Below are 57,671 nucleotides of genomic sequence, written 5' to 3'. Positions count from 1 at the left end.
TTGAAAACTGATATAAGGCATAAAGAGGCAGAATATGAGGAGAGCAGTTTGAATGGGGCAATTCAGCTAGCTCAAGAGATAGAGGAGATTGTTAAAAAAGCGAAAAAAGAGTCTGGCAATCAAATTTCAAACGGTAAGGTTCCTAAAGATATTAAGAATATTAGGGAAAATCGAGAAAAAGAGAGAGAAATTATGAAAAAGGAAAAGCAAACCATAGCGAATCAACATGCTAATAGGAAGAAATTAAACGAAGTAAATCAAGATAGCGAAACGGTAAAAGTGATGGATATTTTCCGTAAAAAACAAAAGGAAGTGCTTTATGATGGGGATAATTGAATTGCATAATGGCACCCAAGCACAAGTTGCAGACTATAACGAACAAGAAATATTGGAGTATCAAGGCAATCCTCTTATAGAGGCATTGCCTCCAATCTATTCTCAGGAGGAAGTCATTGACCATCTAAGCATGTACCCTCCATATAATAAGGAAGAAAGATATTTGAATGATCATCAGAGAGTACATCTAATTTCTAGGTTGCTGCATTATTTTCAAGCTATCCCAATCCATCTAAGAATTGAATCATCAATATCTAGGTTGATTAGAACTGGTTATACCTATCGCAATCCAGTAAGTTCTACTTATGCACAAACTTTTGTTGATAACTGGAATAATATACAAAATAAATCTTTTGATAAGTCTATTATCCAGACGGGACAAACATTGAGTATTTTAGGGGTCTCTGGTGTTGGAAAAACACGTACATTACAGCGAATCTTGCAAACCATTCCACAGGTCATCTCTCATGTGTCATATAAAGGGCAAGCATTAAACCACTATCAAGTAACCTATTTGAAAATTGAGACCCCTTTTGATGGTTCCGTAAAAACCATTATTTACGATTTTATGTATCAAGTAGACCTACTTCTGGGCTCCAACTATTTTAATAGATACGTAAACAGTCATTTGTCAACAAGTCAGCTAATGCCCATTATGGCTCAGATTGCTAAAAGTATAAACCTTGGCATGCTAATTTTGGACGAGTTACAACATTTAAAGGGTATAAAAAACTCTAGTTCAGCACAGATATTAAACTTTTTTACAGCGTTAATCAATACGATAAATATTCCTCTTATTATGGTTGGAACCCCAAAGGCAATGGATGTCTTGCAATCACAGTTTAGACAAGCAAGAAGAAGCACTAATATGGGGAATATCCTGTGGGATCGCTTTGAAAAAGATGCTATTTGGGATTTATTTGTTGAGGGAATGTGGAAATACCAGTGGACAAAAGAGGAATCCCATTTTACAGAGGAGATTTCTTCAGCATTATATTATGAGTCTCAAGGAATCTCGGACATTGCAATAAAGCTCTATATGATGGTGCAACTGCGTGCTATTAGTAGTGGTAAGGAGAAAATTACTACTACATTAATTAAACAAGTAGCACAAGAAGAATTGAAAATGGTTCAACCGATGTTACATACGTTGAAATGCAAAGACTACAGCAAGCTAGCAAAATATGACGACTTAATGCTACCAGATATGGAGGACCTTATTAAACAAGAGCGGATTATTGTTGATCAAAAACAGGTTATGGATTCACTTCAAGAAGGGGTGAAACGGAAAAATGAGCAGGCTAAACTCATTAATGATGCTGTTTTTCGTTTAGGGATGCTTGGTTTTAATAATGATGTTGCTGTTAAGGCAGTACAAAAAGTCGTTTCAGAGAACAACCAAATTGGTGCTTTATCGCAAGTCGTAAAAAATGCGTTTCTTCTATTAAACAATAAAGAAGAAAGGACGGACAAAGTAATCAGTAACGACCTAAGAAACATTATAAAAAAAGGGGAAGAACAACAATTAACTGCGTATCAATCATTATTAGCTGCTGATGTAATTAAGCAGGATTACCCTGAATGTGAAGTATCATGATTATACAATTCCCAACCCCGTATCCTGATGAACTTTTATATAGTATTGTTGCTCGGTATCACATCAGATCTGGAAATATCTTTTGGAAACATACATTGGAAGATTTATTTGGAAGGAGGACCATAAGTGCTTCGGTATCGTTGCCAGCGGGAATTGGTTCTCTTATTCAGCATTTACCTAATAACACGACATTGAATGAGCAGATGCTTATAGAGAAACATACAATGTATCCTTTCTATACTGCGTTCTTACCATCAGAAAAGGCACAATCTATTTACGATTCTATGGTAAGTGATGACGGAAAAAAGATTTATGTGCAATCGGGAATTATGGCCAGTTCTATTCCTCAAAACAAGTATTTAAAGTATTGTTCAGCTTGTTCGGAAGAAGATATAGAAATGTATGGAGAAATGTATTGGCACCGAATTCATCAGCTACCTGGTAATCTCATTTGTACTAAGCATGAGTTGTGGTTAGAGGATAGCGATGTATTGATAACTCATTCTAATAAACATGCTTTTATCTTACCAGCCACTAGCAACTGTGATTTGAACAGAGAGAGAAAGATTGCTGAGAATAGCCTAATACAACTGAAAAATATTGTTTTACAAGCAGAGCATTTGCTGAGTAGGAAGTATCAAAACCAATCATTTTCTCATTTTACACAGTTTTATCGCTATCATTTAATTGAAAAAGGTTATGCTAGTTTTAAAGGACGGGTAAAGCAAAAAGCGGTATATGACGCCTTTTATAATCTTTATTCTGAAGAGTTATTGAATACTCTTTGCATAGAGCCTAGGGCCACACAATGGATAGCCAATTTTTCAAGGAAACATCGAAAATCGTTCCATCCATACTATCATTTGTTGATGCTCAACTTTCTTGATTTAAACGTAAATGTAGCATTCGAGGCAACTTCTTTTAAAAATACCCCATTTGGTCTTCCTAATTGGCCTTGTTTAAATGTAGTTTGTCCAAATTACAAAAAAGCTGTTATTCAAGCAGTCTCTATAAGGAGCTGTGAGAAAACTAAATTGCCCATTGGTAGATTTTCCTGTAAGCACTGCGGCTTTACTTATACGAGAAAAGGTCGGGATCAGAATGAAGAAGATCGTTTTAGATATACAAGGATAATGAACTTTGGATTTATTTGGAAAAAAGAGCTTCGTGTATTGCTTGAAGAAAAACTAAGTTATCGGGAAATTGCTCGTAGGTTATATGTTGATCCTAATACGGTAATTAAATATACAAATGCTGACGTAAATGAATCTAAGTCTACGGAAATTTTGAGTGTAAAGAATGCTGATTCAACGGTACATCACCGCAAAATATGGTTGCAATTGCAACAAGATAATCCCAACTTATCAAAAACAGAATTGAGAAACAAAAAACCATCAACGTATGCCTATTTATATAGAAATGATAAAGAATGGTTGGGGAATAATTCACCTAAATTACGAAAAGGAAATAGCGAAAATGATCGGGTAGATTGGGATAAAAGAGATCAGGAAATATTAGATAGGGTTAAGATGGCAACATGGGAACTTAAAAATTGGAATGAAAAACCAAAGAGGATAACCGTTAAGGGCATTGGTGATGCGATAGGTGAAAGAGCCTTATTAGAGCAACATTTAGACAAGATGTCGAAAACCAAAGCATTTATTAACCAGGTATGGGAGTCTGAACAAGAATTTCGTCTGCGTAGGGTAGAAGGTGTTATCCAAGACATGCGTAAAACGGATGAAGGAGTAAAGTCATGGAAAGTATTGAGAAAGGCTAATATTAAAGCGGAATATAACACCGAAGTGTCAAGTTATATTGGTCAATTTGAAGATAGAATGTAATCAAAAGTGAGATTGGATATTTCCAATCTCACTTTACTTTAAAGCACATTACCAATAGTTGCAAAGGGTAGCTCTTGACATAGCATGAATACAATCGAAGTAATAGGATAATTCTTTTATAGCATTTGTTAAATCCTTCAAATCTACTTTTGTATTAACATGTGCCTGTACAACTTCCTCGTTATCATTAAAAATTAGTAATGTACTTTGTGCTCTATTGGGTTTAAATTGAGTAAGGACATCCTCTGGATCAACCTTTTTAACACTAAATTTTTTGTTATCAACATTTTTGTTTTTAGTAAATGGATATCGAAAATAAGTGCTGTCAAAATCATAACCTTTAATTAAATCAACGTATTTTTGGTTGTCAGGATTAATGATGTTCCAATCTCCATTCGGTGCTTTATCAACTAACAAATCTTTATTATCTTCAATTAGTTCCAAGTAATAACGGTAAAGTGTTGATATGTCGTGACATTTTGTAATTTCTCTCCATTGATTCTTCTCTGATTTAATAAATGGTATATTGTTATCGAAGGCTACTTTGCCTTCTTTATACGGCAATTCCAATTTTCTATGGAATATAGTGATTAGTGATTTTAGAAAAAGTTCAACTGAATGCCTGTATAGATATAAAATCGGCATCTCTCCCGTATATACGCTATCATCATAACTTTCATCGAGAAACAAAGCCGTTTGTCTGAAATTTGATGCTGTGATGCCAAAACCTAAGTCAATGTGTGTTGAAATGTCAGTCATCATATATTTCATATAAATTCCCCCCCCATTATTAAAATCACATCGTCCATATTTTCCCATTTATATGATAACATTATAATTGTGTAAGGTATATATTTTCTGGAGTTATAATGTTTAGGAGGATTCGTATGTATATCTCTAAAATAGAAATTGAGAATTTTAGATGTTTTAGAACTGCAGAAATAGAATTTAATCCAGGTATGAATGTAATTATAGGTTCTAATAATGCTGGTAAAACGACTGTAATTAAGGCATTAGAGTTGATATTTAATAGAAATAATACAAGGTCAACTCTATCATTAGATGATTTTAACAAATCAATTTCAGACCTCAGTGAACCTCCAGAGATAACAATTACAGCAACGCTTTGTTCATCAGAAAACAATACTGAAGATGACAAGGCGGTTGTAGCAAGCTGGCTAACAAAATTAGATAGCCCTTGGGAAGCAAAACTCACCTATAAATTTTTCTTGCCTGAAAAAAACGCCGAAAGATATAGGGAGGAAATCTCACAAGTATATGAAGAAAATAGATGGGAGATTCTCGAAAAATATTTTCCAATGTATGTCTCGAGGATACTGGGTGGCAATCCTGATAATAATCTAAGAGCAGATGTGGAATATCTGGATAAAATACATTGTGAAACTTTAAATGCACTTAGAGATGTTGATAGCCACATGGCATCGGGGCGGAATTCATTATTAAAACAAATCCTATTACACTTTAAAGATTATGGTATTGAAAAAGACTCAGATGAGATAAGATTTGAAAAAAACCAAAAAGCGAAAGAAGAGTTTCATTCATCTACAAAAAAAGTAGTAAGTAATATAGTTGATAGAATACAGACTGAAGAAATTCTTAAATTAGCAAAAGAGACGGGAGCAATTATTGGAGGATCACCAGGTTTAAAAGGTAGGTTGGAAGAGGCAGATGTATTATCTATACTTAATTTGATAATAAGGACTCATACCAATATAGAAGTGCCTATATCAAATAATGGAATGGGATACAATAACCTAATTTATATATCTTTAATTTTAGCTAAATTTAAAATGATTACCTCTAAAAATCAAGGAGAGAATGCGAAGGTCTTCCCTGTCCTACTCATAGAAGAACCAGAAGCTCATTTACATCCATCTCTTCAATATAACTTCCTTAAATTTTTAAAGGAGGAAGTTGATAAACAGGAACATAGTAGACAAATTTTTATTACCACACATTCTACGCAGATAACTTCTGCGGTCGGTTTAGATCCAATTATATGTTTAGAGGCTGACAATGATGCAAAGGTTCAAGCTAAGTACCCTGCCAGAGTATTCTCAAACTCAAAAGATGATCAAAAATCAAAAAGGTATGTGGAAAGATTCTTAGACGCAACTAAATCAGCCATGTTATTTTCGCAATCTGTATTATTTGTAGAAGGAATGGCTGAACTTATGCTATATCCAGTATTAGCGGAGAAATGTCGATTTGATCTTGACCGCTCACATGTCTCACTAATAAAGGTTGACTCCTCTACGTTTAAACATTTTATAAAATTATTTGGTGCAAACGTAGAAGAAGAATGTATAATTTATGCTCTGAATAAGAATGTGGCTTGTGTAACTGATGCAGACCCAATAAAGAAAAATGAATTAATAACAAAAGGAAAAGGTAGCGGATGGAATGCTTGTTGGCCATTTGAAATAGGATCACAAGAAACTTTTAAATATAATAACATCTCCAATAATCTGAAGAGTTTGATAGGTTTAATAGGAGATTATGAGAGAGTAAAAGTATTCTATAATGATTCGGGTTACGGAAAAACTTTGGAATATGATTTAGCATGGGAAAATTCAGAAACCGATTTTTTTAAAGAAAACGTTAAAGAGCTTGAAGAGTTTGATGAGTTGATAAATAGTAATTGGACAGCTGAGGAGCAAGAAAAAGCGAAAGTAGCTTCAGGTTTTTTGCAATATGCTGAAGGAAAGAAAGGTGAATTAGCCTTTGAGTTGGCTGATATATTAAAACCAATTGGTAGTCCAATAATATGTGTACCTCAGTATATTGTGGATGCTTTCAAATGGGTTTGCTTTAAGAGAGAAGATGAAGTTCAATGAGTGTGTCTTACCGTAAGATTTCGTCTGAACACTTATTAGAGGATGTAGATAAATCTTTTAAAGTGATAGCAGGTCCTGGTGCAGGAAAAACGTATTGGCTAATTCAAAATATAAAACATATTTTAAGGAAATCAAATCGAATACTTCCAACATCAAAAATTGCTTGCATCACCTATACTAACGTAGGGGCAAATGAGATACTAAAACGGCTTGAGATAAAAGAAAAGGTAATAGAGTCCTCAACCATTCACAGCTTTTTATATAAGAATCTTGTAAGTCCCTATGTTTATTTACTAACAGATGATGACTCTGAACCATTGGTGGATATTACTAAGATGAAGACTCATGATGAAAATATAGCTTCTTCAGGACTAATCTATCAATGGAAAACGAAATATAATATCAGATATTTTGACAAAAGCAAAAAGACGGCAAAGAAAATTAAAAGTTGCTTGGAAGATTTAGATTGGTTCTTTGATGAGAATGAGGAATTAACATTAATGACCAGAAAGCCGTTTTCATCTCGAATTGGGAGGTATTCTGTTAGGCGAGAAGATTTGTTGAATTATAAGAAATATTGTTGGTCAAAAGGCATAATACATCATCAAGACGTACTTTATTTCTCTTATTGCTTACTAGAATCATACCCGGTGCTAAGGGAGATATTAGTCGCTAAATATCCATACATCGTACTTGATGAATTTCAGGATACCAGTCCGATACAAACAAAGATAATTAAATGGTTATCTGAAAGCGGGGCTGTTATTGGGGTAATTGGTGATCCTGCTCAATCGATCTTTGGGTTTCAAGGAGCTTCAAGAGAAGCCTTTGTAAACTTTCAGCTTCCTAACCAAAAAAATTATATTATGAATCAGAATAGACGGAGCGGTGAGAATATTGTAAGTCTATTAAATAAATTGAGAGGTGATGAAATAAATCAGACGTGTCTATGGACAAATATAGCTGACCATGTTTCCTTAATTGAGTGTGACGGAAGTGATTTAAAGCAAACGATTGAATCATTCAATTCTAAAAGGAAAGAATTAAATATGAATGGTGACTACTGCATTTTAGCGAGGAATAACCCAACCGTATCAAAACTGAAAAATGGGCAATTGATAACCCCTTGGGAGGACTTAGAACAGAAGGATTCAGCAAACAGGTATCGTTTTCTGCTGTCTCTAATGCAGTGCCAGGAATATGGACAGAAAGGGATGATTGACTTTGCGATTAAAGAGTGTGTTAAAGCATTTCAAACTGATGCAAATGATAAATTAAAAAAACCTTTTAATAACGGTAATCTAACGTCACTACAAAAAAGAAGTATTTCAGTTTCCCTATTGGAGTTTCTGATTACTAATCGAGGTGAGGCCTTGAAAAAGAGTGTTTTGGAATTCTATAAGGATCTTAAAACATTCTTCAAAAACCAAAATTTGGATTTGCAAGGTGTAAGTGCAGGAGGTTTTAAGACATTTAGTGAAGGCACTTTAGTGAAGGAACTCATAGATGACCTTAAATTACCTGAAGAAAAGGATAGTGAAATTAGGACGATCCATAAATCAAAAGGGGCAGAATTTGAGTCAGTATTAGTTTACCTTGAAGATATCGAAAAATTACTAGAGCCAGATATTAATGAAAAAGAGGATGAAACAAGACTATTATATGTTGCATGTAGTAGGGCAAAAAGATTTTTGTGTATCGTAACCCCTCCTTTAGATAATGAAGAAAGACAAAAAACAAATAGATTAATAGAAGGTAAATAATATTAGTATCAATTTATAACTTAGTATAATGAAAGTGGAGACATGTGTGTATCGAGCTTTATGTAATAATCTAATAATAGAATAGGAGCGTATCTTTGGTTCGTCTTCTCGATTAAAATCCAGCAAAAGCATTCAGGTTAGGCATGTTGATGGGTTTTAGGGAATGAGAGTAAAAAGCCTGTTGGAGAAGCCTGAATATCCATTCCTATCTCCTTAACTGTTTTTTCTATTATATCTCCCTGTTACTTTCCATTTCCCTCTGCTAAAAAGTCGGTACCCACTGCTAAATAGTTGGTATCCGGATCGGAAGGAAGAGAGAAGAAAAAGAGCAGGCAGACCGTTATGTACTCAATCGTTTTTTAATCAGTTTTTTCAATAAAAATCAATATTTTATCGGGACGGATCCAGTAGGATTTCGTCCCTTTTTATTTTCCCAAAATCGGGAGAAAGTCCAAATAATCCTTTGCGTTACTATATTCACTGGGTGTCAAATCCCTTTTCGGTTGTTATCCCCACCACATAAATCCGTAAGATTTTAGTCATCTTTCCTCCTCATTTTCTTCTGTCTATTATGTCCTACAATTGCTATATTTCCTTTCTTTTCTCCCGATTCTTCTCCTCCATTCTGGTACCATCTTTTTAACATTGTCCGAATATTCGATACAAGCCAGAGCGGAGAAAAGAGGGCGAAAATGGGGGTTTTGGGGAAGAACTTAATAACATAATGGAGGGAAGAAAAAGTCGAGAAAAGAGGGTGGAAGCCTTGGTGTATAAGGGATTGAGGGGGATTTGGAAAAATTCCAACTAAGTAACAGGGAGATAATTTGTTTCTTTAAATAAAGTTCCCACCTTAGATAAAATCAAGGGTTCTTAAATAAAAATTACATTCCAATTCCGAAGATTTTCCGGTATTTATCCCGGCAAATCTTCGGTTTTTTTATTTCCGAAATCGGAAAATATCCCATCGTAATCACCATTTCAATCAGAGTGTAGTTTTATAAAAAAGATTGATCATTTAAAACAAAGTTCGATATTTAAAATAAAGATTGATAATTTGTAATAAAGTTTGAGAAAAATAACCTCTTCAAAAATGATGTCCGTAAGAGGTTATTTTTATTATTCAGAAAAAATGCGGAGTGAAAATGTTACAGAAGTATAACCCCCAATAATTTAACTCATCTTGAGTAAGGGCTCTTAGTAACACGATAAGTAACTTTCTATATTTACCTTCACAATTAACCCAAGTGTAATCTAAAAAATTTGTAGCAGTAGGTCACAAACACAACTGCTATATGAGCCCTTCTCTTAGATAAACATAAACGAATAGTCGGCCTTGTATAGTCGGGAAGTTTTATATTGATTGCAATGTAGGTCTGATTACTATCTCGTTTACGTTGGCATCATCAGGATGATTGATTGCATAGGCAAACGCTTGTGAGACAGTGGATGGGGAAAGACTTGGATAGTCTGAATACTCATCCAACACACCAGTCGCTGTCATTCCTGGTGAGATGATTGTAGACCGAATCCGAGACTCCGTTGATTCTTCCTGACGCAGCCCTTCTGAAATGGCACGGACAGCAGACTTGCTTGCGCTATATACAGCAGTTGTCGGGATAACCTTATGTCCCACGACTGAGGACATGTTGATGATATGTCCTGATTTCTGTTTTCTCATTGTCGGCAATACTGCAGCAATGCCGTAAAGAACTCCCTTGATATTCACATCAATGGTTTGCTCCCATTCGTTCATTTTCAGTTCATGTAACTGAGAATTCAATTGAACACCAGCATTATTGATAAGAACATCAATTCTCCCAAACTTTTCCATTGCAAACTGTGCCAGCCTCTGCATGTCTTCAACTGAAGTTACGTCTGTCTGCATATAAACTGCGTTACCATCATGCTGAAGAATGTTGTCCACAATGGTTCTTAGTCGATCCTCTCTTCTTGCTGCTAATACAAGTCTTGCTCCATGTTGAGCTAAAAACTTTGCAGTGGCTTCTCCAATTCCGCTGGATGCCCCCGTAATAATAATTACCTTAGATTGTATGCTTTCCACTTCTATCTCCCCTTAATTTAATTTTTTATTTGCCTCTCAACAGTTTATTGAACAAATGTTGATTATTTAACTGTTGTTGACTATTATTATAAAGAGAATAAAGATAAATTCAATCGCTAATATACGTTATTTAGTTTGATATACAACAAACGGATGAATAGTGTTGATTAACGAAGGGAGACCTTAACAAATGGAAAACAAAACAGATAGACGAATTCTTAGAACGAAGAAAGCCATTAACGGGGCGTTTCTGGAATTGTTTATGGAGAAAGAATTTGATCGAATTACTATTAATGACATTTCTGAACGAGCTGATGTGAATCGTGGGACTTTTTATCTTCATTATATAGATAAACATGATTTGCTGGATCAATGCATCGACGACCATTTGAACAGAATGATTAACTCTTGTACCTTTTCCAAGTTTACAGAGGAAAAGGTGGAGATGGTTGAGGCAATTGAGGCGCTGAAGTCCTTGTTTATTTATTTTGAGGAGAATTTCCTATTCTTTTCTTCGATGCTTTCCAATAAAAAAACTTACGTATTTCGGGAACGGATGTTGGAATTCCTTTCGTCTGCTATACAGAAGAAGATTCATATACAGGGCATCAATCAAAACATGGATAAGGAATTGATTGTACAATTTATGGCATCAGCATTTGTTGGAACTGTGGAGAGCTGGATATTAAATCGCATGCCAAATTCACCTCAAATGATGGCAGAGCAAATATGGACATTATTTGAACGGAACGATATTCAATAATTTCAACTGTATTGTTACGACAACAGTAACTTAAGTATCACCAAGTCTATACTTGATAAGATCAAAGTATTGGTTTGTGAGTTGTTTTTAATCAAACTTTATTTTAAACCAACACTTGAGGCGTAAAAGAGGGGGGAACGTGGGGGGATGAGAAACCAAGAGAGTAACAAAGGCATAGTAATTAATCCCGGTTAGTGTAGGATTTTTATAATTCGGGTATTGTAATTATGGACACCATGGAAAAATCTATTCCATTCTCAACTTACATTGCAAAATTTTTAAAGGAGATGAGATTTTGACTTTGAATAATAATGGTTTTACTCTAAATGATGGTGGAGAACTTCCTTTTGTGGGATTAGGCACAATCGGTATTAACGGGGATCAGGGCACATTTGAAATCTTAAACGCTTTAAATATAGGGTTTCGCTTAATCGATACTTCAACAAACTATGATAATGAAGGGATTGTCGGTGAAGCTGTGCGTCGGTCCGCACTGCCCAGAGAAGAGATTTTAATTAGTACGAAATTGCCCGGTGCTTACCATGAATATGACAAGGCATTTATCTTTATTCAAGAATCTCTGCGCCGCACTGGATTAAAATATTTTGACAAGTATTTAATTCATTGGCCAAATCCTAAGGAAGGCAAGTATGTAGAAGCTTGGAAGGCTTTAGTGGATGCTCAAAAACAAGGGTTAATCAGAACCATTGGCGTTTCAAACTTTGAACCAGAACATCTGGACGACATTATCGAAGCAACAGGTGTGACACCTGCTACAAACCAGGTGGAGCGCCATCCGTATTTTAATAATAACCGTATGGTGGAAGAAAATAAAAAACGGGGCATACTTACTGAAGCCTGGAGCCCTTTTGGTCGAGGATATCTGAATGACGTGCTGGAAAATACCACAATTAAAGAAATTGCGGATAAGTATGATAAAACCCCGGCACAGATTATTTTAAATTGGAATTATCAAGCGGGCGTATTTTCTATACCAAAATCAAGTAATCCAGTGCATCAAAAAGATAATTTCAATAGCACCAACTTTGAATTAGCAGCTGAGGATATTGAAACAATTGATTCATTGGATAAAGGAGAAGCCGGCCGTGTAGAAGGGCAGGACCCAAATGAATATCACGAATATGTATAGGCAGGACACTATATAAACATCGTATAGTATTCATAAAACCAATGTCGTTTTTGATACGATATTCGGTTGGAAACTCTGAATTAGATAGTTTGGAACAATAGATAAAAGAAGAGTCTGTATATAGTAAGTAGTTCAGTTTTGGAGTATAAAATAAAATTTACTTCAAACTGGACTACTTTTTTCATTATAAATTACATTCCTAATTACATATAAACTGATTTATAAAATGCAATTGAAAATAACAGATGAATGAAAATTTGTAATTCTATGGCACAAAAAGCAGAATAGTTCAACAACTATTCGATCATTTATGATAAGGTTTTATTTATAGATATACTCACGGGGGAGATGAAAACAATTTGGGAAATACCATTCTAAAATCTTAGGTAAAGACAAGCCTCTTATCTGTCTTCCGGCAGCGGCGTTTACTGGACTGGAAGGATTGAAGATTGGCGAGAGCACATCAGATTGTTATGAATGTCACCTTTTAGACCTTCCAGGTATGGGAAGAAGCGAGGGAATCAAGGAGAGAATTTCATTAAAAGAAATTTCTGATTGGCTTAAAGGATATATTGACGATAATCGGATGGATAAGGTAACACTTATTGGTCATTCTATGGGTTGCAGCGGTTGTAGCCATTGGTGTTATGTTAATTCTCATTTTTAATAGAAGAAAAAGAGCCAAATAAATAATAGGGGTGATCGTCATTGATTAACACTGTTGATAGAGAATTTGAAGCGGTACATATCGTGTGTGGGGAATCGCAAGCGGGTTCTTTACGTGTTGGTTTAGGGCGTGAGAATAGGATAATAGGCTTTCCTGATTTCTTTGCTGTCGGACCTATTTGGAAGCTTCATCAAGAAGGTGGCAGAAAGTGCAGATATGAATGGTTGAGAGACCATTTGAATTATCCAGATGATTTTATTAAAGAAGAGTATGAGAGAAGATTTTCAAAAACTCTTACAAAAATTGACGCCATACCAAATCATGTCCCAATCATAATATGGACTGCTGAAAATGCAGATGAACAAACGGGATTACGTTATCTTTTGTATTTACTCAAAGAGAAAGCGAATGAAGTTTCCTTTATAAATACAACAACCGCTTACCAAGATCTATTTAATACAAGAGAGTTTCAATATTTTTATTCTCATACAAGTGAGGTTGAACCTGAGAAACTGAACACTATCTATCAAAATAAATTACAAAAGCCTTTAACAGCTGAGGAAAGAATACGATTTGAAAAAGAATGGATAACCTTATCAGATACTAAAGGGGTGGTGCGAATTTGGAAGAATGACAAAATCAGAGAAGTAGGCGAAGGTCACTTCGATGAATTAATTGTTGCCTCTGCTCAAATATTACATGATAAACAAAGCAAGAAGGATTTCATAAAAGCAGCAAGAATAATTGCTGAGGTTTATAGCCATATAGAGAGCAATATAAGCGATACATTCCTTGAATATAGAATAAGAAGCCTGATTTGTAACGGGATTTTTGAAATAAAAGGAATTCCGAAGACCATGAGGCATTATAGCGTGAAATTAAGGTAAAGAGTTGCCAGATCAGTCATGGTTTTTCACAAGATCGATTAGCTGAAAAATTAGGGGCTTCCAGGCAAACGATAAATTTGATGGAAAAGGGGAAATACTACCCTCCTCTTCCTTTAGCAATGATTATGGTGGAATTATTTAAAACAAAGGAGAAAAGCATTTTTTTTTCGAGGAAGAGGATTATAAGTAAAAGATCTAATGATGAGATCGATAAGAAGCGCTCCAGAACTATGGCGTTTAGAAGGATAAAGGCCTCTTATAAGAAGAAAGTGCATACTATAATATTAGAAGGGATCAATAGAATGAATGATAAATTACTAAGGATAGGAACAACTTATATACCAGTGACCAATGTAGAACAATCTTCTGACTGGTATGTCAGCAAATTAAGTGCAGAGTTAAGTTACAAAGACAAAGATAAAGCAATTCTTAATTTTGCAGATCAAAGTTTTTTTCTTGTTAAGTCGAATGAAAATCAAAGCTCAAATTTCTATGATAGTAACGGTGTTGAGCGTTTTTCTTTAACATTTGAAGTAAATGGATTAAGTGCCCTGGAAGCCATACATAAAGATTTTACAGAAAAAGGGATAAGGGTCGGAGAAATTGAAAACAGAGGACATGCCGGAAGAAACTTTGTTTTCTATGATTTAGATAGCAATAAATTTGATGTGTGGAGTGAATTAAGTCCGAGTTTCAAAGAAAAAAACCTTATAGAATAGCTAAGAATATTTTTTTTAAAACGAATTGCTGCATGAGTTAAGGCTGTTGTAATGGCAGTTAAAATAAGTAAATAATCTTTACCATCTAGTGAGCAAGTGTATGTAAATTTATAAGGAGGACTTTGATGGAGTTTGACAAAAGTCAGGAAAGAGAAAATAAAGCAACTGATTCAATCTTAAGGGCATCCATAATAATATTATTGATAAAAATTACAATGGAACAGTTTTTCTTCGATCCGTTACCAACAATTGCAGATAATATCTTTTGGGTTTTGCTATCTGCTATATTTATAATCGTTTTTTATATAAGGAAAAGCTACATATATCTTTCCATAATGCTTGTAATTCTATTAGTAGGTTTATTCAATCTATAGTAACAAATTATAAAATATGACTTGAACAGACGGCTGCTTATTAATTACAAAAAGAAGATTAATTAAAGAGACAGGATTACTCAATAAAGGGAGTGGGTAAAATGTTTAAATCCGGTATTACAAATAAGATAATTTCATTAATAGGATTTGGATAATAGTTACTATTGTCTTGTTTAATGACATTATCATTGGAATAAATCCTTTATTATTGAGTCTTATAGTTATATTATCAATCGCATTTACTGCTTATCAGTCATATAGCATTGCAATGTTAGCTAAAGCAAATAGAACTTAGCTATTAAATTACTTGATGCCATAGCTATAGAAGGGAGTATCATCATTGAGAAGAGTGGAAGTGTGTGCACACAATGAAGAGTGGTCGTTAATGTTTTCGGAAGAAGCTGAGAAACTTAAGCTCATTTTCGGAGATGAAATTGTAGATATTCATCATATTGGCAGTACTTCCGTTCCGGGTCTGAAAGCTAAACCAATAGTAGACATGATGCCTGTCGTTAGAAACATTGCCTGTGTTGACACCTACAATCAGGAGATGCAGATGAATGGATATGAACCCAAAGGTGAGAACGGAATATCTGGGAGAAGATACTTTCAAAAAGGGGGAAACAATCGCTCCCATCATATCCATATTTATCAGAATGGAAGTAAAGAGATAAAACGACATTTAGCTTTCCGTGATTACTTGCAAACACATCCAGATGTAAAGAAGAGCTATGGTGACTTAAAAGAGAAATTGGCACAGCAATTTCCATATGATATAGAATCGTACATAGATGGTAAGGAACGCCTCGTCAAAGAAATAGAAGAAAAAGCATTGAACTGGTATAAAGATAGTTGAGCTGGTTGAATTAGTTAGACAGCGACTCAACGTCATCCTTTAGTTGTTACTCCCCCCTTTCTTCCTTCCTAAATACTTACTTCGGCATGGGTATAAATTATGGAACTTGCTCAATATCCTAAAAAAAAGAATATTGACCGATATAATAATTAATACATACAGAAGGAAGTTGTTACATCATGCTAAGGAAGAAATGGTTATTAGGAATTATTTCATTGATTATTGTTGTTATGGTAATAGTTTTTTGGGGAAAGTATCTAATTCCCTAATGACTATAATTTCACTAGGGAATTATTCGTTTATATAATAAGCATGTCATGAAATACGTGTCCCATTTCTAATCGGTTCGTCGGGTCTTAAAAGAACAACGTCTCCTTCATCCAGCACACCGCCTATTACCAATACCTCAGATTTAAACCCTGCAATATGCATTGGTGGGAAATTAACTACTCCGATTACTTGGCGTCCATAAAGTTGTTTAGGAGTATATCTGCGTGTGATTTGAGCAGAAGAATGTTTAATCCCAATCTCTTCTCCGAAGTCAATTTCTAGTTTTATAGCCGGCTTTCTGGCTTTTGGAAAAGAGGTTGCGTTGATGACTGTGCCTACACGAATATCCAGTTTAAGAAAATCCTCCATATTTGCCATATGGTTTAACCACCCTTCATAATCTTTAATATTACTTATTATTCCATCTCCATTTCTTTTTGCTGCCAGAACTTTTGGTTGTCTATATAACTATTCCGATTTCCAGTACAATTAAACCCGCAAAATCGGAAACTGATTATCCCGGGCACTTTGTCTGGATTAGTGCCTGAGATGTGCCTGTGGTCCCCAAAACAGCCAGCAATACGAAGAGAGGAGATAGTGTCCCCTTGATTTATTATCTCAATGATAAATAAAAAAGAATGTTAACCATATCATAGAAAAATTCCTGAGAATTTTCTTTACCAAATTCAATATCTTTTTTATCCAATATGAAGGATTCGATATTTTTTGGGAGATATGCCTTCATAACGAACAAACCACCTCGTGAATGATGAAGAATTCTCAAATCCTAATTCCTCGCTAATGTTCGATATCGTCCACTCAGTTGAAGTTAGGAGATGCTTCGCTTCTTTTAAACGAAGCTCCGAGATATAATCTTTTGGGCTTTTCCCGGTTTTATGTTTAAACCAAGCTGAATAATAGACTGGGTGGTAATGCTCTATGTTTGCTAATGTATCTAATCTGATATTCTCCTTATAATGGTCATGAATATATGCAATCGAAGTTGGTTTAGAGGTTTCAAGCTTATTGGTCACGTATCTAGTCAAGTCTCCTAAAGCGGATGTGTTTTCTTGATTCCCTGCCTCCTCCAATAGCAAATATCGAATGGCCGTCCAATGTTTATCCAGCTTCATGTGCATGCTATCGGTATCTTCGGGTAAGTATTGCGTTGGGATATCTAAAATCAGGAATTCATTTCTGTCGGTGGAACGGTAATTATGTATGAATTTCGGAGGAATATAAAAACAATAATCCGGTTTCAAATGGATCTCTTGCCGACTTGTTTGAATATCTAAAGTCCCTTGTAATGGGAAGAGAAACTGACCAAACTCATGCTGGTGCGATTGGAACTCCTTAGAATAAGACCTTTTTTCACAAACTACGTGGTTTACATTCTCCATGTGACTCCTCCTTAGCATACCTTTAAGATTTATTATAATCCTCCCACCCTTGATTGGAAATCAATGAATTTATGATAACTACTAAATAATGAACTAGTCTGATTCCTGCAACGCAATGGGGAGACCAGCTTAGCTGACTGGATGACATCCCCTGAACAGTTACGTTCTAACTTGTTTACTGATATAATATACTGAGTATAATTTAGACTATTCGTGTAATTCAAGAGGGAAATCAGGTACACTTGCTGTTGGAGAAACAAAATATATGGAGATGTATAGTCCATATAGGAAACCATTAATTTTTTCACCTCTTTTTATAAAACATAAACTTATAGGCATATAGTATGTATCTGAATTTGATTTGGTGTGAATTTTTATAGGAAATGGTTGCTCGCTTCTGCAGGTCTTTCAAATGTTACAGAGGAAAGGAAGGGGGAATCTACATGGATTTTATCCTTATATATCATTGGGAAATATTTATTGCAATTGAGGTATTATCTTTTATATGTCTTTTATTATTTGGTATGTTTCGGTACTTTTTTGGCAAACACCAATTTAGTCTAATTTTTATTTTCTCCTTCCTTCTTTTATTGCTTATAGAGGCATTGCTTGGATTATACGTATACCGTCAAACAGGTGAGATTTCCACATTTCTCATTATCATTACGGTATTTTTAGTTTACGCTTGTACATTTGGCGTAGTTGACTTTAGAAGATTGGATATATGGATGCGGGATAAAATTGGGAAGCTTCGAGGGGTTGATCTTTTAACGGAAAAAGATTACAGGATAATGGAACGAAACAGAAATCCCAACTATTTGGCAAAGAAATACCGTATATCATCGCTAATCCATTTAGTCATTTTTGTAATCGGCCAGTCCATATTTTGGTCAATGGGCACGGATAGTTTACATGAAGTGAAAGACTATATAACGGATTTATCCTGGGTGGAGGAAGGGACTGCAGAAGATTCCCCATATCCAAATGATATCATTTATGGGATAGGAGTCATTTGGGGCATTGCTTTCATTGTCGATTTTATTTATTCGTGGTCCTATACGCTGTTCCCTAGCAAAAAGGAGTAGGGAATAAGAACTTGACAATAGAGGGAAAGAGGCGTACAATTATAATTAATTAAAGTATAATTAATTAATTATAATGTTTCGCGTTAGCGTGAAAGTGATTATTGCATAGATTAATAGGAGTTCTTATAACATTGGAGAGTGATTATATGGTAACACTTTACGTCACACCAAGCTGTACATCCTGCAGAAAGGCGAAGGCCTGGTTCCAGGAGCATCATATACCCTTTACAGAACGGAATATTTTCAATGAGGCTTTAACGCTTGATGAGATTAAGGCAATATTGCGTTTAACTGAAAATGGGACAGAAGAGATTGTGTCAACGCGCTCAAAGGTATTTCAGGATATGAATATCGATATGGAGCAGCTTCCTTTAAAGGACCTATACGAACTGCTTCAAAAAAATCCAAGGCTTTTAAAGAGACCAATCATCCATGATGAAAAACGCTTGCAGGTAGGATATAACGATGAAGAGATACGCAGATTCCTTCCTCGATCAGTCCGTACCTTTCAATTGCATGAAGCTCAAAAGCTGATTAATTGATACACACGTTTTAGGGGATAAGCATAACAAATGCTTATCTCTTTTTTGCTTTTTGCATATTCAAGCGGCATGTTTATTCCTTCATGAAACTAATGGTATACTATGAATAGAAAATTGACTTGATGGCCAGCTTTAGCTGCTATGATTTTTTACATAAAGAAAGAAGATGATTGTATGCTCACTTTGCATCCAATGGTAAAAGCATTATTAGTTGGATTGGCAGGAGCTGTATTATTCAATGTAGTTGGATTGCCGATGCCCTGGATGTTAGGCCCGTTATTTGCAGTACTTTCCGTTCAGTTATTTACCCCGGTGAAATTAGAATGGCATTCCTTTTTCCGCAATCTGGGACTTGTGATTGCAGGATATGTTATAGGGTATGCATTTACAATGGATGCATTGAGGGACATGAAACAATACTTTCCGGAAATGCTTTTCATCAATATTGCATTTTTTATCTTATTCTTACTGATCAGTTCCATCATGGCATATCGGACGAAGATGGACCGGGGAACGGCAATGACCTGCTGTGTTCCAGGTGGGCTTCAGCAAATCATTATCTTTGCTGAAGAGCAAAAGAACATTAATCTATCAACTGTTACGTTTTATCACGTACTGCGCATTCTGATGATTGTAACGGTAGTGCCATTCATAGTGGCAAATGAACAAACTGCACTTGTTCAGGATAACGCAGTGGAAGGTGTTTATTCTATCTATCTGCTGGGACTCCTGGTTCTTTGTTATGGATCGGGAATGATATTTAAAAAGATTAAGGTACCGACGTCATACATGCTCGGTCCGGTTTTTTTCATTATGTGTTTTAATTTAGTAAATATAGAGGTACCAATCATGCCAACTTCAATGCTTCATATTGCACAGCTGGTAATCGGTATTTACATAGGATTGCTTTTGAAAAAAGAAAATATCAAGCTAACGAGAAAGCATATTTTCTATGCGTTTTTCTCAAGTAGTGTCTTAATTTTATTTGCTTTCGGTCTCAGCATAATTCTGAAGTACCAAGATGATTTAGGATTTTCAACAGGGTTTTTGAGTGTTGTACCTGGTGGACTTGATCAAATGGGTATTATTGCTGCCTCTGTTCAAGCAGATGTTACCGTCGTAACGGCGTTTCAATTATTCCGTATCTTGTTTCTATCTGTAATTATTATTCCTTTTGTGAAATTTGTAGTGGAGAAGGATAGAAGGCGGAAGAGATTGGAGAGTTACGGAGACAATGGATGCTGTATGCCCAAACCTCCTATGCGAATATGAAAGAGGGGAAGGATTTTTAATGATTTATATCGGTTTGACTGGATGGGGGGACCATGATTCCATTTATCCAGAGCATATCAAATCAACAAATAAATTGGCCGAGTATAGTAGTCATTTCCCGGTTGTGGAAGTGGACGCTTCTTTTTATGCTGTTCAGCCCGTGCGCAACGCAGAAAAATGGGTGAACCAGACACCGGATTCTTTTCGTTTTGTGGTCAAGGCCTACCAGGGAATGACAGGACATCAGCGCGGAGATACTCCATTCAGCTCAAAGAAAGAGATGTTTGAGGCGTTTAAGGAATCACTAAAACCGTACTTGAATGCTGGTAAACTTGCTTTGGCCCTTTTTCAATTCCCACCGTGGTTTGATTGCAGAAAAGAGAATGTGACGTATTTGAGATACTGTAAGCAGATGATGGGAGAAATACCTGTCGCCCTGGAATTTAGACATCAATCCTGGTTTAGCGATCGTTATCGTGCCGAGACAATTGACTTTATGAAGGGAGAAGGGTGGATTCACTCCATTGCAGATGAACCACAGTCCGGGGAGGGCTCGATTCCGGTTGTGCCAGTGGCAACAAATGCGAATATGACCATGGTTCGCATGCATGGGAGAAACGTTCATGGATGGAATAAATCGGGCAATGCCAACTGGCGCGAAGTTCGTTATTTGTATAACTACAATAAAGATGAACTATTGGAATGGAAGCAGAGGATTGCTGATCTTGAAAGAGATACGAAAGATATCATTGTATTGTTTAATAATAACTCTGGTGGGGATGCAGCAAGTAATGCTAAAACATTTCAGAGTCTGCTCGGGATTGAATATGAAGGACTCTCACCAAGACAGATGGATCTATTCTAGGCAAGAGTCAAGAAACATAACATTCAATAGTTATACTTATATTTAGCGCACGATTAAGTTGGGATTTAATTAATAAGCAGTCTAAGAAAGAAAAAAGATACAAAGAAACTATTAAAACTGCAATGATTACTCTAATGCTTATTAGTGGTAATTAAATTCATTTTTCACACGGCCTAGCTGCTGTTTCTTTTCCGACAAGTGAATAATCAGCCATAGGAAAGCCAAAAGAAAAAACAAACCGGACCCGCCCCAGTATAAATAGGCATAACCTGATTTCAGTTCGATAATCATATAGCCGATAAAAGGTCCGGCCGCCGCTCCGATATCCTGGATGATTGTATAAAGCGTAAGGAATGAAACCGTATTGCCGGACCTTGAGATATCCATTGCGATCGCGTCCGTTAACGTGGTGAGTACGGTGGCTCCAGCCATGACCAGTAATGTAGTTATTATCCAGAGACCAATGGTGCCATCAAATGAAATCATGCCAAATACCAGGCCGGTAAGGAAAAGGGAAAGGATGAAAAAAGGCAATCTTCCCTTTGGGCCGTCTGACAATATTCCGACCGTTCTCCCTAAGAATGGTTCCCAAACCCATCTGATGGACTGAAGGATACCGGATAATAAAGCAACACTTAATACAATATGAAAGAGTGAAATAAACTCCCCATAATGGTATTCAATTACCGAACTAAGGGTCGAGGTAAGGACACCCTGAAACAGCATCGTAATAAAGAAACCTGTAGTACAGATGAATAGAATCCTATTTTTAACAAACCTTGAAGCGGAGTAGGTTTTAGGTTTATCCGTCGTATGCTCAGTTTTGCTTCCAGCCTCGTTTCCTTTTAGGGTATACAGAATAATAGGTATGCCGGCCAATGTTGATAAGCCGAATATAATGGAAACCGCATCAAGACCTATCACAGGTATGAAAATACCACCGAGGAGCATCCCGAATAAGCTCCCTAACCGATAAAGCCCATTATAGGTTCCCATTGCCTTTCCGCGATGACTTTCTTCTGCATAATAGGCAACACTTGTGAGTCCGCCAATGCGAAAAAAGGACCAGGCAATTCCCCATAGACTTCTTAAAATAATCCATGCTGCAAATCCATTAAACAAGCCATATCCAAGGGTTGTGATCGATCCGATGATAATGGCAGTCAATAGTCCGGTTTTTAAAGATATCCTTTTATAAATCCATCCTACAAAGGGATTGGCAGGCAGTCTGATAAACCGATTAATAGAAAGAAGAATTCCTACCTGCCAAATGGAATCCAGACCGGCCTGCTCCCAATATAACGGTAAGGCAACATACAGCATCGAATCTCCAAGAAGGCTTAATGCTGTGACAATTGCTACATCGTTTATGACCTTAGATGGATGATTTGTCTTACCCATTGAACCAGCACCTGCCTAAGCCAAGAAGATTTATTATTTCAAAGCTGTTTTCTCAAAGATTGTTGTAATTTACATAAAATATATAAACTGCGACACAACTGCAACGGCCGATTTCCGCTCCGGGCAGTCGCTTTCCGCGGGCAACGCTTCAGCTTCCTCGGAAGAAACCCACTTCCTGCGGGAAAAGCCAAGACGCTAAGACCCCACTAGATGCACCTGCGTCTGCCAGTAACGCTTCGAAGCAGGTTTCCTCGGTGCAAGGGAACAAGGAAGCAATCGCAAGTAGTACCCTGGCTTAGCGCGAGCCCGCGGAAAGCACAGTTTACTTCCGGAGTGGGGATAAAACACCAATCATTTCTTGTTATGCCGCAGTTTCTATCAAATGCGAAAAGTGTAGAAACAATAATATTTGTGAATTGAAAAATCCTTATTCAGCGAAGTTCAAACGTACTTTATATTAAGAAATTGGTAGAACGGTTACGTAATTAACAGCAGCAGCTCGTTTTGCCGCAGCTGTCACCAGCGTTAACTTCAATGATCTGCAGTTGCTTTGGTACCTCTCGTGCCTTACAGACTCCCGTTTGAGGCAGTTTCAATTTTATCTTTGCAGACTCTTCCATATTCCCCGCAATATAAGCAGTGATGGAACGCACCTGTTCATAGCCTGTAGCCATTAAGAATGTAGGCGCACGACCATAACTCTTCACTCCTGCTATATAAAAACCAGCTTCGGGATGGCGTAATTCTTTTTCTCCGTGTGGGCGAACCGTTCCGCAACTATGAAGGTTTGGGTCGATCAGTGGAGCGAGTTCTTTTGTGCTTTCCACAGTAGGATCTATATCAAGCCTTAGTTCCTTTAAAAAAGAAAAGTCAGGTCTCGCTCCAGTATTTACAATCACTTCATCAATCCCATTTATGGAGATTCCGTCACTGCTTTGAATGACGAACGAATTATCCTGCTCCTTGATTTCATCGACATAAAAACCAGAATGAATGTGCAAAAGTCCATTGTCAACAAGCTGATGGGCCTTTGAGCCGAGGGAACCCCTGGCAGCTAGTTCATCATTTTCTTCTCCGCCAAAGGTCTCTGATATGTGCTGCTTACGAATAATCCAGGAAATCTTAGTGTCTGGGAATGCTGCTTTTAAATCTGTTAACTCGATCAACGAATTTAATGCAGAGTGCCCGCTGCCAATCACTGCAATATGTTTATTTTTAAAGCGGTCAGCTTCTTCTTTAATATTTGGGATATTGACATGAAGCTTATTGATTAGCTCCTCTGTTCTCCAAACGCCATCCGCGAATGGGGGATTGGGACTATTCCAAGTACCGGTAGCATCGATAATGGCTTTTGCTTCGATCTTTTTGATGGAACCATTGATGTTTACGAATAGAATGAATGCTGCTGCCTCCCGTGAATCTGATTTGACTTTATCGATGTTTTTCTTCGTGATGGCTTTAACTTCGGCATGGTAGACTATATTAGTACGGATTGAAGGTAGGGCGGCGAAGGGCTCTAAATATTCTTTTACAAGCTCGCCACCTGTTGGCAATTGATCGGAAACGGGTTCTTCCCATTCTGTCTCTTGCAAAAGCCTTTTAGCAGCACGATCGATGTTGTATTCCCATGGGGAAAACAATTGAACGTGGCTCCATTCCTGGATATTGCTTCCGGCATGGGATCCCTTTTCCAGGATAAGGAATCGTTCATCATATTCATGTAAGTGTGCTGCTGCCGCTAAGCCAGTTGGACCTGCCCCAATAATAACAGTTGGTAAACTTGATAACATCATTATCTCTCCTTTTTAAGTTAATTGATACAAGAGCATGCTTGAATTTTTTCTTTATTCTCTGATTTTCGGAATAAACAGCAGAGTTCATCTGAAAGTACACTATTTATTTCCTTGTGATTTAAGGAATAGTAATTCCATGTGCCGTGTTTTTCCTTGGTAATCAGGTTGGCCTGTAACAGGATCTTTAGGTGATAGGAGAGCTTTGACTGTGCCATTTCCATCTTTTCCATCAGGTCACAGACACAGATGGAGTTTTCAGGGGAAATAGCCAATAGATTAAGCAATTGTAACCTTTTCTCATCGGCAAGCGCCTTAAAAGTGTTCTCATATTGTTGGAAGGTCTGCTGTAAATCAAGGCTTGCAGTTGACATATTTACCACTTCTTTCAAATATCAATTTATTTTGATGTAATAAGTATATATCAAAAATATTTGATGTTCAATTAATAAATCAATTTTTTTTGATTTATTAAAATTGAAGGCTGCTTTCTTGTGTGGTTGGAGTTCTTCTCTTCTCGTAAGTAAAATGCTCCATCGCCAAAAATAAAAAGTCAAAATAAATAAGCAAGAATCAGGTTGGCCCTGATTCTTGCTTAACGTGTATTTAAAACAATTTCTTATAGATCTTTTTGGCGTAATAAGCAAACTTGGAGCTGGTATGCAGCTTTCTTTCTTTTACAAAGGAATCAAATTGTTTTCTCTTGGTATGTTCATCCTTCATCTTGCCATCAGTAGCTTGATCTAATAATTGATCAAGTGATGTAGAGGTCTTCCTGCCTTCTTTATCATTGGCAATATATCCAGCCTGTTTTAATATCTTGTATGCCTGCTTCAATTCAGCTGGCATGCCGGCAAACTCATCTTTTAAATCAAGCGGCTTTCCTTTGCCAGGCAAATTATCGAATTCACCATCTTCAATGGCTGCTTTAATCTTATCTTCTACAAAGATATACATAGGCCAACCTCCTCGCTGCATTCAAACATGTGCAGCAGGTTCAAAATAGTGTCGTATGGATAGTATGTGCAAATAGGATCGGAAAATCAACCGAATTCCAAAAAAGTAAAAGTCCCTCTGAAAGTCATGCTTCCAGAGGGTTCTTCTTATTTTCTCTTCTTGATCTGGGCCTTCTTATTCATCTGTTTTATTTCGATACTGAGCGTTTTATACAAAGCGAGCGCCATTAAGATGATGACGAACGAGAAAGGCAGCGCAGCGATGATGATCGTATTCTGCAATGCGGTAAGTCCCCCGACATAAAGCAGAATCAAAGCGACTGCGGATTGAGCAAGACCCCAGGCAACTTTAATGCTATTGGCTGGTGTCAGCGATCCTCGTGTCGACTGCATTCCCAATACAAATGTCGCTGAGTCTGCCGATGTAATGAAGAAAGATGCTATCAGCATGATCGCGATAATGGATAAGAAGAAAGAGAATGTCACGTGATCGAACATATTGAATAATACCAATTCGGTGGCATATTGTGTAAGGTCAAACCCTTTATTCTGCACGTCTCCTGCAGTAGTGCCGAATGTTGCAAACCATGCAGAAACGATTAATGTAGGGATTAAAATCACAAATATAAGGAATTGGCGAATGGTACGTCCACGCGAAACACGGGCGATGAACATGCCGACAAATGGAGCCCAGGAAATCCACCATGCCCAGTAGAATATGGTCCAAGCATTCAGCCAGCTGCGATTATCCCCATTAAGTGGAGCAGTACGGAAACTCATATGGACAATGTTATCGAGATACATTCCGAATGTCTCTGTGAACATATTTAAGATGAGCAGCGTAGGTCCAAGTATCAGGACTGCAAAAAACAATACAATTGCCAGAACCATATTCGTATTGGATAAATATTTTATTCCTTTCCCTAATCCAGACCATGCCGAGATCAGGAAGAGCACAGTGACAATTAAAATAATGAGAAGCTGGGATGTAAAGCTAACTTCCAGGCCAAATAGATGGGACAACCCACCATTTATCTGTACAGCACCGAATCCGAGTGAAGTTGCAACACCAAATACTGTAGTAAATACAGCAAGTACATCGACCGCAGTGCCTAATGGACCATTCATTCTATCCCCGAACAATGGTTTCAGTGTAGAGGAAATTAACCCAGGTTCATCTTTTCGGAATTGAAAATAGGCAAGTGAAAGTGCAACAATACCATACATGGCCCATACATGAATTCCCCAGTGAAAAAAGGAATAAGAAAGTGCTTCTTTAAATGCCTGAGCAGTACCTGCCTCTGATTCAGGCGCATTTGCGATATAATGGGAAATTGGTTCGGCAGCGCCGTAGAAGACAAGACCTATCCCCATACCGGCTGAAAATAGCATGGCAATCCATGATCCGGTTGAAAAGTCAGGCTTGTCATTATCTTTTCCAAGACGGATTTTCCCAAATGGGCTTACAGCTACAAAGATAGCAAAGATCACTAGTGCCGCCATTAGCAGCATATAGTACCAGCCAAAGGTGGTTGATACGAGGTTTTTTACATTATTCGTAATCTGTTCGAATCTGGCTGGAAAAAACGCTCCAAGCAAAACGGTAATAGCAACAAGTGAAACAGCGATATAAAATACTTTTGAAACTCTTTTCATAGTTCCCCCTTGATAGATGAGTGGATTTTGTAATACTCGGGTAATTTATACCCTCTTATGAATAGATTGAAACTCCATCTATCTTATATAATTTCAGCCAAAGAAGTCAAATCAGATAGAATAATGATAAAATAGAAGGCAGGTTTTTAATTGATGAGGTGCTAATGTCTATGAATAAAATAAATGATATGGATGAATTTAAGTTCGATAAGCTTTTGCATGTGCGGACAGGTGCAGAGAAGAATATAACCTACCCGGATTCGGTTCAATACAATCCATATGAACCAACCCCATACAGTGCATTAGAGACACTATTCCTGGAATATGAATTGAAGGAGAATGATCAGATTGTCGATTATGGATGTGGAAAAGGCAGGATAAATTTCTATATTCACTATTTCTGCGGTGCATCTGTTAAAGGAATAGAAATGGATGAAGCTTTTTTTGAAAAGGCAATCGTTAATCAAAGAAGTTATTTGGATAATACAAAAAGCAATAAAGAAACGATTGAGTTCTTTTGCTGTCTGGCGGAAGAGTATCGGATTGAGCCAAGCGATAATCGTTTTTATTTCTTTAATCCATTTTCTATACACGTTTTCAGAAAGGTAATCCAAAGCATATTGCGTTCTGTTGAAGAAATGCAGCGTGAAGTGGAACTGATTCTTTACTATCCCCATGAAGAGTATATTTATTTTCTCGAGAATGAAACTTCCTTTGAATTGAAAAAGGAAATAATTTTGCCAGGGTTATATGAAAAAAATCCAGATGAGCGGTTTTTAATCTATATGAATTAGAGTGTGGCATAAATAAACACCCCCAAAATTAGAATCGAAATCTAATTTTGGGGGTGAAATACATTGAATTGGTCTGCTATCGATTATTTTTTCCTTTGCCCGATTGTTTTCATTTCCTCTTTCAATGCTTTGACTAAAGCAATCATCATTAAGATGACAACGAACGAGAATGGAAGAGCTGCAGCAATGATGGTGTTCTGCAGCGCGGTCAGTCCGCCTACATATAGCAAGATGAGTGCAACAGCCGACTGCGCTAGCCCCATTACTGTTTTAACAGAATTTGGCGGTGTCAATGAACCATTCGTCGTCTGCATACCTAATACGAATGTTGCTGAATCAGCGGAAGTAATGAAAAATGTCATCAGCAGCAGTATCGCAAGGACGGACAGAATGGATGAGAAAGGCATTTGATCGAACATATTAAAGGTTACCAGTTCTGTTGAGAATTGGGTTAAATCAAACCCGTTTCTTTGGATATTCCCTGCTGTTGTTCCAAATGTTGCAAACCAGACAGCGATAATAAAGGTTGGAGCTACAATTACCCCTATCATAAATTCTCGGATTGTCCTTCCGCGTGAAACCCGGGCGATGAACATTCCGACAAACGGGGCCCAGGAAATCCACCATGCCCAATAGAAGATTGTCCAACCGTCAACCCAGCTTCGATTATCCCCTTCAAGAGGTGCCGAACGGAAACTCCAATGCACAAAATTTTGGATATACAATCCGAATGTGTCTGTAAACATATTCAGAATAAGCAAGGTTGGTCCGATGAACAATACTGCAATAAAAAGCAGGACTGCAAGGGCCATGTTCGCATTCGATAAATATTTAATTCCTTTGCTTAGTCCTGACCAAGACGAGGCCAGGAATAAGACTGTAACAATCGCTACAATAATAAACTGTACCGCAAAATTGACTTCTATTCCAAAAAGATGATTTAAACCTGCATTAATTTGCATAGCTCCAAGGCCTAACGACGTAGCTACACCGAAGATGGTTGCAAATGTTGCAAGTACATCAATCGTAATTCCCCATGGACCTTTCATTTTATCGCCAAATAGTGGCTTTAATGTGGCGGAAATCAGTCCAGGCTCACCTTTGCGGAATTGGAAAAAGGCCAGTGAAAGTGCGACAATTCCGTACATTGCCCAGCCATGAATTCCCCAGTGGAAAAAGGTTAATGAAAGTCCTTCTTTAAAAGCCTGATCAGATCCCTCCTCTGATAAAGGAGAATCTAAAAATCCGTGAAAAAGCGGCTCTGCAGCTCCGTAAAATACAAGTCCAATTCCAAGGCCGGCCGAGAACAGCATAGCAATCCATGTTGGCGTAGAAAAATCCGGGCGGTCATTATTTTTACCCAGACGAATTTTTCCGTATGGACTAATGATGATAAATAGAGAGAGAACAACAAGTGCCACCATCAGCCACATATAATACCATCCAAACGTTGTGGACAGAAAAGCATTTATATTTGTGGTAATCTGTTCAAAACGAACAGGAATAATAGCCCCTATTAAAACAAATAGAATAACTAAAGCAGTAGTTACATAAAAAACATTTGAAACCTTCTTCATAAAATCCTCCTGAATAAATTTAATAAAAACTTTCCATACATATATAGAGTTGAGAAATGTTTTAAACAATGGAAAGCAAAAAATGGGAATGGTTTTTTGGCTAATCCTTAACGCTTATCATTTGAGGATTCGTTACGAAATATACTCAAAATAATGCTGCGCATACGGGGAGAACGAAGTACATTTCCATGACATTTTAGGGGTATCACAGATACTTCAGAATCGATGTGTAACCTTCAAAGTTTGCTGTACAGTCCATCATAATCCTCCATTTACTTTGCTGCTATATGAATAAATGGAGGGTTATCATGGACGATAGCTTGAATCTAAGATGAAAGACTTTCCTGATTTAAGAAACAAGGGAATCTTATGTCGTATGGATCTTCAATGCCGCCATCTCTTCGATAATAGGTATTATGTTATAAAGCTGGTCGTTTATCGGTGTTGGAATGGCATATCGCTTTCCAAGCTCGCATACCTTTCCTGAAAAGAATTCCACTTCCGTTTTTCGATTAGCTTCAACATCCTGCAGCATGGAAGTCTGTCCGTCAGGTGCAAAATTCATTAGAACGGATCTGTAGCTCAGTACATCATCTGCAGTCAGGTTTACGCCTGCTTTTTCTGATATTGCTACAACTTCAAACATAGCCTGCTCCATCCATTGGTGAAGCGCTGGAATCTCCTGGAAATATTTATAGGGAGCCCTTAATACTGCTGATGTCTGATTAATACCTACATTAAACATAAACTTTGCCCAAACCGCATGCAAAATATTGTCTGGAACCTCATAGGGAATTCCAGCCTGATCAAATAATTCTTGGACAGCAAGCACACTGTCGGTGATCGTTTGGTTCTTTTCGCCAAAACAAATTTTGCCGATGCTAGAGAAACGGATTTTATTATTGTTTCTAACGGCATCGATTCCAAGGCACATGCTGTAGAGAATCTGGTCATTTCCTGTGGCTTCATAGATCTCCTCTTCACTCGATATACCATTAAGCAGGGAAAGGATGATTGTATCAGGTCCGATATGATGCTCCATATCCGATATCGCCTGTCTGAGTTCAGCATTCTTTACTGCGAAAATGACAAGATCGGCAGGTTCTGACGTTGTTTCCGGCACTGCATAATTGAAATGGTAAACAGACCCATCCACTTCCAGACCGGAAGATCGATACCTGTTTATACGCTCCTCGTTCGCTACGACTGTTAAGGATTCATTCAGCAGTGAATGCAGTTTGCTTCCATATGCAGCCCCAATGGCCCCTAATCCGATTAATGACACCTTTTGGATATTTCCCATTTTCAACCCCCTTTTTAATACTATGTTTTATAGTATATAACAAAAAAATTTATTATTCAAAAAAATCGGAAGTGTTTCGTTGGAAACCTTATTTGAATAATTTCCATAAATGCTGCCGTCTGGAAAGAAAGATAATGTAAATCCACGCATTTTCGTTTATGATAAATACAATGAACAATCTTTTCATCCTAAAAGACAAAAGGGGGAATACATATGGAAAAGATCACGTTTGATACCATCTATACAACAGGTGATGTTGTTTTCGAAAACGATGGATACCGCCACTTCCACTATCCTGAAATGCTAATTCGATATGACAGCAATTTTCTGGAATTTAAACAGATGCCGACAATAGAAAGCTTCCAGACAGCTGAATCTTATTTAAGAGCCTATCATTTGAAACATAATCAAAACCATGTCAAATTTTACTTTCCGGCAAATGAAAAACCTGGAGAGCAGCTTTTGACCCATTTCAATGAACATGGGTATGGGATTGGTTATCTTGAACTATATGCTATAGAGCCAAATCATTTTCCGCGCAAAGCGAAACATTCCGATATAGATGTACAGCTTGTCGTTGAAGGTAATCTCAACGATTATTTAACATTAAGCCATGAACAGGATTTGGAATTTGGTGCAGCATTCGCCAAGCAAAAAATAGAGCTGAACAAGCGACAGTTTAAAGACCCCAGGATTAAACAAATAATCGCATATTATCAAGGAGTTCCAGCGGGAGCCGTAGACGTTATTCTTACAGAGAATACGGCAGAAATAGATAGTCTGGGTGTTCGTGAATCAATGCGCAGGAAAGGAATAGGCAGCAGCCTTCAGCAATTTGTGATGGATACATTTTCCGATAAAACGATTATTTTAGTCGCTGATGGAGAAGATACACCAAGGGAAATGTACAAGAAACAAAATTATCAGTATTTTGGATTTAAATATGAAATACTGAAGGTTTATAGCGATTCAGAAGGCTGACAACAACCATAAAAAGATGGACAAGCAATCAAATCTACATATATTCCTATGATGGTGCCATTTTCTTTAGTAAGCCGGCCGATGGTGGAGTTTGGGTATCCTGCAAGAAGTACTGCAGTGACTCAAATTTCCTTTCGGCTTCTTTATATCCCTGAATATATAAGCTTTCCAGCTTTGCTTTGTTTTTTTCTATTCTGTTTGTTACAAGGGGAATCTCCGGCTGTATGATGAAAACTTCATTTCTCTTTTCCATTTCGAGCAATTGCTGCATGGTCCGATTATATGTCAAATGCCTATTCCTTAATAATGTTAAAAGCATTGGCTTATCGTTAAACAGGCGTTTGTATAGCCAATTTAATCGAGAGCCTTTTTTGATATAACCTTTATTTCTGGTGAGAATAAGTACGTGTTTATTAATCCCTCGATTAAGTAGGGGTTTGATTGGAATTGGGTCCGCTACACCACCATCCATCAGCTGCAATCCTTGGTAAGAAATACTTGATGCCAATACAGGCAAAGAACAGGACGCGCGAATAACCTTAAATAGATCTTCTTTCGTATCATATGTATCATGATAGATGGGACTGCCCGTATCAATATCCGTGGTCCCTATGATAAACCTTGATGATGATCGGGAGAACGCGTTAAAATCCAGAGGTACTATTTCATTTGGGATTTTATTGAAAATGTAATCCATGGAATAAAGTTCCTTATGGTGTATCAGTCTCTTAAAGGAAATGGCTTCTGGTTTATCGCCGATTTCAACTAGCAATTTATGATTTCTGTCCCTTTGTTTTGCAATGAAGGAACTCCCAATCAGAGAACTTGCGGAAGCACAGGAGACTACTGGGAAATCAATTCCTTTATCGAGAAACAAATCAAGCACCCCTGCTGTATAGGCACATCGCATGCCACCGCCTTCCAATAAAAGGCCAGCATTTACTTCCATTCCTACACTTCCCTTACTCTATATAATAAAATTATAGCAGTTGTTCCGTCATCAAACAATTCATCTAATCAAACGTTTGATCAACTGTTAGGTTAGGAAGGAAAAACGCGGACATATAATCATTTGAATATTGGATGAATGGGATGACTTTTCCGATTTGATGAATCATGGATAAATGCTGATGCATCACTGAAAAATGCCGATACTTCATTTGAGGTCCATCTATTTCGCTAAAGGGCATCATTTTTTAGAAAACATAGGAGAGAATAGCGGGACATAGAGTCATTTCTTAGGAACCCGATGCTGATTTATCTTTTCTGTTTAATTTATATGCTTTGAATACTTATCCCTATTCCAAAATTGAGAAGGGATAGGGTGGACTTATGAGGTTATTGGGGACCGAATTTTACAGATGAGGGAATCTCAAATAATGTTACCAAACGATTGATTCGATGCACCGCGGACTGGCGAGCACGTCCCTCCCCTGAAACAAAACTGGGAAAGCGAGCTGGAAAGCGCCGCTTCGAACTATTTCCAGCTTGTTTGTTACTGCTTATTGAGCCTGAATTCCCTAGCGAGTAATTGGAGACCTTTAATACGATTAGCGGCACCTGGGAAATTAGGAATGATGGTAAGTTCATCAGCGTGATAGAATTCGACCAATTTATATAGTTCTTCTTTTACATATTGCGGATTGCCGATAATGGCTCTTTTTCTTATTTGATTGATTTTTTGTTTTTCGAATTCACTGTATTGACGCTTCTTGGCCGTTGCGATGGATGGGAAGTAAGGAGGATTCTTGGCCGTTTCCAAGGATGCCATCCATAGGTCGAATGCCTTGGCGAATTCTTCTGCCTCTTCTTTGGTTTCACCAATAACAACAAAAACGGCAATTGACACATTCGGCTTTTCCATAAATGAGGAGGGTTTGAAATTACTGCGGTAGGTCGCAACTATTTCAGAACCGACTTCAAAAGGTTTGATAAAATGCGCATACGTGTAAGCAGTGCCGTTTTCAGCGGCAATCTTTGTGCTTTTGCCACCAGCACCCAGCATCCAGATTTCGGGCTTGGTCTTTATGACGGGAGCGGCAATCAGGCTTTGAAAGCGATGTTCTCCCAATGTTTCACCTGCTAAGTATCTTTGAACGTCTGTCACTTGCTGTTCGTAACTTAAACGTTCTTCCTTTTCTTCATTCAGTACTCGATTAACGAGTCTTCCGCCACTGCTGTTTCCGATTCCGAGGTCGATGCGGCCAGGATGAAGTGCCTCCAGCATTCGAAAGCTTTCAGCCACTTTATATGGACTGTAATGGGGAAGCATTACCCCACCAGAACCAATCCGAATGGTTTTGGTTGAATCGGCAAGATGCATCATCAAAACCTCAGGTGCACTGCTGGCAATAGAGAAGACCTGATGCTGCTCTGGTATCCAGAAACGGTGGTAGCCGAGTTCATCTGCATGTCTTGCCAGTTCTGTTGTCTGGGCTAATGCATGACGCGCATCTGTTCCTTCATCAATTAATGTATAATCAAGAATGTTTAAACGGACCATCCTCTGACTCTCCTTTCTCTATGGAGCTTTTCGGATTAATGGTTGTGATAGCTAGTCTATAGTATTTTCCTGAAAAGGGAGAACTAATAAAAATCTTAATTTTTAACATGAAAAGGAATACCCGCCACTCGGCAGCTATTCCTTCTCCGATTTCCCTTATGGGACAGATACAGTGCTGCCTTGTACCGCAACCCCTGTTGCCCCGGGTTTGCGAATTTTTTGGAAGACAACAAGTTCATAGGCATCAATAACGGAATATTCGCCATTAATTTCGGTCTGTTCGGAGTGCTTGTTTGGGTTATTGGTAACGGCTATTTTCCACTTTCCTGAAGAAGGGAGGCGAAGGTCAAATTTATTGCCGGTGGGATTGATATAGATCGTAAAGTCCTCTTGATCACCCAATAATGTAAATCCAAACACGGGTGCTGGGGCTTCGATAATATGAAATCTTCTCCGGATTTCCTGCTTGGAGGTCATCCTGAATAGGTCATATTCTTTTCTCAATGTGATAAGGGATTTAATGAAATCAATATTTTCCGCTTCCTGTTCTCTTTTATTCCAATCAAGCTGGTTGATTCGATCGTCAGAGATATAGCTGTTTTCTTCTCCATGCTTGCTGCGGAACCATTCCTGTCCAGCATGGATAAAAGGTACCCCTTGGCTTAAAAGCACAATCCCTGTCGCTAATTGGTGCATCTTTTTACGCTGCGATACATCAGCGTGCTGATTGGTCAGCATTAAACGGTCCCATAACGTATGATTATCATGACATTCCACATAGTTAATGGTCTGATTAACATCCGATACAAAAGGATTTCCATATTCCTCAAAAGCGGATCCAGACATTAATTGGGGCATTCGCTCAATGAAACGGCCATCACCATTTATGAACCCTCTGTCCTGCTGGTCAAACAGGTTCCCTTTTATAGAATCACGAAATTGGTCATTAAAGAATCGTATGCCCGGTAATCGGCTGGCATTATAGCTTGCTGCCTTTATCTCGGCTGGAATTGCTGTTGGTAAATCCCAACCTTCTCCAAGTAGCATGATAGGTATTTCCTCTTTCTGGCAGCGTTCTTCGATTTGCTGCATGGTTTCAATGTCGAGAGCCCCCATCAAATCAAAACGGAACCCATCTATATGATATTCATCCAGCAGAAAATCGATAGTATCAAGAATAAATTTGCGGACCATCCTTCTTTCAGAAGCAAGATCATTTCCGACGCCTGTACCGTTGCTTAATTGCCCGTTTGGAAGATAACGGAAATAGTAGCCAGGTACCAATTTTTCAAACGGCGAATCCTCCATATTGAACACATGGTTGAACACGACATCAAGAATCACGGAGATCCCTTCCTGATGGAATGCCTGTATCATTGTTTTAAGTTCGTTTATTCGAGCAATTGGTCTATCCGGAAGCACCGAATAGCTCCCCTCAGGCACCTGGAAATATAGTGGATCATAACCCCAATTGTACTGTTTCTCAGGCTGGCATTCATCTACACGTGCAAAATCATTGATCGGCAGCAGCTGGACATGCGTACAGCCGAATTCCTTTAGGTAGGAAAGCCCTGTAGAAAATCCGTTCTGTGTTGCAGTCTCCCCCTCAGCCAATCCCAAAAACTTTCCGCGGTTGAGGATACCGCTTTCCTGTTGGATACTGGCGTCACGTACATGCAGCTCATAAATAATCGCATCCTGCAGATTTCTTAAGGAAGGCCGATGTTCTTCTTTTTCCATTTGGTCGGTTCTTGATAAATCGACGACAACGCCTTTTTCACTGTTTGCGAGCATTCCTTTTGCATAGGGGTCATTCACCCGTTTGGTTGTGCCGTTAATGGTAGCCTCGTATTCATAGGGACAGCCGTGCCAGTCTCCTTTAACCTCAAGGCACCATACACCTTTAGCATTCCTATTTAATTTATATGATTCATTGTCTAAATACAATTTCATAGAAGCGGCTGTCGGAGCCCATACGGAAAAAGTCGTTGATTCCATTGTGCAGGTTGCCCCAAAGGACATCTCCATTGCAGAAAACCGCGCATCAAACCATGGCGTACGTACAACAGCACGAGGGTACACAGGTATTGCCATTTCTCCCCATCTAAGCGTAAGCTCTTCTCCTATGGGAAATTCTTCTGCCAGTTCAAGCTGTACCGTTGATTCATTAATTATATCGTGAACCGATAGGCTATACTTTTTCTGTTCCTTTTCCGAAAACAAAAATAGTTCTTTGTTATGATCGATGAAATTATTTAAATTATTGACGGTAACCGTTACGTAATGAACGTCATCAATCCAGGCTGTATGTTTTTCCATAAAAACAACTCCTCTTCCACTGACGCTTAACTGATACAGTATATGTTATACCCGGCTTTTCGGGTATTCTATCATTAATAAATCAATCATAACCAATTTAGCTATAATTAAACACAACGAAAGAATATTTCAATCAATTCCACAGCCATTGTCAAAAACCGACAAGATTGCCAGAATGTTGTCGAAAGAATTTTCAGAAAACTATCTTGAAATCTATAATCTTTATATCTATAATGAACTATAATCATTAAGCGAAAGTTTGACGTAATAATATAGTGCTGGAAAGTAAATAGTTGTCTGTATTTACTTATAAATCTGAAGGGGAAACTTCTGGACTGCAGTAAATCCCTAAAGGATACGTGTTCTTGTGTCTTTGTACAACAAGTCAATCAAACTGATTGCATAGCAAGATCCTGTCCTTACGTCGCTATCTGGACGATTTTGTTTTAATTGTTCACTGTTTTTGGAAGGAGGCACCATTTGTTGACATACAACATCTCGGAACAGGATATCTATTTATTCCACCAGGGAACCAACTATCAAAGCTATAGACTATTGGGCTGCCACTTTATGAAGTTGGAAGGGAATTCAGGCTACCGTTTTGCGGTATGGGCTCCACATGCGCGCGAAATACGTATCGTGGGTGACTTTAATCATTGGAATGGTGAAACACATCCACTGGAAAAGGTCACAAATGAGGGGTTATGGCTCGGTTTTTTCACGGATATTGCAGGTGGGTCCATCTATAAATACGAAATAATCACTTCAGATGATCGAAAACTGTTAAAAGCAGACCCATATGCACACCAATCAGAACTTCGACCAAGAACAGCATCCGTTATACCCACACAGGATTCCATTTATGTATGGAATGATCAGGATTGGAAGGAAAACAAAAAAAACTTCAATCCCTATGCATCTCCAATCTCCATTTATGAAATACACCTAAGTTCATGGAAAAAGAAAGACACTGGAAAATTTTATACGTATCGGGAACTGGCAGAAGAACTTATTCCATATGTGAAATCTCTCGGATTTACCCATATTGAATTATTGCCGTTAGCTGAACATCCATTTGATCTCTCATGGGGGTATCAGATAACAGGCTATTATGCAGTGACTTCGAGATACGGTTCGCCAAATGACTTTAAATACTTTGTGGATCAATGCCACCAAAATGAGATCGGTGTCATTATGGACTGGGTTCCAGGCCATTTCTGCAAAGATGATTTTGCCTTGCGAATGTTTGATGGTGAACCTCTCTATGAATATAGCGATCAGCGTAAAGCGGAGAAGAAATCCTGGGGCACATTAGCCTTTGACTTTGGCCGTCCCGAGGTTCAGAGCTTTCTTGTTTCCAATGCAATTTTCTGGATTGAAGAATACCATATTGACGGGATTCGTGTCGATGCTGTTGCAAGCATGCTATTTTTAAATTTTGATAGATATGATGGGGAAGATCGGATCCTTAATTCGCATGGGGGAGAAGAAAATCTTGAAGCTTATGCATTTATACGAAAGTTGAATGAAGCTGTCTTCTCTTTTCAGCCAAACTTCTTGATGATGGCTGAAGACAGTTCAGATATACCGCTCGTTACGGCACCCACTTATTCCGGCGGTCTTGGTTTCAATTTCAAATGGAACATGGGCTGGATGAATGACATGCTGAAATATATGAAAGAAGATACCGGCAATCGAAAATGGCATCATAATCTGCTTACTTTTTCATTTATGTATACGCATTCCGAAAATTTTCTGCTGCCGCTGTCGCATGATGAAGTGGTGCACGGAAAGAAATCCCTATTGGATAAGATGCCTGGCGATCAGTGGCAGCAGTTTGCCAACCTCAGGCTTTTATATGGTTATATGTTTGCACATCCAGGCAAAAAGCTTTTATTCATGGGTGGGGAGCTGGCGCAATATGCAGAGTGGAAGGACGGAGAACAATTGGACTGGCATCTGCTGGATTATCCATTGCATCATGGCATGTTTGCGTATGTAGCAAAGCTGAATCACCTTTATGTAAATCATCCTGAACTTTTTGAATTAGATCATGATCCGGATGGTTTTGAGTGGATTGATCCGCATAATATTGGCCAAAGCGTGATTGCCTTTCGGCGAAAGTCTAAAAAGTCGAATCAAGAAATGATTATTATTTGTAATTTCACTCCAGATACACACTATGACTATATGATCGGGGTGCCTTCAGGAGGGATATATGAGGAAGTGTTTAATTCAGATAGGGAAGAATTTGGGGGTTCTGGACAAGTAAATGGTTCTGAACATTTCAGTTATCCGAAAAAGTGGCATGGATTACCACAGCATATAAAGATTAAGGTTCCACCGCTAGCCATCACGATATTTAAACAATCAGCTGTTGAGGAGGGTTCATAATGAAAGAATGTGTTGGCATGTTATTGGCAGGAGGAGAAGGAAAACGTTTAGGGGCTTTAACACATCATGGAGCTAAACCGGCAGTACCCTTTGGAGGGAAGTATCGGATTATCGACTTTACTTTGAGCAATTGTACGAATTCCGGAATACAGACATTGGGGGTTTTGACACAGTACTCCCCTCTGGAACTGAATCGGCATATTGGCAATGGTGAACCTTGGGACATGGATAGAAGGAGCGGCGGGGTTACGGTGCTTTCCCCATATACAGGGAAGACCGGCGGCGATTGGTATTCCGGCACGGCTGATGCCATTTATCAGAATATCCATTTCATTAACCAATATGATCCGGAGTATGTGCTCGTTATTTCCGGCGATCACATATACCAGATGGATTATCAGAAGATGCTTGAGCAGCATAAACAGACAGAGGCGGATGCAACAGTTTCCGTCATTGAAGTTCCTTGGGGAGAGGCCTCTAGATTTGGGATACTGAGTATATCGGATAGTCTCCGGATTTTTGAATTCGAGGAGAAGCCGGATACACCTCAAAGTAATCTCGCATCCATGGGTATTTATATATTCACCTGGGATAAGCTGAAAAACTACCTATTGAATGATGCCCAGAATAAAGATTCCAGCCATGATTTCGGAAAGGATATCATCCCGACAATGCTTCAGGAAAACCACCAAATGTATGCCTATCGATTTGATGGCTATTGGAAAGATGTGGGCACTGTTGAAAGCTATTGGAAAGCGAATATGGACCTGCTTTACGAAGGATCTGGATTGATTTCTGAGGATAAGAATTGGCGAATCTATACCCATGATTCGAATCTGCCTCCACAATATATCAGCCAGAAGGCAACCGTGAAGGATTCTCTTATCAATTCGGGATGCTTTATCTATGGCAACATCGAACACTCCATATTATTTAAGAATGTAAGGGTGGAAGAAGGGAGCATGGTAAAACAATCCATCATACATCCAGGAGTGACAATTGAAGGCAATTGTATATTGGAAAGAGTCATTATCATGGAAAACACGCAAATACCGGAAGGAACCATCATGCAGATAAGTGAGGATAAAGAACCACTTGTCGTCAATGAAGAGATTCTAGGTGCGATGCTTGCACCGGCTGGGGGTGATAAATAATGGAATCGCTGATGGGGCTCATAAATCTGGATCATGAACATCATGTATTTAATGAATTGACCTACTTCCGCAATAATGCCTCGATGCCTTTTGGAGGACGCTATCGAATGATAGATTTCACGCTCTCGAATATGGTGAACACGGAAATAAATGAAGTTGCTATATTTGTCAGGAATAAATACCGCTCCCTGCTAGATCATATCGGAACGGGAAAGAGCTGGGAATTGGATCGGATAAATGGCGGGCTGTTTATTCTGCCCCCTGACTGGAATGATCCAACAGATCGGTCAAAGGGGGATCTACGTTTTTTCCATAATAATCGCGATTATTTTCACCGCAGTAAATCGCAATATGTTTTAATTAGCGGCAGTCAGTTTATCTCCAATACAGATTATAAGAATGCATTTAAATTTCATCTTGAGCGTAATGCAGATGTTACGTTAATCAGTGCGGATGTGAAGGAATTGCAGCCAGAGCATTACCCCTATTACCGAATCGATGCTGATGAGACCGGCTGGGTTGATAATCTGACGAACGATCAGAAAAATAACAAGCTTTTCACCGGAGTATATATTATCAATAAAGATTTGCTTATGGAATTGGTTGATGAATGCATTGCATATAACAAAGATAATTTCTTCGTTTGTGGAATTAAGGATAAGCTCGCCAATCTGAAAATACAAAAATATGACCATGAAGGCTACAGTGCATTTGTGAATACGATTGAGAGCTTCTACAGACAAAATATGAACCTTCTGCTGGAAGAAAATTATCGGGATTTATTTTTCAATAAAAATCTGGTCCGTACAAAAATATCGAATAATCCCCCTGTAAAGTATTGCAAAAATGCAGATGTGAAACATTCACTATTGGCAAATGGCTGCGTAATTGATGGAGCAGTTGAAGGGAGTTTGCTATTCCGTGGGGTAACGGTGAAACAGGGCGCAACAGTCAAAAATTCGATCATTATGCAACGGTGTACGATTGAAGAAGGTGTTTATTTGGAAAATGTGATTCTGGACAAGGATGTCTATGTTTCAAAAGGCCAGAAAATAATTGGATCAAATGAAAAGCCTTATGTAGTCGCAAAAAGCCAAGTAATCTAGTTCAGGAAGGGAGAGAGAGTATTGAACAATATATTATTTGTCGCCTCTGAGTGTGCACCATTTATTAAGACAGGGGGCCTGGCGGACGTCGTTGGTTCACTGCCGCAGGAGCTAAAGCAGAATGAAAAGCAGGAAGTACGCGTAATTCTGCCTCTCTACGATGAAATGGACGAAGAATGGAAAAGCCGCATGGAATATCTTGTCACCTTTGATGTAGAGATAGGATGGCGCATACAGGAAGCACATCTCTTTACGTTGACATATAATCAGATCACTTATTATTTTATCTCCAATGACTTTTATTTCACGAGAAAAGGAATCTACGGTTACTACGATGACGGGGAACGATTTGTTTATTTCAGTCATGCTGTCATCGAGGCACTCAAGCATATGGACTTCCGGCCGCAAATTCTGCATGGACATGACTGGCAGACGGGCATTGCAATAGCGCTTGCAAATATTAAACAACCTATAAAAGATATGAAGACCGTGTTTACCATCCATAACATTAAATACCAGGGTGTCATGCCAGTTGATATCTTTGAAGACTTCTTTCAATTGGGCAGAGAACATATCAGCGGTATGGAATGGAACGGGATGCTCAATTGCCTTAAAGCTGCACTGTTTCACGCAGATAAGATTACCACGGTGAGCCCAAGCTATGCAGAAGAAATAAAAGAACCCTTTTATAGTGAGGGGCTTGATCCGATTTTATCGGAACGTTCTAAGGATCTGATTGGAATAATCAATGGAATTGATATGAAAGAATATAATCCTGTTACAGATCCGTCCTTGTTTGTTAATTATCGTTCGGCCAGATTGAAGAAAAGAGAAAATAGAATAAAGCTGCAGCAGAAAATTGGACTCCCTTATAAAGAAGATAGTCCGCTATACGTCATTATAACCCGGCTTGTTGAGCAAAAAGGGCTCCATTTGGTTCAGCATATACTGGAAGAATTCTTAAACGAAGATATCCAATTTATTGTACTCGGAACAGGAGAACCGGAATTTGAAGGATATTTTTCAGATATTGCCAGCAGATATCCGGATAAGGCAGCCGCTTTAATAACCTTTGATGAGGCGATTGCAAGGCAGTTATATGCAAGTGCCGATTTTTTTCTCATGCCGTCTAAATTTGAGCCCTGCGGTTTATCGCAGCTGATTGCCCTGCAATATAAGACAATACCGATTGTTCGGGAAACAGGGGGATTAAAGGATACAATTACTCCTTTCAATGTATTGACAGGTGAAGGGAATGGCTTCAGTTTTACGAACTATAATGCACATGATCTTTTACATGTTCTGTACTATTCACTTGAGCTGTACAACCGTCCCGATGAGTGGCAGCAATTATATAAAAATATCACGAAAAATCAATTCAGCTGGAAGGAATCAGCCCGTCAGTATGTAGCACTTTATGATAGCTTATTGCCAGAATTAATCTATGGATAGGGAGAGGTGTTTCCTTGACTCAATTAATGGCCGATGCACTGAAAGAAAAGATTTTAAGACAGCTGATTGCCGATAAGGGAAGAGAAGTGAAGGAAGCGACACCTAAAGATATTTATTATGCTCTTGCTTCGATTGTAAATGAAGAAGTGAAACAGCAATGGTTTCGGACGCGTAAATATTATAAAGATGAGAAGCTAAAAGAGGTATATTATTTATCGATGGAATTTCTGATAGGCAGATTGCTGGAAAGCAATCTATTAAATTACGGCATGCTTGATGAGGCCAAGACTGCGCTTGAGCAGATGGGCTTTAACCCGCAGGAGGTTTTCGCGGAGGAGCATGATGCCGGACTTGGGAATGGCGGACTTGGCCGGCTTGCGGCTTGTTTTCTTGATTCATTAGCTTCGCTCAACTATCCTGGACACGGATTCGGCATCAGGTATCGATATGGGCTGTTTGAACAGCGGATTATCCATGGCAATCAAGTTGAACTTCCGGACTATTGGCTAACCGACCCATATCCATGGGAATCGAGAACAGAGGAAGAAGCGGTTGTTATTCAATTCCATGGTGATGTACATATGTACAAACGAAATGATGGAACACTTGAATTTGAATACAAGAATACAGATAAAGTAATGGCTGTTCCGTACGATATACCTGTTGTCGGATATGAAAATGGCACGGTAAATACGTTAAGACTGTGGAGCGCCGAATCGATATTTTCTAATAATAGCGATAGGCTGGAGGGAAACAAGCAATTTTATCGTGACCTTGCACATGAACATTCCATTGAACAAATATCTGGATTTTTATATCCCGATGATTCCAGCTATGAAGGCAAGGAACTTCGTTTAAAGCAGCAATATTTCCTTGTATCGGCTAGTATCCAAAATATCCTGAAGCATTTTAAAACGAATAATAGAATGTCATTAAGTAAATTGGCAGAAAAAGTAGTTATTCAAATAAATGATACTCATCCAAGTCTGGCCATTCCTGAATTAATGCGGATTTTAATGGATGAGGAAGGATTCAGCTGGGAAAATGCATGGCAGGTCACGACAAAGGTTTTCGCCTATACGAATCACACGACATTGAGTGAGGCGCTGGAGACCTGGCCAACAGATATGATCAAGTCTCTTCTGCCGAGGATATTTATGATTATAGATGAGATCAATAACAGATTTTGCCAAGGGATCTGGTTTGACCATGAAGAACTGAGGGATAAGATTCCTGAACTTGCAATTATTGCATATGAACGTGTCCATATGGCGAGACTCGCAATCGTCGGCAGCTTCAGTGTCAATGGTGTCGCAAAAATCCATACAGAGATTTTAAAGAAAAAAGAAATGAAGGATTTTTATACGCTTTTTCCAGATAAGTTTAACAATAAGACTAACGGCATTACCCATAGGAGATGGCTGATGCAGGCCAATCCCAAATTGGCGGAGCTGATAACAGATGTGATCGGACCTCAATGGATTAAACGGCCAAAACAGCTGATCAGTCTGCTGAAACATTCCAGTGACAGCGCTTTGCTGGAGAAATTTAATCAAGTGAAACATGAGAATAAGAGGGAATTGGCTAACTATATTAAGCAGCATATAGGAATTACCGTTGATGAAAGGTCCATATTCGATGTCCAGATTAAACGGCTGCATGAATATAAACGGCAGCTGTTGAATGTATTTCACATTATTTATCTTTACAATGAATTGAAGGAAAATCCGAATCAGGACATGACCCCGCGCACATTTATATTCGGAGCGAAGGCTGCACCAAGCTACCACTTGGCAAAAGAAGTAATTAAGCTGATTAACACAGTAGCTTCTATTGTGAATTATGACCCGAGTGTTAAGGATAGGCTGAAAGTTATCTTTATGGAAAATTATAATGTAAGTATTGCTGAGAAGATTATTCCTGCAGCAGATATCAGTGAACAGATATCGACTGCCAGCAAAGAAGCATCTGGTACAGGGAATATGAAGATGATGATGAACGGAGCATTGACACTTGGGACAATGGATGGTGCCAATATCGAAATAAATGATTTGGTTGGGGACCGGAACATGTTTATTTTTGGCCTGTCTGCCGATGAGGTTCTCGAGTATTATCAGCATGGTGGTTATCATGCCAGAGATCTGTACAATACGGACGATCGGATCAAAAGGATATTGGATCAGCTGAATCAAGGCGAGTTTGGTGTGCATAATATCGAATTCAAAGATATCTATTACAATATCCTCTATCACAATGATCCATACTTTGTCTTGAAAGATTTCGAACCGTATTTGGAAACGCATGAGCTGGCAGAGCGTGCTTATCGGGACAGGATGACCTGGCTGAATATGAGTGTCACCAACATCGCCTATTCCGGTAAGTTTTCCAGTGATCAGACGATACAGGAATATGCAACCGAAATCTGGAAATTAAAGCGGAAATAGGGAAGATGGTTTGTTTGAGGAGCTGAATGGACGGATGAATTGGTGACCCGCCAGTTGCGGCGGGACACCTTCATCTTTCGGTTTTTAAGGTAAGGCTCTTTTCGTAAGTATTGTTGTTATTTCTAACTTTGTATTTGATAGAAACTGCGACATAACAGCAACACTCGATTTCCGCTCCGGGCAGTCGCTTTCCGCGGGCAACGCTTCAGCTTCCTCAGAAGCAAGCCCGGCTTCCTGCGGGATCTTCAGCCGTTGCTTTTCCCGCAGGAGTCGACTGCCCTGCGCTCCAATCAATCAGCTTAATAATTGAATATCAGTAATTTGATTCAGAAAGCCAAATCTTAGCGCAGGGAATACACGGAGACTCCAGCGGGAAAGCGAAGTGTATTTCCGGAGCGGAGATAAGCTCATCGCCAAGTTACGTCACAGTGTATATATTTTATGAAAAACAACAATCTTTGAGAAAACAGCCTAAGGTAAAAACGTAATCTCTGCTGTACCGAAATGGCTATAGGTAGCCTGATATTTTCCGGGCTCAACAGAGAGTGGGGGGATAAATGTCCCGGAAGATATCACCATCCCTTTTTTGAGAGCTTGATTGCGGGACGATAGCTTTTTTGTCAGCCAGGCAACGGAACTTGCGGGATTTCCCAGCACTTCTGAAGAGATTCCTGTGCCGATATTCTCTCCGTTATGGAATAATTTCATTTTTATGTTTGCCAATTCTTCAAAGGAAGGGGGATCAACCATATCTGAAACAATGACTCTGCCTGTTGCTGTATTATCGGAAATTAAATCTGCCAAGGAAAAATTAGGGAACCAATCCATGTATCTGGAATCTGGTATCTCTAGCCCGGCAGCTATTTTACTGTTGGCTAAAATCTCATCCTCACTTGCGCCTAAGGATAGATCATCTGTAAGAATAAACATTAATTCAGGTTCAAGCAATGGAGCAAATAATTCAGAAAGGGAGATTGTCTCTGAGCTGTTAACCAAATTGGCGGATAGCAATGTTCCGTATGCCGGCTCATTTGTCTGTGCGATTGCTTGTGTTTCAGGACTTGTCATGCTGATTTTATAACCGGCGATTTTCTCATTTTCCAGTTTGCATTTCCGTGCGATGAATTCCTCCTGAACCGCATATGCAGTTTCCTCATTCAGACTGTAGCTATGGCGGATGAAATCTATCGGTTTCATCGTATCATATGCTTTCGTAATTTTATCTGCAATCTCTAAAACAACCTGCTTCACATTATCGCTCCTTTGGAAATATGGTTGGGTGTATCAACTGTTTTACGTATAAATCAGTTTCTGACTAATGTTATATTTCTTGCTGCCCGCGTGTCTGCAGCGCCAGATAATGCCAGAGAAACACTTGTCTCCTGAATGAAATTAGACAGCACTTTTTCGACGCCCCTTTGACCACCAATTGAAAGTCCATATACATAGGGTCTTCCGAGTAAAACAGCATCGGCACCCAAGGCCAACGCCTTCACCACATCGGATCCTCGTCGAATACCGCTATCAAGCAGGATAGGTATGGAACCATTTACCGCTTTAGCAATCCCAGGTAAGGCATCGATGCTTGAGATTAGTCCATCCATCTGCCGCCCCCCGTGATTGGAGACAATAAGTCCATCAATTCCTGCCTCTATAGCCAATTTTGCATCTTCAGGATGGAGAATTCCTTTTAATAAAAGTGGCAGCTTTGTCCGCTTCTGGAGTTCTGCTATATGCTTCCAGTTTAGGGACGGATGAAAGATGTTGGTCAAAATTCCCTTGATTATCGTATCATCATCCGTACTTGGCAATGAGGATAGGAAGGCCGTATCTGTGACGTAATTGGCCTTTCCGTATCCTTCTTTTAAAGGAGAAAATTGGTTGCGCATATCCTCTTCACGCCAGCCGAGCATAAATGTGTCTACTGTTAAGACAATTGCCTCATAGCCAGCTTTTTCAGCTCTATCCACCATGCTGTAGGAGATATTTTCATTATTGGACCAATATAACTGAAACCATTTTGGACTGTCGGGAGCAGCACTGGCCACTTCCTCTATCGAAAAGCTGGAAACCGTGCTTTGGATAAACGGTACATGATGGAGGGCAGCGGCCCTTGCGGCAGCCTTTTCCCCCTCTTCATGGGCAAGCTTCAGCATTCCTACAGGTGCAAGCAGAAAAGGATGGAGATACTTCCGTCCAAATAACTCAATACTTGTGTTTGCAACGGACAGATCGTTTAAAAATCTCGGGACAATGGATAGCTTTTCAAAGGAAGCTCTATTATTTCGCAGCGTTCCCTCACCACCTGCGCCAGAGCGGATATAGCCGAATCCAGCTGCAGGAATCTGTTCGCGTGCAGCTGCTTCCAACTCTGCAAAGTTAAAAGGGAAGGATTCGGATGAACCAATTTGCTGTAAAAAAGAATCCTCAGTATTTATAATGGGCATGCGGATCACCTCTCAAAAATGATAAACGTGCTTGATTAATCTTTCTTCAATCGGGCTGCAAGTCTGTTTCCGATTGATTGAATCCCTTGTACAATAATGATTAGAATAATCACGGTCACATACATAACGTCTACCTCATAGCGGAGGTGTCCGAAACGGTAAGCCAGATCACCAAGCCCACCTGCACCGACGAGTCCGGCCATTGCAGTAGCACCAATTAAACTGACTGTAGCAATCGTTAATCCCAGAATAATGGCAGGTCTTGCTTCCCTTAACATAACATTCCATATGATTTGACGTGTTTTAATCCCCATTGCTTTATAGGCCTCAATGACACCGTTATCCACTTCCAGCAATGCAGATTCTATTAATCTTGCAATATATGGAGCGGCATTAATGACCAGTGGGACGATGACTCCTTTTACACCAATGGTCACGCCCACCAGCAATTTTGTAAACGGAAGGATAAAGAAAAGCAGGATGATAAACGGAACGGATCGAATAACGTTGATAATTAAGTTCAATATTTGATAAACCCATTTATTTTCAAGCGATTGCCCGGGTCTTGTAAGAATCAGTAATATTGCTAGCGGTATTCCTATCAGTACGGCAAAGAAGTGAGAAATAATAACCATTTGAAAGGTTTGTACAACTGCTTCTCCAAAGATTGGTAGCCATTCTTCCATAAATTCATTCATTTATTTTCCCTCCAATTCTTCTGTAACGACATCGTGTTCCCTTAGAAATTGCAAGGCTTCTGCCACTACATGTGGTTCACCGACAAGATGAATAACCAGATTACCAACGATGCCGTTTTTAAGCTCCATAATATTGGCTGTTAAAATATTCGGTTCCACCTTAAAACGCTGGCTTACCTGAGCAAGGAGAGGCTGCCCTGTATTTTCACCCCGGAATGTTAACCGTGTGACTGTCCCATTTAGTTTCAGCTGTGCGATAAGGTTATCTGAAAGCTTCCGTTGTGAGATGGTATTCAAGAATTTCTTCGTTGTGTTTTCTACTGGGTTGGTAAATAGATCTATTGCAGTTCCCTGCTCGATAAGATCGCCATTTTCAATGACATAAACATAGTCACAGATCTTCTGGATGACATTCATCTCATGGGTAATCAGCAAGATGGTGATTTCAAGCTCTTCATTAATCTTCAACAGCAAATCGAGAATCGAATTAGTTGTCTCAGGATCGAGAGCACTTGTCGCTTCATCACTTAGCAGCACTTGCGGATCCTGCGATAATGCCCTTGCGATGGCAACCCGCTGTTTCTGTCCCCCGGATAGCTGAGAAGGATATGTATGTTTTTTTTCCAATAGGTCAACGATATCGAGATATTTATTCACCCTTGTCTCCACTTCCTGCTTGTCATAGCCAAGCAGTCTAAGCGGAATCGCGACATTATCATATACGGTTGCAGTCTTCAATAGGTTAAAATGCTGGAAAATCATCCCTATCTTCTGACGGGTCTTCCTTAATTTCTCCGGGGATAGGGAGGTCATTTCGACATTATCAATAAATACACTCCCGCTTGTTGGTTTTTCAAGTAAATTGACGCACCGGATTAATGTGCTTTTCCCCGCGCCACTGTAGCCAATAACGCCGTGAATTTCACCTTTCTTGACATGGAGGTTCACGTTATTCAGTGCCTTAACAGTCCCATTTTTAGAGGGGAAAACTTTTGTGATATTCTCTAATTTGATCATTATGTACAATCCTTTCAAAAGATGCTGGGACCAGATCTCCCGCTTCCAATATTGACTATCGGTTATTCAAAAAGCCTCTCTTATTAGAAAGAGAGGCTTGTAAATGGATAAATTCACGGTCCTCTCTTATCTTCCAAAACATAACGTTTTGCTGGATTTAGCACCTTTCTATGTTGAACACATAAAGGTTGCCGAGCTTCATTGGGCCAGTCCCTCAGCTACTCTTGATAAGAGAAATAATAGTATTTGGTTTGATATTACTAAATAAAATTACCGTATATTAATCATTTAGTCAATACTTATTTTTGAAAAAATTTAGTTAATCAGAAGAACAGGGAAGCGATTAGATAAAATTATTCAAGGCTATGGATGGAAAATATCCAGCTTTTCGATTCTGGAAATGGCTTCTATAATTCGCTTCTCGTCAACAAGAAGGCCAATCCGTACATATCCTTCACCATATGCTCCAAATCCATTACCTGCAGCGACTGCGACGTCGGCATTCTCCAGCAGATAATCAGCAAACGCTTCACTTGTATAGGATTCAGGAACAGGAAGCCAGGCAAAGAAGGATCCTTTTGGAGAGCTAACGTTCCATCCGATCCGGTTGCATTCGGCAATTAACGTATTCCTTCTGCTCTCATAAAGGGCGACTAATTCATCGACACTTTCCTGGCTGCCCGTCAATGCAACGGCTCCCGCATGCTGAAGAGCAGGGAATATGCTTACAAACAAATGGTCCTGCAAGAGATTGATGGCTTCAATCATTTTAGCGTTTCCAACAGCAAAACCAATACGCCACCCGGCCATGTTATAGGTTTTTGACAATGTATACAATTCAATGCCGACTTCTTTGGCCCCCTCAGCCTGCATAAAACTGACAGGCTTCTGTCCATCAAAGCCTATGGCTCCATATGCAAAGTCATGGACAATACCTATATTGCTGGTCTTCCCAATTCGGACGGTTTCTTCAAAAAAATCAATCGATGCAGTTGCACCAGTTGGATTGTTTGGATAGTTCAGGTAGAGTAATTTGGCCCGTTCTTTCTGATTGGCAGTCAATGCATCATAATCAGGCAAAAATGCATTTTCACTATGTAAGGGCATTGTTTCATAAGTAATGTTAGCAAGTCCTGCACCAGATAGATAATCGGGATAACCAGGATCGGGAAGCAGCAATAGATCTCCCTCATTCATTAAAGCAAGTGGCAGTTCGACCAATCCTATCTTTGTACCGAATAGTACCGCAATTTCTGTCTCTGGGTCCAGATTTACATTGTATTCGCGTTTATAGAAGTCGGCTGCAGCCTGTCTAAACTCATCTGTTCCTCGGAAGGGGGAGTATTTATGTGTGCCCGGATTTTCAACAGCCTGCTGCATGGCTTTGACAATATGGGAAGGGGTAGGCTGATCGGGATTTCCTTGCCCAAGATTAATAATATCTCTGCCTTCATCAATGGCCGTTGCAACCTTCTTTACTAAGGTTGCAAAGAATTGAGAAGGTAAGCTTTGTAAACGGTTGGATAATTCCATAGTAAAAAAACCTCTTTTGCTAGTTAATTCAAATAATTAACTAAATCTTATATTCTTTTATTACGCTTGTCTATAGCGAATATCGTAAGGATTCATTAAAAATGCTTATAATCTTTTCGTGTAATATATTGCATTTTGGTACGAGAGGTAGTAATATTGTCAACATTGAAAGTGAATTGGTTAAGTAAAAATCTGAAAAGTATAAATTATATGAGAGAGCATACAACATAGGGGGAACATCATTATGAAGGACAAGCTACCATTCTCGTCATATCTGGCAATTGGACTAATGCTATTTGCTTTATTCTTTGGAGCTGGAAACTTAATATTTCCGGCGCAGTTAGGTCAATATTCTGGAACAAACCTAGGCCCGGCAGTACTTGGATTTTTAATTACAGGCGTGGGTTTGCCGTTACTTGGGATATTGGCAATGGGGTATTCTGGAAGCAGGAATTTGCAGCAGCTGGCAGGAAGGGTGCATCCAATATATGGCATTATTTTTACTTCACTGCTCTATTTAACAATCGGACCTTTTTTCGCTGCTCCAAGAACAGGAACTGTAGCATTTGAAGTAGGGATTGCTCCCTTTGTAAATGAAGGATTCCAGCAATCTGGATTGCTCATCTTTTCTATATTCTTTTTTGCTGCAGCGCTTTTCATTTCATTATACCCGGCAAAAATGGTCGACAATGTGGGAAAGATATTAGCGCCGGGGCTGGTTATACTTCTTGCCGTTCTTTTACTTGCAGCATTGATTAATCCAATGGACTCTCTTGCATCTCCGCAAGAAGCATATCAGAGCGGGGCATTTATGACGGGTTTTCTGGAAGGATATAATACAATGGATGCATTGGCATCACTTGTATTCGGCATAATTGTTATCAATATAATTCGTTCGATGGGAATTACTTCAAAAGGGGAAATCCTGGCGGCAACTGCCAAGTCAGGGATTATCGCAATTGCTTTGCTTGGCGTGATTTATGTAGGTACTGCATACCTTGGAGCGACAAGTATAGCAGCACTGGGATTATTTGATACAGGAGGACCAGTTCTTAGCGGGGCGGCTTCCTATTACTTCGGTATAGTGGGATCTGTCATGCTTGCTGTAGTTATTATCCTGGCTTGTTTGACGACAGCAATTGGTTTAATAACAGCCAATGCGGAGTATTTCCATACATTGTTTCCGAAAATCAGCTATAAGTTATTGGTAGTATTTTTCTCTGTGCTGACGTTTATTGTTGCAAACTTTGGATTGGAAAACATTATTACATTCTCGATTCCGGTTCTAATGCTGCTATATCCGCTTGCTATCGTACTTATGCTGCTGGCGTTTCTATCATCACTGTTCAATCATGCACGGATGGTATATGCTGCAACGATTGCAGTAACGTTTGCAATCAGTTTCTTTGATGGTCTAAAGGCATTATGTGATTCACTTGAGATTGCCTATTTTAACTGGATGAAACCGGTTCTATCTTTCTATAAGGAGATTCTGCCATTATATGATGAAGGGCTCGGCTGGCTCCTTCCGGCATTGCTCGTCATCCTATTAACTGGTCTGGTTGCCAGGTGGCAAAAAAGCGATGCAGCCCAGGAGGCATAAGGTTCTTTGCTTGGTTGAACGATTACCCATTCGCTTTAATCTGATTGATTGGAGCGAAGGGCACTCGACTCCGGCGGTAAGAGCATCAGCTGAAGATCCCGCAGGAAGCCGGGCTTGCTTCTGAGGAATCTGAAAGCGGCCGCTGCTCTTACGTCATTTTATAGATAATGAGGCTGAAAAACCGACTTTCCATTTTAAAGGAGAAAGTCGGTCTTTTGTTTATTTGAAGATGCATAAAGTAGATTTAAAATTTATGAATATTACGAAGCCAGTTTTCTTTCATTACTTTTGCAAGCTCTGCTGTATGGCCATTCTTCATTAATTCAATGATTTTCCAATGGTCCTCAATAGACTTTTCGGTCAGAACAATGGAGTTATGAAAATATTGTCTGCGGACATGTGCCTGTAAAGAATCGAGCAATCCATCTATATAGCTGTTCTTTGCAGTGTTGACGATTATCTTATGAAATTGCTCATCAATTTTTAATCCTGCATAGTAATTCTCTGAGCGGATTGCTTCTGCAAATCGTTCGTTGGTTTTAGTCAGCAGCTGCAAAATCTCATCAGTTAAATGCATGATAGCGAGCTCTGCTGAAAGGGACTGTAAAGCAGCGAGTGGGGGGAGCAGATCCTTTATGGCATCCTTTTCGATTTCTGTTACTTGAGTAGCTTTCCCAGGGAACATTTCCACGAATCCTTGGGCCTCCAGCAATTGCAGGGACTCACGAACGGGTGTCCTGCTGACTCCTAATGCCTGCGCAAGCTCTGTGTCGTTTAATTTTTCTCCTGGGAGCAAGGTTCCATCTATGATCCATTGCTGTATTTGATTAAAGGCATTTTCCTTTGCCGATAAGCGGATCGGTTTTAAATGATCGGTTGGTATAGGCAATGCATGTCACCTCCTGGAACATATTAGACTCTTATACTAAATTATACATGAAACAATAAGCAATTCAAATATGTAATATATCGGATGCACTATTATTGATTTGGTGTGCGTGAGTAGGTTGATTAACATAATGGTAATGAAAGTCAAAAAAAAGGAAAGCTGTCCATGTAAAATTCGGAACAGTTTCCATTGGTAAAGTCTAGTTTAGAATATCCTTCACGAAGTCTTCCCAGTCTATAATTCTTGGAACATCCTTAATATGTTTGTTATAGGATTGATCTTTTACATATAGTTGAGTCGAGCCATCAAGCAGTGTATGAAGAACTGCAGGTTTATCATCTACGTAATAATCAAGCTTCAGTCTCTGTATGGTAAGCAGTTTTTCTTCATCCTTCATTCCGAAGAAAAATCGGTCCTCATCAACAGGGAATCCCTGCTCCTTTAGCCACTCTCTTGTTCTTTCACCGTGCTCCTTTGGTCGTGCTGTAATGTAGAATATATCATGTCCATTGCTTTCGAGGGCTTGCAATGCTTCTATGGCACCTGGAAATGCAGGACAGGCAGTATAGTAGATCTCCTCCAGAGAATTATTCCACATGGCTTTTCCTTGGCTTTCGGACATCCCGAAGACCTCATGAATTTCAACACGCTGAATTTGATGGAAAGCAGCTATTCCCACATTTTTATTCAATTTCCTATTGTAGATGTGGAAAGCATGCTCCCTTAAGTTGATTAATGTATCGTCAATATCAAAACCAAATCTCATATATATGATCCCTCATGTAATCGTATTAATCGTGATAGTACGGGTAGCCGACAAACTTAAAGTCAGGTCCAATTCGGTGTATGTCTGTAGTTTCCAGTTCTATAGCATCGCTCATTTGATCAATGCCTATGCCTTCAAGGAAGGTTGGTGCATCCTTCCCACCGATTAATCGGGGCGCAATATACAGTACTATTTTATCAACAAGCTTATTCTCGATAAAAGAAGCATTGATATTCCCTCCGCCCTCGATTAATAAGGAAGAAATGCCTCTTTCACCTAAATAGTCTGCAACTTCAATTGGATTTGTATACTGCTGTCCGGATGTCTCCACAACATTTATATGCAGCTTTTCCAGTGACTTTCTTTTTGTCTTATCATAGTTCTGACTGGTAAAGATAATGGTCTCAGCCTTATTATCCGTAATGACCTGTGCATCGAAAGGAATTCTTAGGCTTGAATCCATAACGATACGAATTGGATTTCTTCCATTCGGTATGCGTGCAGTTAAGGCGGGATTGTCTTTAATGACAGTATTGATACCTGTCAGAATGGCCATATGTTCGCTCCTTAGCTGGTGGACATCATATCTTGCTTCTTCTGATGTAATCCATTTACTGTGAAACGTATGCGAGGCCACCTTTCCATCAAGAGTAATCCCGGATTTTAATGTAATGAAGGGTTTCTTTTTCATGATAAATTTATTGAAAACCTCATTCATCTGTATGGATTCTTGTTCTAAGACGCCGCTAATCACTTCAATGCCTGCATCCTTTAAGATGTTCACGCCATTTCCGGCTACAATTGGGTTGGGATCCAATGTGGCAATGACAACCTTGCTTATCCCTGCTTCGACTAGCGCAACAGCACATGGTCCGGTTCTACCATGGTGGGAGCATGGTTCAAGCGTCACATAAATAGTTGCGCCTTTTGCTTGCTCACCAGCCATTCTTAGAGCATGAATTTCTGCATGCGGCTCCCCGGCTTTCAAGTGCGCTCCGACACCAACAATTCGATTATCATTGACGATGACTGCCCCGACTAATGGGTTAGGGTCTGTTTGTCCTTTCATTGCTTGCGCATTTTTTAAGGCAAGATCCATATAGAATGTATCATCAGTCATTGTCGCAAGTCCTTTCTTCTTGCATGTGTCCTGATTTTACAACTTTCGTCTGTAAGTATTTTTGATTATATTCCGAAACGTCTCCCCATAGTGGAGTACGACCGGAAACAAGCGTGCCTGAGTTATCCAACGCCTCCAATTTTTTAGGATTGTTAGTGATTAACGTAACCGGCTTTGTACGTAACGTTTTCAGAACTTCGATTGCGTCACTATAATCTCTTGAGTCATTTACGAAGCCGAGGCTTTCATTAGCCTCCACTGTATCGTATCCATTTTCCTGAAGGACATAGGCCATTGCCTTACTGAATAGACCAATTCCTCTGCCTTCATGGTTGGCCAAATAAAACAGAGCTCCAGTTCCGTGTTCCTTGATTTTTTTCATGGATTCCTTCAATTGGAACCCGCAATCACAGCGTTTGCTCCCAAAGATATCACCTGTGTGGCAGATAGAATGCATCCGGATCAGTGCATCATCCGCCTCTTTGAAATCTCCATACACAAGAACACTCGATTGTTGATATTCTGCCAGATTGGAGGAAGAGAGCTTTTCGATTATCTTCTCATAATCTTCGGTGACTTCATCATAATTTAGCCAGCAATACCATTGAAATATAACGGTTTCTCCATATAAGTTGACAGGCAGTTGAATCGGTCCAACCAAATATATCGCACGATCATCTGATCGAATTAATTGTATTTTATCCTTTAATATAGAAAACACCTTTGATTCCAGTTTCATTTGTTCCATCTTAGAATCTCCCTTCACTTTCACCTTAGTATAATTAAAAATGGCAATATCATCAATTTTGTTTTCTTGAAACTGCAGAAATCTGGTATAGAGCCAGGAAATGCTTCACACCGATTACTATAAGTATGCGCCGATTTATGGAAAAGTGTAGGCTGGAGGTGGTTCCGGTGGGGAATCAGCACGTGTAGCAAGCACAGCTTTTACGGGTAGTATGTTAGATCAAATATTTTTGAATTGATCAAACGTTTGATTAAGAAAATAATAATCGAAAAGCAGAGAGCAAATTACCGATAAAAAGGAGGCGTGGTAAATTGATCAAACGTTTGATTAAAAAATAGGAAGCCAAAAAGCAGGGAGTTAATAACCGATAAAAGGGAGGTACCGGTAAATTGATCAAACGTTTGTTTTAAAAAAATATAGGCTAGGTAATAGAGAAATCAACCTGTATAATAGAAAATGACTATGTTTAGGGGATGATGAAGTGAATGCTTATGAAGCAAGGGTGTTTGGAGAAGTGCAGGCTTGGCGGACGAAAATAATGAAGCGTGCTGACAGAATAAATCGCATGTCCAAAAAGGCTCAGAACAAAATAAATAACTGGATTCCCGAGAAGGCTCACCAGATTGTTACCGATAGTATCAAAAATATGGTGAAAGCTACCTTGGCTGGTTCGAATATGATTACTAAAAAAAGTATTGGCACTGCAGGAACACTTTATGAACGAGATGAGAACCTGAAAGAAAAGCTTAAATCTTACCGTAAGACTGCTGTCGTAGAAGGAGCGGGAACAGGAGCTGGCGGTTTATTGCTTGGAGCGGCTGACTTTCCGCTATTGTTATCGATTAAGATAAAATTCCTGTTTGAAGCTGCCGCCGTCTATGGATATGATACTAGCAAATATGAGGAGCGTCTATTTATCCTGCACGTATTCCAGCTTGCCTTTTCCAGTGAAGAAAAACGTAGAGAAACACTGTTTATTATAGAGAATTGGGAAGACCAGAAGGAACAACTCGTTGATATGGATTGGCGTGTTTTCCAGCAGGAGTACAGAGATCATATAGATCTCATAAAAATGTTTCAATTAATTCCTGGTTTCGGAGCAATTGTCGGCGCCTATGCCAATTATAATCTAATGGATCAGCTTGCTGAAACAGCAATGAATGTTTATCGTTTGCGGATATTGGAAAGCAGACCGCAAAATGATTAGAAATCTGTTCTGCTCGGGACTACCTTCATGAAGATTTTAGTCTCTTTTTCCCATTATCCCATAGAAGAAAAGCTTTGTTAGTTCTTCCGTTAAGGGGAGTATGGATTTTGACAGAGCATCACGCTGCAGATACTCTTTAAACATTTGAATGAAGAATAGTATGGCCTCATTCGATATACTCGGGTCCACAAAACCTTGCCTTTTCCCTTCCTCAAATAATTGAATAAATGTTGGCAAGGCTTTTTCGTTATATAATCTTTCAATATAATTTCCTTCAGAGGTATACTCCTTCATCAGATAAGTATAAAAATCTTCGTGAATGTGACTTGCAACTTCTTTTTTGTCAAAAATGATTTGTTCTATCTTTTCCGGAAAAGCAATATTGGTGCCTAACAATTCTTCATATTCACTCCAAATCCGATCCACATAATAAATGAGCACTTGACGTGCCAGATTATCCTTACTTTTAAAATAATTGTATATGGTCACTTGTGATACATTTG

General features: G+C 38.9%; 49 protein-coding genes, 1 pseudogene and 1 riboswitch (2 of these 51 running past the window's edge). Of the genes and pseudogenes, 26 read left to right on the top strand and 24 right to left on the bottom strand.

Going from position 1 to position 57,671, the window contains the following annotated elements; all coding sequences use genetic code 11:
- The 3 genes in view from OMHG_RS16405 to OMHG_RS16395 are tightly spaced (each overlapping or abutting the next) and all read left to right on the top strand, a layout consistent with a single transcriptional unit that may run on beyond the window.
- On the top strand, nucleotides 1-336 hold the end of the coding sequence (locus OMHG_RS16405; RefSeq protein ID WP_010651986.1) for an integrase catalytic domain-containing protein. It extends 1,791 nt beyond the left edge of the window; only the last 336 of its 2,127 coding nucleotides appear in the window; the start codon falls outside the window, past its left edge; its stop codon occupies nucleotides 334-336.
- Nucleotides 320-1,933: an ATP-binding protein gene (locus tag OMHG_RS16400; protein WP_237566212.1), complete on the top strand. Its 1,614-nt coding sequence runs from the start codon at nucleotides 320-322 to the stop codon at nucleotides 1,931-1,933. The genes OMHG_RS16405 and OMHG_RS16400 overlap by 17 nt, the downstream gene beginning before the upstream one ends.
- A complete protein-coding gene (locus tag OMHG_RS16395; protein WP_010651984.1) occupies nucleotides 1,930-3,777 on the top strand; it encodes a TnsD family Tn7-like transposition protein in 1,848 nt (615 codons plus the stop codon). Before OMHG_RS16400 ends, OMHG_RS16395 begins: the two co-directional genes overlap by 4 nt.
- A 48-nt stretch (nucleotides 3,778-3,825) precedes the next feature.
- Here OMHG_RS16395 and OMHG_RS16390 read toward each other — a convergent pair whose 3' ends face one another.
- A complete protein-coding gene (locus tag OMHG_RS16390) occupies nucleotides 3,826-4,548 on the bottom strand; it encodes a hypothetical protein (RefSeq protein ID WP_010651983.1) in 723 nt (240 codons plus the stop codon).
- 116 nt (nucleotides 4,549-4,664) lie between these two features.
- Between OMHG_RS16390 and OMHG_RS16385 the strand changes: the two genes are divergently transcribed.
- Together OMHG_RS16385 and OMHG_RS16380 are read left to right on the top strand one after the other, a co-directional pair.
- Entirely contained in the window at nucleotides 4,665-6,635 is a 1,971-nt protein-coding gene (locus OMHG_RS16385; RefSeq protein WP_010651982.1) for an ATP-dependent nuclease, read from the top strand.
- A complete protein-coding gene (locus OMHG_RS16380) occupies nucleotides 6,632-8,398 on the top strand; it encodes a UvrD-helicase domain-containing protein (protein WP_010651981.1) in 1,767 nt (588 codons plus the stop codon). Before OMHG_RS16385 ends, OMHG_RS16380 begins: the two co-directional genes overlap by 4 nt.
- Before the next feature lie 1,351 nt (nucleotides 8,399-9,749).
- Here the strand turns inward: OMHG_RS16380 and OMHG_RS16375 are convergent.
- Complete coding sequence (locus tag OMHG_RS16375) at nucleotides 9,750-10,460, bottom strand: SDR family oxidoreductase (protein WP_010651980.1); 711 nt, start codon at nucleotides 10,458-10,460, stop codon at nucleotides 9,750-9,752.
- 190 nt (nucleotides 10,461-10,650) lie between these two features.
- Between OMHG_RS16375 and OMHG_RS16370 the strand changes: the two genes are divergently transcribed.
- The 8 genes and pseudogenes from OMHG_RS16370 to OMHG_RS16345 all read left to right on the top strand — a co-directional run bounded on the left by OMHG_RS16370 (nucleotide 10,651) and on the right by OMHG_RS16345 (nucleotide 15,876).
- On the top strand, nucleotides 10,651-11,223 hold the full coding sequence (locus tag OMHG_RS16370) for a TetR/AcrR family transcriptional regulator (protein WP_010651979.1): 573 nt from the start codon (nucleotides 10,651-10,653) through the stop codon (nucleotides 11,221-11,223).
- Nucleotides 11,224-11,518: 295 nt separating this feature from the next.
- Nucleotides 11,519-12,373: an aldo/keto reductase gene (locus OMHG_RS16365; protein WP_010651978.1), complete on the top strand. Its 855-nt coding sequence runs from the start codon at nucleotides 11,519-11,521 to the stop codon at nucleotides 12,371-12,373.
- A 442-nt stretch (nucleotides 12,374-12,815) separates the two neighbouring features.
- Entirely contained in the window at nucleotides 12,816-13,040 is a 225-nt protein-coding gene (locus tag OMHG_RS19475) for an alpha/beta fold hydrolase (protein ID WP_147629102.1), read from the top strand.
- A 41-nt stretch (nucleotides 13,041-13,081) separates the two neighbouring features.
- Entirely contained in the window at nucleotides 13,082-13,927 is an 846-nt protein-coding gene (locus OMHG_RS16360) for a DUF1835 domain-containing protein (protein WP_010651977.1), read from the top strand.
- A pseudogene (locus tag OMHG_RS19355) lies at nucleotides 13,918-14,013 on the top strand (transcriptional regulator); the annotation flags it as partial. The gene OMHG_RS16360 and the pseudogene OMHG_RS19355, both read left to right, overlap by 10 nt.
- Before the next feature lie 216 nt (nucleotides 14,014-14,229).
- Nucleotides 14,230-14,646 (top strand): VOC family protein, encoded by a 417-nt coding sequence (locus OMHG_RS16355; protein WP_044477073.1) that lies wholly within the window; start codon nucleotides 14,230-14,232, stop codon nucleotides 14,644-14,646.
- Between the two features lie 125 nt (nucleotides 14,647-14,771).
- The gene (locus OMHG_RS16350) at nucleotides 14,772-15,020 is read left to right on the top strand and encodes a hypothetical protein (RefSeq protein ID WP_010651975.1); all 249 of its coding nucleotides are present in this window, start codon (nucleotides 14,772-14,774) and stop codon (nucleotides 15,018-15,020) included.
- 340 nt (nucleotides 15,021-15,360) lie between these two features.
- Nucleotides 15,361-15,876, top strand: coding sequence for a GrpB family protein (locus OMHG_RS16345; protein WP_044477049.1), 516 nt, complete (start codon nucleotides 15,361-15,363; stop codon nucleotides 15,874-15,876).
- 315 nt (nucleotides 15,877-16,191) lie between these two features.
- Here OMHG_RS16345 and csaA read toward each other — a convergent pair whose 3' ends face one another.
- Both csaA and OMHG_RS16335 read right to left on the bottom strand, forming a co-directional pair.
- The gene (gene csaA, locus OMHG_RS16340; RefSeq protein ID WP_010651973.1) at nucleotides 16,192-16,524 is read right to left on the bottom strand and encodes a chaperone CsaA; all 333 of its coding nucleotides are present in this window, start codon (nucleotides 16,522-16,524) and stop codon (nucleotides 16,192-16,194) included.
- 320 nt (nucleotides 16,525-16,844) lie between these two features.
- On the bottom strand, nucleotides 16,845-17,546 hold the full coding sequence (locus tag OMHG_RS16335) for an AraC family transcriptional regulator (RefSeq protein ID WP_010651972.1): 702 nt from the start codon (nucleotides 17,544-17,546) through the stop codon (nucleotides 16,845-16,847).
- A 443-nt stretch (nucleotides 17,547-17,989) separates the two neighbouring features.
- Here OMHG_RS16335 and OMHG_RS16330 point away from each other — a divergent pair, with 443 nt between their 5' ends.
- From OMHG_RS16330 to OMHG_RS16315, 4 genes are all read left to right on the top strand, one after another.
- Nucleotides 17,990-18,631, top strand: coding sequence for a hypothetical protein (locus OMHG_RS16330; RefSeq protein WP_010651971.1), 642 nt, complete (start codon nucleotides 17,990-17,992; stop codon nucleotides 18,629-18,631).
- Between the two features lie 146 nt (nucleotides 18,632-18,777).
- Nucleotides 18,778-19,173 carry a transcriptional regulator SpxA gene (gene spxA, locus OMHG_RS16325; protein WP_010651970.1) on the top strand — a complete coding sequence of 132 codons (396 nt, stop codon included), beginning with the start codon at nucleotides 18,778-18,780 and terminating at the stop codon, nucleotides 19,171-19,173.
- 141 nt (nucleotides 19,174-19,314) lie between these two features.
- Nucleotides 19,315-20,445, top strand: a complete 1,131-nt coding sequence (locus OMHG_RS16320; protein ID WP_237566211.1) for an AbrB family transcriptional regulator — start codon at nucleotides 19,315-19,317, stop codon at nucleotides 20,443-20,445.
- A gap of 19 nt (nucleotides 20,446-20,464) precedes the next feature.
- Nucleotides 20,465-21,310 carry a DUF72 domain-containing protein gene (locus OMHG_RS16315; protein ID WP_010651968.1) on the top strand — a complete coding sequence of 282 codons (846 nt, stop codon included), beginning with the start codon at nucleotides 20,465-20,467 and terminating at the stop codon, nucleotides 21,308-21,310.
- Nucleotides 21,311-21,451: 141 nt separating this feature from the next.
- Here OMHG_RS16315 and OMHG_RS16310 read toward each other — a convergent pair whose 3' ends face one another.
- From OMHG_RS16310 to OMHG_RS16290, 5 genes are all read right to left on the bottom strand, one after another.
- Nucleotides 21,452-22,711 (bottom strand): MFS transporter, encoded by a 1,260-nt coding sequence (locus tag OMHG_RS16310; RefSeq protein WP_010651967.1) that lies wholly within the window; start codon nucleotides 22,709-22,711, stop codon nucleotides 21,452-21,454.
- 485 nt (nucleotides 22,712-23,196) lie between these two features.
- On the bottom strand, nucleotides 23,197-24,501 hold the full coding sequence (locus tag OMHG_RS16305) for an NAD(P)-binding domain-containing protein (RefSeq protein WP_010651966.1): 1,305 nt from the start codon (nucleotides 24,499-24,501) through the stop codon (nucleotides 23,197-23,199).
- 20 nt (nucleotides 24,502-24,521) lie between these two features.
- Nucleotides 24,522-24,875, bottom strand: a complete 354-nt coding sequence (locus OMHG_RS16300; protein ID WP_010651965.1) for an ArsR/SmtB family transcription factor — start codon at nucleotides 24,873-24,875, stop codon at nucleotides 24,522-24,524.
- A 232-nt stretch (nucleotides 24,876-25,107) separates the two neighbouring features.
- Nucleotides 25,108-25,458 (bottom strand): DnaJ family domain-containing protein, encoded by a 351-nt coding sequence (locus OMHG_RS16295; protein WP_010651964.1) that lies wholly within the window; start codon nucleotides 25,456-25,458, stop codon nucleotides 25,108-25,110.
- Nucleotides 25,459-25,604: 146 nt separating this feature from the next.
- Nucleotides 25,605-27,113 carry a glycine betaine uptake BCCT transporter gene (locus OMHG_RS16290; RefSeq protein ID WP_010651963.1) on the bottom strand — a complete coding sequence of 503 codons (1,509 nt, stop codon included), beginning with the start codon at nucleotides 27,111-27,113 and terminating at the stop codon, nucleotides 25,605-25,607.
- A 188-nt stretch (nucleotides 27,114-27,301) separates the two neighbouring features.
- On the opposite strand from OMHG_RS16290, the gene OMHG_RS16285 reads away from it, so the two are divergent.
- Nucleotides 27,302-27,907: a class I SAM-dependent methyltransferase gene (locus OMHG_RS16285; protein ID WP_010651962.1), complete on the top strand. Its 606-nt coding sequence runs from the start codon at nucleotides 27,302-27,304 to the stop codon at nucleotides 27,905-27,907.
- A gap of 83 nt (nucleotides 27,908-27,990) precedes the next feature.
- Here the strand turns inward: OMHG_RS16285 and OMHG_RS16280 are convergent, their stop codons facing one another.
- Together OMHG_RS16280 and OMHG_RS16275 are read right to left on the bottom strand one after the other, a co-directional pair.
- A complete protein-coding gene (locus OMHG_RS16280) occupies nucleotides 27,991-29,484 on the bottom strand; it encodes a BCCT family transporter (protein WP_010651961.1) in 1,494 nt (497 codons plus the stop codon).
- A gap of 367 nt (nucleotides 29,485-29,851) precedes the next feature.
- Nucleotides 29,852-30,787: a ketopantoate reductase family protein gene (locus OMHG_RS16275; RefSeq protein WP_010651960.1), complete on the bottom strand. Its 936-nt coding sequence runs from the start codon at nucleotides 30,785-30,787 to the stop codon at nucleotides 29,852-29,854.
- Between the two features lie 213 nt (nucleotides 30,788-31,000).
- Here OMHG_RS16275 and OMHG_RS16270 point away from each other — a divergent pair, with 213 nt between their 5' ends.
- On the top strand, nucleotides 31,001-31,768 hold the full coding sequence (locus OMHG_RS16270) for a GNAT family N-acetyltransferase (protein WP_010651959.1): 768 nt from the start codon (nucleotides 31,001-31,003) through the stop codon (nucleotides 31,766-31,768).
- Between the two features lie 46 nt (nucleotides 31,769-31,814).
- Here the strand turns inward: OMHG_RS16270 and OMHG_RS16265 are convergent, their stop codons facing one another.
- The 3 genes from OMHG_RS16265 to pulA form a co-directional block, all read right to left on the bottom strand.
- On the bottom strand, nucleotides 31,815-32,717 hold the full coding sequence (locus OMHG_RS16265; protein WP_010651958.1) for a patatin-like phospholipase family protein: 903 nt from the start codon (nucleotides 32,715-32,717) through the stop codon (nucleotides 31,815-31,817).
- Nucleotides 32,718-33,263: 546 nt separating this feature from the next.
- A complete protein-coding gene (locus OMHG_RS16260; RefSeq protein ID WP_010651957.1) occupies nucleotides 33,264-34,271 on the bottom strand; it encodes an LLM class flavin-dependent oxidoreductase in 1,008 nt (335 codons plus the stop codon).
- A 156-nt stretch (nucleotides 34,272-34,427) separates the two neighbouring features.
- Nucleotides 34,428-36,590: a type I pullulanase gene (gene pulA / locus OMHG_RS16255; RefSeq protein ID WP_010651956.1), complete on the bottom strand. Its 2,163-nt coding sequence runs from the start codon at nucleotides 36,588-36,590 to the stop codon at nucleotides 34,428-34,430.
- A gap of 483 nt (nucleotides 36,591-37,073) precedes the next feature.
- Between pulA and glgB the strand changes: the two genes are divergently transcribed.
- From glgB to OMHG_RS16230, 5 genes are read left to right on the top strand one after another with little or no spacing between them, the layout of a single operon-like run.
- Nucleotides 37,074-38,984: a 1,4-alpha-glucan branching protein GlgB gene (glgB, locus tag OMHG_RS16250; RefSeq protein ID WP_010651955.1), complete on the top strand. Its 1,911-nt coding sequence runs from the start codon at nucleotides 37,074-37,076 to the stop codon at nucleotides 38,982-38,984.
- Complete coding sequence (locus tag OMHG_RS16245) at nucleotides 38,984-40,138, top strand: glucose-1-phosphate adenylyltransferase (protein ID WP_010651954.1); 1,155 nt, start codon at nucleotides 38,984-38,986, stop codon at nucleotides 40,136-40,138. The genes glgB and OMHG_RS16245 overlap by 1 nt, the downstream gene beginning before the upstream one ends.
- Nucleotides 40,138-41,244, top strand: coding sequence for a glucose-1-phosphate adenylyltransferase subunit GlgD (gene glgD / locus OMHG_RS16240; RefSeq protein ID WP_010651953.1), 1,107 nt, complete (start codon nucleotides 40,138-40,140; stop codon nucleotides 41,242-41,244). The genes OMHG_RS16245 and glgD overlap by 1 nt, the downstream gene beginning before the upstream one ends.
- A 21-nt stretch (nucleotides 41,245-41,265) precedes the next feature.
- Nucleotides 41,266-42,696: a glycogen synthase GlgA gene (gene glgA, locus OMHG_RS16235; protein WP_010651952.1), complete on the top strand. Its 1,431-nt coding sequence runs from the start codon at nucleotides 41,266-41,268 to the stop codon at nucleotides 42,694-42,696.
- Nucleotides 42,697-42,722: 26 nt separating this feature from the next.
- Nucleotides 42,723-45,140 (top strand): glycogen/starch/alpha-glucan phosphorylase, encoded by a 2,418-nt coding sequence (locus OMHG_RS16230; protein WP_044477071.1) that lies wholly within the window; start codon nucleotides 42,723-42,725, stop codon nucleotides 45,138-45,140.
- A gap of 471 nt (nucleotides 45,141-45,611) precedes the next feature.
- Here the strand turns inward: OMHG_RS16230 and OMHG_RS16225 are convergent, their stop codons facing one another.
- The 5 genes from OMHG_RS16225 to OMHG_RS16205 all read right to left on the bottom strand — a co-directional run bounded on the left by OMHG_RS16225 (nucleotide 45,612) and on the right by OMHG_RS16205 (nucleotide 50,835).
- Nucleotides 45,612-46,391, bottom strand: a complete 780-nt coding sequence (locus OMHG_RS16225; protein ID WP_010651950.1) for a 2-keto-4-pentenoate hydratase — start codon at nucleotides 46,389-46,391, stop codon at nucleotides 45,612-45,614.
- A 53-nt stretch (nucleotides 46,392-46,444) separates the two neighbouring features.
- Nucleotides 46,445-47,587 (bottom strand): alpha-hydroxy-acid oxidizing protein, encoded by a 1,143-nt coding sequence (locus OMHG_RS16220; protein WP_010651949.1) that lies wholly within the window; start codon nucleotides 47,585-47,587, stop codon nucleotides 46,445-46,447.
- A 35-nt stretch (nucleotides 47,588-47,622) separates the two neighbouring features.
- A complete protein-coding gene (locus OMHG_RS16215) occupies nucleotides 47,623-48,285 on the bottom strand; it encodes a methionine ABC transporter permease (RefSeq protein WP_010651948.1) in 663 nt (220 codons plus the stop codon).
- Nucleotides 48,286-49,302 (bottom strand): methionine ABC transporter ATP-binding protein, encoded by a 1,017-nt coding sequence (locus tag OMHG_RS16210; RefSeq protein WP_010651947.1) that lies wholly within the window; start codon nucleotides 49,300-49,302, stop codon nucleotides 48,286-48,288. It abuts the gene before it with no gap.
- A gap of 123 nt (nucleotides 49,303-49,425) precedes the next feature.
- A riboswitch (SAM riboswitch) is annotated at nucleotides 49,426-49,536 on the bottom strand.
- Nucleotides 49,537-49,665: 129 nt separating this feature from the next.
- Nucleotides 49,666-50,835, bottom strand: a complete 1,170-nt coding sequence (locus OMHG_RS16205) for a pyridoxal phosphate-dependent aminotransferase (RefSeq protein ID WP_010651946.1) — start codon at nucleotides 50,833-50,835, stop codon at nucleotides 49,666-49,668.
- A gap of 244 nt (nucleotides 50,836-51,079) precedes the next feature.
- On the opposite strand from OMHG_RS16205, the gene brnQ reads away from it, so the two are divergent.
- Nucleotides 51,080-52,438: a branched-chain amino acid transport system II carrier protein gene (gene brnQ / locus OMHG_RS16200; RefSeq protein ID WP_010651945.1), complete on the top strand. Its 1,359-nt coding sequence runs from the start codon at nucleotides 51,080-51,082 to the stop codon at nucleotides 52,436-52,438.
- Nucleotides 52,439-52,682: 244 nt separating this feature from the next.
- Here the strand turns inward: brnQ and OMHG_RS16195 are convergent, their stop codons facing one another.
- The 4 genes from OMHG_RS16195 to OMHG_RS16180 all read right to left on the bottom strand — a co-directional run bounded on the left by OMHG_RS16195 (nucleotide 52,683) and on the right by OMHG_RS16180 (nucleotide 55,961).
- Nucleotides 52,683-53,327, bottom strand: a complete 645-nt coding sequence (locus tag OMHG_RS16195; RefSeq protein WP_010651944.1) for a GntR family transcriptional regulator — start codon at nucleotides 53,325-53,327, stop codon at nucleotides 52,683-52,685.
- Nucleotides 53,328-53,526: 199 nt separating this feature from the next.
- Entirely contained in the window at nucleotides 53,527-54,093 is a 567-nt protein-coding gene (locus tag OMHG_RS16190) for a 5' nucleotidase, NT5C type (protein ID WP_010651943.1), read from the bottom strand.
- A gap of 25 nt (nucleotides 54,094-54,118) precedes the next feature.
- Complete coding sequence (ribD, locus tag OMHG_RS16185) at nucleotides 54,119-55,213, bottom strand: bifunctional diaminohydroxyphosphoribosylaminopyrimidine deaminase/5-amino-6-(5-phosphoribosylamino)uracil reductase RibD (RefSeq protein ID WP_010651942.1); 1,095 nt, start codon at nucleotides 55,211-55,213, stop codon at nucleotides 54,119-54,121.
- Nucleotides 55,206-55,961, bottom strand: coding sequence for a GTP cyclohydrolase II (locus tag OMHG_RS16180; protein ID WP_010651941.1), 756 nt, complete (start codon nucleotides 55,959-55,961; stop codon nucleotides 55,206-55,208). Before OMHG_RS16180 ends, ribD begins: the two co-directional genes overlap by 8 nt.
- A gap of 481 nt (nucleotides 55,962-56,442) precedes the next feature.
- On the opposite strand from OMHG_RS16180, the gene OMHG_RS16175 reads away from it, so the two are divergent.
- Entirely contained in the window at nucleotides 56,443-57,168 is a 726-nt protein-coding gene (locus OMHG_RS16175; RefSeq protein WP_010651940.1) for an EcsC family protein, read from the top strand.
- A gap of 36 nt (nucleotides 57,169-57,204) precedes the next feature.
- Here OMHG_RS16175 and OMHG_RS16170 read toward each other — a convergent pair whose 3' ends face one another.
- On the bottom strand, nucleotides 57,205-57,671 hold the 3' portion of the coding sequence (locus tag OMHG_RS16170; protein WP_010651939.1) for a TetR/AcrR family transcriptional regulator. 118 nt of this gene lie beyond the right edge of the window; the window shows 467 of its 585 coding nt (coding positions 119-585); the start codon falls outside the window, past its right edge; it ends in the stop codon at nucleotides 57,205-57,207.

The sequence above is a fragment of the Oceanobacillus massiliensis str. N'diop genome, assembly GCF_000285495.1.
Taxonomy (GTDB): Bacteria; Bacillota; Bacilli; order Bacillales; family Amphibacillaceae; genus Oceanobacillus; species Oceanobacillus massiliensis.
Note: the sequence above shows the minus strand (reverse complement) of the source record. Positions and strands in the feature narration are given on the sequence as shown.

What these genes read in the sequence shown, in the direction of transcription:
- OMHG_RS16400 (WP_237566212.1), top strand. Translation starts at nt 320, where the DNA reads ATGATGGGGATAATTGAATTGCATAATGGCACCCAAGCACAAGTTGCA.
- OMHG_RS16395 (WP_010651984.1), top strand. Translation starts at nt 1,930, where the DNA reads ATGATTATACAATTCCCAACCCCGTATCCTGATGAACTTTTATATAGT.
- OMHG_RS16390 (WP_010651983.1), bottom strand. Translation starts at nt 4,548, where the DNA reads ATGAAATATATGATGACTGACATTTCAACACACATTGACTTAGGTTTT.
- OMHG_RS16385 (WP_010651982.1), top strand. Translation starts at nt 4,665, where the DNA reads ATGTATATCTCTAAAATAGAAATTGAGAATTTTAGATGTTTTAGAACT.
- OMHG_RS16380 (WP_010651981.1), top strand. Translation starts at nt 6,632, where the DNA reads ATGAGTGTGTCTTACCGTAAGATTTCGTCTGAACACTTATTAGAGGAT.
- OMHG_RS16370 (WP_010651979.1), top strand. Translation starts at nt 10,651, where the DNA reads ATGGAAAACAAAACAGATAGACGAATTCTTAGAACGAAGAAAGCCATT.
- OMHG_RS16355 (WP_044477073.1), top strand. Translation starts at nt 14,230, where the DNA reads ATGAATGATAAATTACTAAGGATAGGAACAACTTATATACCAGTGACC.
- OMHG_RS16350 (WP_010651975.1), top strand. Translation starts at nt 14,772, where the DNA reads ATGGAGTTTGACAAAAGTCAGGAAAGAGAAAATAAAGCAACTGATTCA.
- csaA (WP_010651973.1), bottom strand. Translation starts at nt 16,524, where the DNA reads ATGGCAAATATGGAGGATTTTCTTAAACTGGATATTCGTGTAGGCACA.
- OMHG_RS16335 (WP_010651972.1), bottom strand. Translation starts at nt 17,546, where the DNA reads ATGGAGAATGTAAACCACGTAGTTTGTGAAAAAAGGTCTTATTCTAAG.
- OMHG_RS16330 (WP_010651971.1), top strand. Translation starts at nt 17,990, where the DNA reads ATGGATTTTATCCTTATATATCATTGGGAAATATTTATTGCAATTGAG.
- spxA (WP_010651970.1), top strand. Translation starts at nt 18,778, where the DNA reads ATGGTAACACTTTACGTCACACCAAGCTGTACATCCTGCAGAAAGGCG.
- OMHG_RS16320 (WP_237566211.1), top strand. Translation starts at nt 19,315, where the DNA reads ATGATTTTTTACATAAAGAAAGAAGATGATTGTATGCTCACTTTGCAT.
- OMHG_RS16315 (WP_010651968.1), top strand. Translation starts at nt 20,465, where the DNA reads ATGATTTATATCGGTTTGACTGGATGGGGGGACCATGATTCCATTTAT.
- OMHG_RS16310 (WP_010651967.1), bottom strand. Translation starts at nt 22,711, where the DNA reads ATGGGTAAGACAAATCATCCATCTAAGGTCATAAACGATGTAGCAATT.
- OMHG_RS16305 (WP_010651966.1), bottom strand. Translation starts at nt 24,501, where the DNA reads ATGTTATCAAGTTTACCAACTGTTATTATTGGGGCAGGTCCAACTGGC.
- OMHG_RS16300 (WP_010651965.1), bottom strand. Translation starts at nt 24,875, where the DNA reads ATGTCAACTGCAAGCCTTGATTTACAGCAGACCTTCCAACAATATGAG.
- OMHG_RS16295 (WP_010651964.1), bottom strand. Translation starts at nt 25,458, where the DNA reads ATGTATATCTTTGTAGAAGATAAGATTAAAGCAGCCATTGAAGATGGT.
- OMHG_RS16290 (WP_010651963.1), bottom strand. Translation starts at nt 27,113, where the DNA reads ATGAAAAGAGTTTCAAAAGTATTTTATATCGCTGTTTCACTTGTTGCT.
- OMHG_RS16285 (WP_010651962.1), top strand. Translation starts at nt 27,302, where the DNA reads ATGGATGAATTTAAGTTCGATAAGCTTTTGCATGTGCGGACAGGTGCA.
- OMHG_RS16280 (WP_010651961.1), bottom strand. Translation starts at nt 29,484, where the DNA reads ATGAAGAAGGTTTCAAATGTTTTTTATGTAACTACTGCTTTAGTTATT.
- OMHG_RS16275 (WP_010651960.1), bottom strand. Translation starts at nt 30,787, where the DNA reads ATGGGAAATATCCAAAAGGTGTCATTAATCGGATTAGGGGCCATTGGG.
- OMHG_RS16270 (WP_010651959.1), top strand. Translation starts at nt 31,001, where the DNA reads ATGGAAAAGATCACGTTTGATACCATCTATACAACAGGTGATGTTGTT.
- OMHG_RS16265 (WP_010651958.1), bottom strand. Translation starts at nt 32,717, where the DNA reads ATGGAAGTAAATGCTGGCCTTTTATTGGAAGGCGGTGGCATGCGATGT.
- OMHG_RS16260 (WP_010651957.1), bottom strand. Translation starts at nt 34,271, where the DNA reads ATGGTCCGTTTAAACATTCTTGATTATACATTAATTGATGAAGGAACA.
- pulA (WP_010651956.1), bottom strand. Translation starts at nt 36,590, where the DNA reads ATGGAAAAACATACAGCCTGGATTGATGACGTTCATTACGTAACGGTT.
- OMHG_RS16245 (WP_010651954.1), top strand. Translation starts at nt 38,984, where the DNA reads ATGAAAGAATGTGTTGGCATGTTATTGGCAGGAGGAGAAGGAAAACGT.
- glgD (WP_010651953.1), top strand. Translation starts at nt 40,138, where the DNA reads ATGGAATCGCTGATGGGGCTCATAAATCTGGATCATGAACATCATGTA.
- OMHG_RS16230 (WP_044477071.1), top strand. Translation starts at nt 42,723, where the DNA reads ATGGCCGATGCACTGAAAGAAAAGATTTTAAGACAGCTGATTGCCGAT.
- OMHG_RS16220 (WP_010651949.1), bottom strand. Translation starts at nt 47,587, where the DNA reads ATGCCCATTATAAATACTGAGGATTCTTTTTTACAGCAAATTGGTTCA.
- OMHG_RS16215 (WP_010651948.1), bottom strand. Translation starts at nt 48,285, where the DNA reads ATGAATGAATTTATGGAAGAATGGCTACCAATCTTTGGAGAAGCAGTT.
- OMHG_RS16210 (WP_010651947.1), bottom strand. Translation starts at nt 49,302, where the DNA reads ATGATCAAATTAGAGAATATCACAAAAGTTTTCCCCTCTAAAAATGGG.
- OMHG_RS16205 (WP_010651946.1), bottom strand. Translation starts at nt 50,835, where the DNA reads ATGGAATTATCCAACCGTTTACAAAGCTTACCTTCTCAATTCTTTGCA.
- brnQ (WP_010651945.1), top strand. Translation starts at nt 51,080, where the DNA reads ATGAAGGACAAGCTACCATTCTCGTCATATCTGGCAATTGGACTAATG.
- OMHG_RS16190 (WP_010651943.1), bottom strand. Translation starts at nt 54,093, where the DNA reads ATGAGATTTGGTTTTGATATTGACGATACATTAATCAACTTAAGGGAG.
- ribD (WP_010651942.1), bottom strand. Translation starts at nt 55,213, where the DNA reads ATGACTGATGATACATTCTATATGGATCTTGCCTTAAAAAATGCGCAA.
- OMHG_RS16180 (WP_010651941.1), bottom strand. Translation starts at nt 55,961, where the DNA reads ATGGAACAAATGAAACTGGAATCAAAGGTGTTTTCTATATTAAAGGAT.